Raw genomic sequence first — 57671 nt, 5'->3', positions numbered from 1 at the left:
TGGTACGAAAGTAAAATGGATTTTAGATAATGTTGAAGGTGCAAGAGAAAAAGCAGAAAACGGCGATCTATTATTCGGAACAATTGATTCGTGGCTTGTATGGAAACTATCTGGTGGTAAAGCACACGTAACAGATTACTCAAACGCATCACGTACGTTAATGTTTAACATTCACGACTTACAGTGGGATGATGAGCTTCTAGAAATGTTAACAGTACCAAAGAGCATGCTTCCAGAAGTACGTCCATCATCTGAAATTTACGGAGAAACAATTGATTACCACTTCTTCGGCCAAAATGTACCAATTGCAGGTGTAGCTGGTGACCAACAAGCAGCATTATTTGGACAAGCTTGTTTCGGTGAAGGTATGGCGAAAAATACTTACGGAACTGGTTGCTTCATGTTAATGAACACAGGTGAAAAAGCAGTAGCTTCTGAGCATGGTCTATTAACAACAATTGCATGGGGAATAGATGGTAAAGTAAACTACGCATTAGAAGGAAGTATTTTCGTAGCAGGTTCTGCAATTCAGTGGTTACGTGACGGAATGCGCATGTTTAAAGATGCAAGTGAGAGTGAAGTGTATGCGAGTCGCGTTGAATCAACTGATGGTGTATACGTTGTACCAGCATTCGTTGGACTAGGAACACCTTATTGGGATAGTGAAGTACGCGGCGCTATGTTTGGTGTAACACGCGGTACGACGAAAGAGCACTTCATTCGTGCAACGCTAGAATCTTTAGCTTACCAAACGAAAGATGTATTATGCGCAATGGAAGCAGATTCAGGTATTGAACTGAAAACATTACGCGTTGATGGCGGAGCAGTTAAAAATAACTTCTTAATGAAGTTCCAAAGTGATATTTTAGATGTTCCTGTAGAGCGTCCAGTGATCAACGAAACAACGGCTCTAGGTGCAGCATACTTAGCTGGTCTTGCGGTTGGATATTGGAAAAACCAAGATGAAATTAAAGAACAGTGGCATATGGACAAACGCTTTGAACCAACGATGGAAGCGAAAACAAGCGAAGAGCTATATGCTGGATGGAAAAAAGCAATTGAAGCAACAAAAGCTTTCAAATAATCATAAACAGTGTTATAATGGTGACAAGTTAATAATTCGGTAGGAGATTTGGAGAGACCACAACGCGCTATAGAGGCGAAATCTATAGCGGAGTTTGTGGTCTCTTTTTTCGTTATCAAAGGGAGGAATTACCATGAAATTTTCAAGTAAACAACGTAAAGACGTATTAAACGGAGTAAATAAACAAGAGTTAGATGTGATCGTAATTGGTGGAGGTATTACTGGTTCTGGTATTGCATTAGATGGAGCAACACGCGGGTTATCAACAATTGTGTTTGAAATGCAGGACTTTGCAGCAGGTACATCAAGTCGTTCAACGAAGCTTGTACACGGTGGTCTACGTTATTTAAAACAACTTGAAGTGAAAATGGTAGCAGAGGTGGGTAAAGAGCGTGCGATCGTATATGAGAACGGTCCCCATGTAACAACACCAGAGTGGATGTTACTTCCGTTCCATACAGGTGGTACGTTCGGATCATTTAGTACATCAATTGGTCTTCGTGTATACGACTTCTTAGCAGGTGTAAAACGAAGCGAGCGCAGAAAGATGTTTAACCGTGAAGAAACATTAAACAAAGAGCCTCTTGTAAAAAAAGAAGGATTAAAAGGCGGCGGTTACTACGTAGAATATCGTACAGATGATGCGCGTCTTACAATTGAAGTAATGAAAGAAGCAATTGAGCACGGCGCAAAAGCTGTTAACTATGCAAAAGTAGACAGTTTCTTATATAAAGATGGAAAAGTATGCGGTGTACGTGTAATCGATTTACTAGACGGAGAAGTATACGAAGTTTACGGTAAGAAAATTGTAAACGCAGCTGGCCCTTGGGTAGATACACTTCGTGAAAAAGATAACTCGAAAAAAGGAAAAGTACTTCAGTTATCAAAAGGTGTTCACTTAGTAATTGACCAAAAACGTTTCCCATTAGGTCAAGCGATTTACTTCGATACACCAGATAAACGTATGGTGTTCGCGATTCCTCGCGGCGGAAAAACTTATGTAGGTACAACAGATACGTTCTACGATAAAGACGCAGCTGTACCACAAATGACAACAGAAGATCGCACATACATCATTAATGCGATTAACTACATGTTCCCAAGCGTGAAAATTACAGAGAAAGACATTGAATCAAGCTGGGCTGGTGTACGTCCGTTAATTTATGAAGAGGGTAAGAGTGCATCTGAAATTTCTCGTAAAGATGAAATTTGGACTTCTGAATCTGGTTTAATTACAATCGCAGGTGGTAAATTAACAGGATACCGCAAAATGGCTGAAATGGTAGTAGACTACGTAACGAACTTACTACAAAAAGAAGGTCATAGCGCATATCCGAAGAGCGACACGAAACATATGCCAATCTCTGGTGGACATGTAGATGGTTCACACGGATTCCCAGCATTCGTTGCGAAAAAAGCTGGCGAAGGTACGAAATATGGTTTAACAACAGCACAAGCAGAAGAATTCGCGAAATTCTATGGTTCTAACGTTGACGTACTATTTGACTTAGCGAAAAAACATAAAGACGAAGCGAAAGAATACAACATGCCGCTTGACGTTCTAATCCCGCTTGTATACGCAATGGATTACGAAATGACAGCAAAACCAGTTGACTTCTTCGTACGCCGCAGAGGCGCTGTATTCTTCAACATCCACTGGGTATATGAGTGGAAAGAAGCAGTAATCAACTACATGGCTGCGAAACTAGGCTGGAGCAAAGAAGAACAAATGAAATATACAGCAGAACTAGAAAAAGCACTAACAGACGCTGTTATTCCTGTAGATCAACAAGAACAGGCAGCTGCGTTAGCATAAAATAGAGAACCACCTGAAGGGGAGCCTTTAGGTGGTTCTTTTTTTATGGAATATTCTTCTAACTATATTGCATAACGACATATGTTGTTATACGATGTATATAAGGTGGTGGTATTGTTGGACAAAGAAATCTTGAAGGGAAGTATAGATATTTTATTACTTTCTATCATTGCAAAACGTGATACATATGGATATGAAATAGCTCAAAGTTTAAAGGATGCAAGTGAAGATTTGTATAGTATGGGGCAGGGAACTTTGTATCCTGCTTTAAAGAGATTAGAGAAAAAGGAGTTTCTTGAATCTTATTGGAATGAATCTGAGAATGGGATGAAAAGGAAATTCTATACTATTACAGATAAAGGGAAAAAAGAATTGCAGAAGAAAGTGAATTCTTGGGAGAGTGTAACAGCATTAATTCAAGCTTGTCAGAAAGGAGTTATTTATGAGTGAATTTGATGAGTATATTAAGTCTATTTTAGCCTATTCAGAACTTAGTGATATTGAACAGGATGAGTTATTTCTAGAAATGTATGATCACTTGAACAGCTTGAAAGAAGAATATATGGAACAAGGTATGAATGAAAAAGAAGCGATTTATAAAGCGATTCAAAGTTTTGGAGAATCAAAAGTTATTGGCGTAGAGATTAATAAATCGGTATACGAAGTTCCTAGACCATTAAAGGTATTATCAAAAATTTTATGTATTCCTTATATAATCATTTGTTTTATTGTCTTTTTAGGAACGTTTATTTCAACTTCTACATTTGACTCTGTTCGCAGTTTGACAGGTGGGACTGTCTATCATCCCATTGAATTTTGGCAGCAATTTTTACATATATCTGATTTAGAAACGTTATTACAACTTTTTGGAATAACACTTTGGCAAGTTAAAGATTTTATTGCACATCCAGGTCCTTGGGGAAACTCAACTTATTGGTTAAGTGTTTTACAACATATAATATTAGTAGTTCCATTTGGATTTTTCGTTCCAGTGCTGATTAATAAAGTGACTAACTATAAGAAAGCTCGTAAGTGGTATGTTATGACCTTTCTTGTTTGGGAGATATTACATTTACTAACTTTGTCTGATGTTTTTGATGTGTGGCGGATTGCTATAAATATGCTCGGTGCGTCGGTAGGATATCTTTTATTTATAAGCATGATACAAATAGATAATAAATTTAGGATAATGCGCAAGAAGATATTTGAAAATTAGCTTGCTATTCTGTAGTTTAAATTATACAAATTTAGTTTGATGGTAATAGAGTATTGCTGAAAACATAGGTGCTATATAGTGAGAGGATTTTTTATATTCGTAATAGGTGTTGTTCCTTGTTTACTCATTGTTATGAAGCGGGTACATAATCCGTCTTTATTGGTGCTATAAATGATGAGAGCGGCACAGCTGAACTTGAAAAAGTCTAGCTGCGTTAGCGTAAAATAGAGAACTACCTGAAGGGGAGCCCTTTAGGTAGTTTTTCTCTTGACTAAAAATAAATAAAATGTGTTACAATAATGATAGAGTATGTAGTGTGAATTTTGCATAAAATAAAAAAGACAGAAGCCTGAGAAACTTCTGCCTTGTGTAACCTAACTTGCTATTGTGGTGGTAGTAGGTGCGGTTATAAGACAATTACATTAACGTTTTAGCCGAGAACCGCCCTTACCTTTTCCACGAAGCAGGGTGGTTCTCGCTTTTTTGTATACAGAAATTAGCCACGGACCAACGTATCTTCTACCGATGACAACGCCAGCTCCGGTTAGGATACCATACACTAATTTAATTATAAACATCGCGATTATATTATCACCTCCCCCCTTTTTTCAAAATGGAAGAGATGATTGCCACACCTACTAGTTATAGCTTATTAAGTTACGTATTCATTGTATTATGTTTTAAAATAGGGAACAAGATATATGGATGAAAATTCCTGTTTTTAAGCAGAACATTAGTGTCAGGGGACAAGAAGTAAATAAATATTTATAAAAAAACGGTATGGACATTACCATCCGTATTTTTTTATGTATTTATAAAACTTTTCCATACAGTGCGTCGTCTAATATATGGGAAGGAGGAAATGATGTGGATGAATTAACGATAGAAGCGTTTGAAATAGAAGATAAGGAGGACCTTATCGACGAAATAATGAACAAGTATGGACAAGAAGTCCTGCAGCTTGTGTATTCGTATGTGAATAATAAAGAGGTTGCGGAGGATGTAACGCAAGATATATTCGTGAAATGCTATAAATCTCTTCATACATATAAAGGGAATTCGAATGTGAAAACATGGTTATGGAGAATTGCAATCAATCAATGTAAGGACTATATAAAAAGTTGGTATAACAAAAAAGTTATCGTTACAGAGGATGACTTTACGTATATGGAGAGTCAAAAAGAAAGTGTCGAACAAACAGTTATTCAAAATGCTGAGGATAGTAGGTTGGCTTCTGCGGTAATGAATTTACCGATAAAATATCGAGAAGTCATTTATCTATTTTATTATGAGGAATTATCAATTAAAGAGATTGCTACAGTAATAGAAGTAAAGGAAAACACGATAAAAACGAGACTGAAAAAAGCGAAGGAGCTTTTGAAGGAAGGATTGGAGGAATAATCGAATGGAAGGTCGATTAAAAGGCTTGCGAAAATCAATGGAGAACACAACGTTTAAACATTTGAGTTTTTCTGATCGGCACCAAAAGCGGGTGCACGAAAAAATCAATCAATCGTCCGAAAAGGAAGAAGACATCCTTTTAGCAGTGTTGCAACTTCTTATGAATGAAAAAACAGGTTATGAATTGATGCAGTTACTGCGGGGGAGAGGAATTCAAAAATTCGAAGGTGATGAAGGATCTCTATACACTTTATTGCATCGTCTAGAACAGAATCGCTTTATCCAATCTAGCTGGGATCATGCGGGAGCTAAATATTATCAATTAAATGATAAAGGAAACAAGATGCTGCGAAAGGCAGAGAAGAATGCTACGAAGGCACGATTTATATTAAAAGGATTAGTACAGGAGTGAGGCGGAATTGAACAAAAAAGGGGAGCGTTTTGTAAGCGAAGTTACGAATCATATTAAATCAAAAGAAGCGAAGAGCTTTGTAGCAACGGAACTAGATTTTCACCTAAAACAGGCGAAGAACACATGGATAGAAAAAGGTTTGAGTGAGGAAGTCGCTGAAAATAAAGCGGTGGAACAAATGGGAAGTCCGATTAAACTAGGGCAAGAACTTAATAAACTTCATAAGCCAAAGGTGGATTGGTTTTTACTTATTTTATTAGTGGCTGCTATGGGGTTAGGTTTTTTACCGGTTTTTGTTTTTGAATATACGAATGAAGTAATGATAAATAAGGTGATATTTATTATTCTCGGTGTTGTAACAGCGATTGGGATGATGTTACTTGATTATCGGAAATTAGAGAGAATGGGATGGTTGTTTTATATAATCGGAGTAGTTGTCCTGTTAATACTATACTGTTTTTCAAACGCTTCAATGATTGGAGAACCGTTAATACAAATCGGTCCAATTGCAATTGACTGTCTAATGGCAGTGCCTTTCTTTTTTCTAGCTTGGGCTTCTTTTTTTAATAATAGTAGGTTAAAGATTATACATCTTGTGGTTTTATATTTATTTTCTTTGTACTTATTTTTGATTGTATCCACCCTTTCGTCAATTTTTATCTATATTACGATGGTATTCGTTATGCTTTGGTGGAGTAAGCTAGGAAAGAAAACGTCGTTGATTATTACGGTTGTACCTATTTGTTTATTTATTATTAAGGTATCCGTATCATGGTCTTCAGGATACCACTTAGATAGACTTTTAGGGTATTTAAATCCTGAGAGTGATGCAGGTGGCGCAGGATTTATGTATATACGATTAAAAGAGGTAATGTCATCAGCAGGTTGGTTTGGTACATATGGAGATATGAAATTCATTCCTGCTCCGGATACTGATTTTGTATTTGCAAGTTTGACTTACTATTATGGGTATTGGCTTGCATTAATTCTTGTCTTCGTTCTTTCTCTTTTTGTAGCAAGATTAATAGTCATCTCTTATAAAATAAATGATCGGTACGGTAAATTGCTACTCGTTGGTGGATTGACTCTTTTTGTATTCCAGTTCATTTATAATGTTGGAATGATACTAGGATTATTGCCGCTTGCTGCTATATCCTTACCTTTTATTAGTTACGGATTAACGCCGACTGTATTTCATGCGCTTATAATGGGGATTGTGCTGAGTGTATATAGGCGTAAGGGTATTTCATTCAGGATTAGAAAGACACCTTGATACTTATATAAGTTGCATATAAAAGAATTCATTATTATGATCAAGTAAAAACGTAAATAGATAGTAGAAGAGGGGTATGATAAATACTCCTCTTTTCGTGTTTAAATAAGTGTACTCTCTTTAACAGAAATACATAATTCAGAACGAGATATCGATTCAGTTAGTTGTTGTAAATAGGAGTATTCTTCCGCATCTTTTTTGGAAGTGTCAGGATCTAATGAAGGTGAGGATAGAAGTACGTCAATCGTAAGAATGTCTGCATCGTGAGAAGTGATGTGATAACCTGCAAATACAGGGCGTTTTATGAAATTTAAGTAAGTGCGTGTTTGCATGCGTATCACTATTTTATGTACAATAAAAGAAAAGCCTCTTATGAGATGGGGAGAGAAAATTTCATGTCCAGCCAACAATTAGTGAATTTACGCATTGATTTTGCTTTTAAACAATTATTTGGCACAAGTGGAAATGAAGATATTTTAATTGCTTTTTTAAATGCGATGTTACAGGATTCTTTAGAATCACCCATTGTTTCGTTACAATTTGCAGATCCACATTTACACAGGGAACATGAAGAAGATAAGTTATCTATCTTAGATATTTCAGCTACATTAGACACAGGAACAAAAGTCAATGTAGAAATACAACTCAATAATAATCATGATATGATTAAACGCAGTTTATATTATTGGGGAAGGCTATACACAGCTCAACTTCAAAAGGGAATGCCATACAGCTCTCTTCATAAAACAATTACAATCAATTTGTTAAATTTCGTTATGTTTCCTGAATACGAGGCATTCCATACAACAGGAGTTTTATGGAATCGACAACAACATAAAATATTGAGTAGTGATATCGAAGTTCACATCGTAGAGATTTCGAAACTTATGCAACAGTGGCGGAATGAACAAGTAAATCCTTGGGAAGATTTGTTTGTTCGTTGGTTATTATTACTTCCGGCAAACGAGGATGAACAACTAACCCAAACATTGGAGGACATTGCGATGAACCAAGATCCGATTTTACAAAAAGCGATGAATAAATGGGAGCGTATGAGTCAAGATTCTTCTTTCCGACAAGCATATGAGGCAAGAGAGAAAGCTTTGATGGATGAAGCCGCAAAGTTCGCTCATGCTCGTAATGAAGGAAAGAAAGAGGGAATTGAAGAAGGTAAGATTCAATTAATTCGTGGAATGCATAAAAATGGAATGCCAATCGAAGATATTGCAAAGTTTACAAATTTACGTTTAGAAGAAATACGAAGCATTTTACAAGTCTAAATGATAAAAAGAACACCTCCATTGAATTTGCATACTTAGTATGCGAATTCGGGAGGTGTTTTAATATGTGTCCCGTTTTCGGGGGTCACTTCCATCATTAAGGTGTTTTCATTATAAGCTCAAAACTCTCCGAATCAGCCCCAAGTATAAAAGGACTAACTTCGCCAACGCTATAAAGTTGCAGTTCATGCATTGCGCGCGTACAAGCAGTGTAGAACAATCTACGAACGCTCTCGTCGCTGTACACATCTTTAGAAGCATCGTAAATAATAACAGCATCAAATTCGATACCTTTTGCTAAGTAAGCAGGGATCACGACAATGCCTTGCTCATACTCGGCTGAGTTACTCTTCACGAGTTTAATATTATCGATATGATTAAGTGCTTCGTATGCAGCTGCGCTTTCAGCTGCAGATTTACATATAATTGCGATCGTATTGTGCTGCTCTTTTTGTAGTTCAGCAACTTTGGCAATAATACGTTCGTGCAGTTCGTTGATATTCGATACTTTCGTCACTGTAGGTTTCTCGCCGTCACGTTCAAAGGTGTGAATGTTCTTGCCTTCCGGTACGAGAGCACGTGTAAATTCAATAATCGGTTTTGTTGAGCGATAGCTACGAGTTAAGTTAATGCCGTTTGTTTCGTCTGGACCGTATAAATTTGTAAGTGTATCGAAATTAACCGTTTCACTCGCATGAGCAAATATCGCTTGGTTAAAGTCTCCGAGTACCGTCATTCTTGCGGCAGGGAAGAGACGTTTTAAAAACTCGAACTGAAACGGAGAATAATCTTGCGCTTCGTCTACGAGTACGTGTTTAATCGATCTGTTCGTTTGGAAGCCTTCAATTAATTCTTTTAAAAGTAAGAATGGAGTCGCATCCTCGTAATATAGTTTTCCTTCATCAAGCATGTTTACTGTTAAGGAGCAAATGTCATCCCACTCTTTCGGTTTTTTCTCAGTAACCCATGATGCATCTGTGAAGAGTTGTTTATATATGCCTGTGAAATTGATAAAGCGTAATGTTTGAACACCTTTACGAAGGGGCTTCAATTTTTTACGGACAATCATACGTCCAAGTACTCTCGTTTCTTTTTCAAAATCATTAAAGGAGTTGTCGTCAAACTCTCCTTTTTTCTGCAAATATTTATAAGCTTTTTGGTATTCATCTTTACTAAGTAATTCAATTTCTTCTTCTACCCAAGGCTTTTTCAGTTCTGCTTTTTCAAGTGCATCTATTTGCTTATTTAGCCAATCCGTTAACTTCTCAATTCGACTATGGAAGCGGAGGGAGGAGTCGGTATTGTAAAATTGTTCTGTAATTTCTTTCGCAGAAACAATCAGTTTTCCTCTAAATTTCATTCCTCTAAATAGCATGCCTGAAGATTCAAGAGATTGTCTGTACGCTCTAATCATCTCGAAAAATTGAGTGGATGCTTTAAATCGGATGCTCGCATTTCTCGTTTTATAGGTAGGGCTATTCGTTTCAGTTAACATATATTCTAATTGCTCATAAGGATCTTCAACTTCAAATGACTTACTTAGTCTATGATTCAAATATTCTTGGAATGTAACTTGCTGCATATTTTCTTCACCGAGTTCAGGTAGTACGTTAGAAACGTAGCTATTGAACATAGAGTTAGGAGAGAAGAGAATGATTTGATCTGCTTTTAGCCATTCGCGATATTTATATAGTAAGTAGGCGATTCGTTGCAATGCAGCTGATGTTTTACCACTACCAGCGGCTCCTTGCACGATAAGGAGTCGGCCTTCATCGTGACGGATAATTTCATTTTGCTCGCGCTGAATCGTAGCAACGATGCTTTGCATATGTTTGTTCGTGCCTTTTCCAAGCGCTTGTTGCAAGATTTCATCACCAATTGTAAGGCTCGTATCGAACATAGAATCAATCTCGCCATTTTGAATAATGTATTGTAATTTTTTCTCCACATTACCGTGGATTACGCCGCCTGGTGTACTGTATTCAGCAGGTCCTGGTGGATAATCATAGTACACACTCGAAATAGGTGCGCGCCAGTCATATATAAGGAAGTTTTCTCCGCTTGCATCAGTAAGTGTAGCGACGCCGATATAAATTTGATCCGCGGCAGATTCTCCTTCTTCTTTGAAATCAATTCGTCCGAAATAAGGTGCTTTATGCATACGTCTTAATGCGGCAAGTCGATTAAAGGTGTGCTTATGGGTAATTTGTGTGACAGCTAGTGACTGAGCTTGTTGTCTTAAGTTGATAACTGTTTCAAGATAATCATCGAAAGTATCAGTATTCACTTTCACGTCATCCCAAAAGTGTTTACGAATATTGATTACTTCTGCTCGGCGTCTGCCAGTTTCATTTTCCAGTTTATCAATTTGCTCCGTAATTGTTTCAATTACGGTATCCAATCTTTTTTGCTCTAGATCAAGTTTTTTGTTCATACGGTAAGCACTCCTTTAAAAGTGAAAAATAGAGGTTGACTGAAGATGTATTTTGGTGTACAATTAAGATACGGATAAATACGTTCCTTTTGTTTCGGGAAACGTGTTTCTGTTCTAATTTAACATAGTTTTTTCATTTAATCAATGATAATAAGATAAACCTTGGTTCTACGTGGCGTGGATCAAGGTTTTTTTGTGTTTGAAGAGGGAGTCACGCTTGTTGTCGTTTTTTGTCGGTAAGTCGATATATTTCGAAAATCGCTGATATAATTGGAGTTGCGCTGATATAGTTTGAAAATCGCCGATATAATTGGAGTTGCGGTCGATATATTTGAAAAATCGCCGATATAATTTCATTTACCGAATCTAGATATAACTACCGGGAGAAGAGGAGATAAAAAAAAGCTCGGGCCGAAGCCCAAGCTTTTTTTACTTCATTATTTCTTTTCGTCTTTCTTATCGTCAGCTTTTTTCTCTTCGAAAAGATCTTTTAAATCTTTATCGTCAACTTTTACGTCAGCTTTTTTGATTTCTTTCATCATAAGATCGTTCATAAATTGAGCATCTTGTGTTTTTTCTTGAACTAGTGATTTTTTAATATCAGCTTTTGCTTTATCGAAATTTGCATCTGCGTGATTATCAGTTACTTTGATGATATGGTAACCGAATTGTGTTTTTACAGGTTCGCTTACTTCACCTTTTTTCAACTTTTGAGCTGCTTCTTCAAATTCTTTTACCATTTTCCCTGGTCCGAAGAATCCTAAGTCGCCACCTTTTTCTTTTGAGCCTGTATCTTCAGAGTATTGTTTTGCTAATTCTTCGAAAGATTTACCTTGAGCAAGTTCATCTTTCACCTTTTTAGCAGTTTCTTCATCTTTTACAAGGATATGACTTGCTTTAATTTCTTTTTTATAATCCTCGAATTTTGCTTTTACATCTTTATCAGTAATCGATTGTTCAACCGCTTTTTCTTGAGCTAATTGAGCACGCACACCAGTTTTTATCGTTTCTTCTTTAATACCTTGTTGTTTTAATAGTGTATCGAATTGATCACCGTATTGTTTTTTCATTTCATCGAACTTTTTGTCTACATCTTTGTCTTCAACTTTGTAGTTTTTAATAAGTACTTTTTCCATAACCATGTTGTTTAGTACTTGTTTACCAGCTTGTGTCTTCATTTGATCGTAGAATTCTTCTTTTGTAATGTCACCAGCTTTAGATGTAACAATTTTGTCTGATGATGATGTTCCACATGCTGATAATGCGATTACACTTGTTGCGGCTAAGGCAAGCATAGCTTTCTTCATTCAATAAACACTCCTACTATTATGTATTTTTAATTTATCCTACACCAATGAATTTTGATTCATAAGAGCCCGATTAAGTCTCACTGATACTTTTGCTTTTTTATATTGGTAAAGCGCGCTTAACAGGGCTTACCGTGGCTGAGGATAAAGTTTTGATGAATGTTTTGTTCTATAGTATAAGCAATATGTACAAAATTTAATATATCATATTTCGAACCGTTTTCATATTGATAAAGAAAAATTAACCAGCACGTGTCAGATTTTGAAAGTGTGCCATATTGGGCGCATGCCGCATATACAGAATAGAGGAGGGGATGGGGATGAATTCTCAACTTATTTTATTACTTGTACTGTTTATTTTATTGGTTATTGTAGGTATAATTTGCTTATAGAGGAAAAAAGTGAGGAAGGGGCTTTCCTTCCTCACTTTCCATGAAATATAATTTCTATATAACTAGAAATTAATAAAATTGTTATACATACATTAATAACCCGAAAGACACCGGGCTGGCGGCTCGCAGCTATTTGTTTTCGTTCACACAGTGTATGTGTCATGAAATTCGTGTAAAATATAACAAGAAGTGCGAATGCGACAAAAACAACTGTTATAAGTGTCATGAGGCGAGACCTCCTTTTGGCTAAAATACATATACATATATTGTATCACACGATATTTTGTTCGTGTTACAAAATTCAGAAATAGAAGACTTTGTGTTAGAAAGTGAGGGAGAAAATGGACGTTGTTAGAAGATTAGAACAAGCTGAATACTATGTAGACTTATTATTTAAAATGATTGATGAAGAGAAGTGTCCATTTTATTCTTTGATCATAAAGAAAAAAGCTCGTAAAAAAGATATTGAACGTATACTAAATCTTTGTGAAAAACTGAACGAGCAATATGTAGTGGAGAAAGCAGAAGGGCTTCTTTTGTTCGATGCGCTGTTAGATCAATTTGAAAAAGCGCTTCCACATCAGCTCGAAGTACACGAAACTGCGGAAGCGCTAGCAAAACAAGGTTTATTTAAGCCGCTTATGAATGAATTCTTAAGCATGATTGCGAAAAAATAAAGAGATTATTTCTTAACTAACTTTTGATCGGATTCTGTAAAGTTCTCTTCAATATCTTCTAATGATTTCTCAAAAATATCGATAAAGTCTTGTCCGTAAATGTTACGCAGGATTGCAATCAGTTCGATATTTTCTGGGAACTTCCCATAAAAATTACGAAGTGCAAGAGCCCCATTAAACACTGAATTATTTTCAGGGTCATACTCTTCCATTAAGCGAAGTAGTAATTCTTCCCCTTTGTCTGTAATTTCAATGTACGTATTTCGTTTATCATCTTCCTTTTTCGAGAATACAAGATAGCCGCGTTCTTCCAGCTTTTTCGAGAAGTTAAACGCTGTTGATACGTGCATAACTCCAAACTTAGCAATCTCAGAAATAGAAGCCCCTTTTAAATGATAAGCGATTGTTAAAATATGATGTTCATTAATATTTAAATCGTAAGGTTTAATCCACTGCTGCCAATCTTTCTCTACACATTTCCATAACGCTTTCGATAATTGAGCAATGCGTTGGCTGAAAATCATCGCTTCTTTTACCGAGTAATCTTTTTCTCCACTTTTCATTTACTCACCCACTTTAACATTCTTTTTTCATTACTATCTATTATGCCAGTAAAATAAAAATTAATAAAGTCTTTTTGTGAGAATTGTGAAAATTTTTCGGAAAAATGACATTCTATACAAATCATGCATAACTATGGAAGCGTTTTATGAGTCGTGAATACATACGTTGTCCTTACATGTTAAGTGATAACATATATTGTAAATGCATAAAAACACGGCATATCTATACGATATGCCGTGTCAAGGTCAATTTATATAAAAAATATTTGTTATATGCAAAAAACTAAGCAGGAATTTGTTTACGCTTTTTCTGGAACAGCTTCTTGTAGTTTCTCAATTGACTTTTGGATGTCCAAAATTTCTTTCTCAATATGGCGCTTGTTTTGAGAAATATCTTGCTTCCAGTTAGAAAGCGTGTCTTGCATGTCATCTTTTAATTCTTGAAACACTTCTTTACCTTCTGAAGCAGTTTCAACAATTTGACGCTTTAATAATTTCGTATCAGCTGTAATATCAGCTAAAGTCTTTTTAATATCATTTCCTTTTTCTTTTAACTTGCCGCGCATGTCTTTACCAGAAGAAGGAGTTGAGAAAAGAACAGCTAGTCCAGCAACTGCTCCGCCGCAAATAACACCTGTAATAAAGGATTTAGCTTTTGACATAAAAGGAGACCTCCTTATTTTTTGTTCGTATTCATGATGGGAAAAATATGCATATCTTTCTTATATGTGCTATGCACAAACAATCATCCCTGAGCATTTTAAGTAAAGAAACAAGCCATGCGGAATTTGATGACTTCAGGGAAGTGGCTTGTTATGTATTACGCCTTCTTATAGTGTCATTATTTCACACTATTTGCAATTGTACTTGCGATGTTTTGTAAATTTTCCATAGTGTATTCATTTTGATGTGATTTCCAAACAGCACCGAAACCATCTTTTTCACCGTAGCGTGGAATTAAATGAAGGTGGAAGTGGAACACAGTTTGTCCAGCTTTTTCACCGTTATTGTTAAGTAGGTTAAAGCCAACTGGATTAAACTCTGCTTTAATCGCATTTGCGATTTTTGGAACGACAGAAAAAATGTGTGATGCGATTTCTGGCGTTAACGCAAAAATGTCTTGTTTGTGAACTTTTGGAATAACAAGAGTATGTCCTTTTGTTACTTGACTAATATCTAAAAATGCAAGCACATGTTCATCTTCGTATACTTTTGAGCAAGGGATTTGCCCGTCAATGATTTTACAAAAAATACAATTGTCTGCTGTATGATTCATTGATCTCATCCTTTCAAATATCCTTAGCCGTATTTTACCATAATTACATAAGAGAACAAACACGAAAAACAGGAAGCTGACTCAGCTTCCTGTTTTCTGAAGAGGGATTGAAAAAGCATTATCGTAATTTACGTTTCGCAGACACCTCATTTATTTAAGAAATGCACGGTAAATCGGCTAAAGTTTCTGCCGTAGACACCCCATTTTCAAGTGAAATGAATTGCAATCTTTTTTAAAATGAAATTGTTTATTTTTTAAAACAGTATATGCTCTTTCAGAGACACCCCGTTTCGAAAATGAAACAAATGATCTGGTTATGTGTAAATTTCATTGTCCAACTTGGACACCCCATTTCATGATGACTTCACTATGTTGTTGTACTCATCAATTGGTGGTTGCTTTTTCAATGTGTTCCTTCTTCAATAATTATGATGTCCGCTTTCGGAAAAATATATGCTAATAAATTTAAAAATTTTTTTTGAGTACATGGATACTATGTAGTACAGCATAATTTTTGGTAAGATGAATATAGAATGAATACTAATGAAGAAAGTGGTGTCGTATGAGCGAGTTATTGCGTGTAGAAAATGTTACAGGAGGATATACGAAACGACCTGTATTAAAAGACGTTTCGTTCTCTGTTAATAAAGGCGAACTTGTCGGCTTAATCGGTTTAAATGGAGCTGGTAAAAGTACGACGATTAAACATATTATCGGTTTAATGGAACCGAAAAAAGGAACTGTCACAATTAATGGGAAAACAATTCGTGATGATATGACAGCGTACCGTTCTAGCTTTTCATTCATTCCGGAAACGCCAGTATTATATGATGAATTAACGTTAGAAGAGCATTTGAAATTAACAGCTATGGCGTATGGCGTTGATGAAAAACAATATGAAGAACGTGTAGGACAACTACTACAAGAGTTTCGTATGAAAAATCGTTTAAAATGGTTTCCATCTCATTTCTCAAAAGGAATGAAACAAAAAGTAATGATTATGAGCGCATTTTTAGTGGAGCCATCTCTTTACATAGTAGATGAACCTTTCGTTGGATTAGATCCGTTAGCGATTCAATCCCTTCTTCAAATGATGGACCAAATGAAAAAGAGTGGTGCCGGTATTTTAATGAGCACACATATTTTAGCGACGGCAGAGCGTTATTGTGATTCGTTCATTATTTTGCATCAAGGTGAAGTAAGAGCGAAGGGAACGCTATCTGAACTGCAATCACAGTTTAATATGCCAGGTGCAACGTTAGATGATATTTACATCGCGCTAACAAAGGAAGAAGATTATGAATAGCACAGCGTTATGGAAAGAACGATTTCGTCACTTTCTAAAAGAAGTTCGTACATATAGTAAATACGTATTTAATGATCATTTGAAATTTATTTTCGTGTTCATCATCGGTGCGGGAGCGTACTATTACCAGCAATGGTTACAAACGTTAACACCTTCGTTTCCGGCGGCGCTCGTAATGGCAGTATTAATTGGACTCGTGTTAACGGCTGGATCCATTCAAACATTATTAAAAGAAGCAGATCTCGTTTACTTACTGCCAGTTGAAGAAAAGTTAAAACCTTACTTCACAAAGGCATTTCTTTTTACATTTATGATCCAGTTATACATAATCGCAATCGTAGCAGCTGCGCTTGCTCCGTTATACTTCCAGCAAATGAAGCAAACAGGAGCTGGCTACATATGGATCGTACTTGCATTTGTCATTGTAAAAGCGTGGAATTTATTTGTAGCGTGGGAAAAGTCATTTTTAACAGATCAAAATATACAAAGAGCGGATTGGTTCATTCGCTTTATCCTAAACGGTTTATTTGTATATTTCCTTGTAGAACGTACTTCAGTTCTTTTCATTGGTGGAATCGTCCTTCTCATGGTGTTATACCTTGCTATCATGCATCAAATGGCAAAGGGAAAGCCACTAAACTGGGAGTATTTAATTTCTGAAGAAGGTAAGAAGATGATGCTGCTGTACCGCATCGCGAACATGTTCGTTGATGTACCAGCATTAAAAGAAAGAGTAGCACGCAGAAAATGGCTCGATTTCATTCTTTCGATAATCGGTGAAAAGCGTACATATTTATACTTATATACGAGAACATTTTTACGATCTGGTAACTATTTTGGATTATATGTGCGTTTGCTCGCTCTTGGAGGAGTTATTCTTTACTTCATTCCATTTTTATACGGGCGATTTATCGTAAGTTTTATCTTCCTATATTTAATCGGCTATCAGCTCTTAACTTTATGGAAACATCACCGCATGAAAATTTGGCTTGATTTGTATCCAGTACGGGGAGAAGAGAAGAAGAAAGATTTTCTTACTTTATTAAACGCGGTTCTAATCATCGGGAGCGTAATCTTTACAGTTATATTTGCACTAGCAACGAAAGATTTCATGATGACAGGAATTTTACTTATCGTAAGCATATTATTTAGTATCGGTTTTGTTTACCAATACGGGGCGAAGCGCATTGAGCGTTTAAATTGAAAGGAATGAACCTATGATTACATACGAAGAGAAGGTTATAAAAGAATTGGAGCAGTGGAAAGCTACATTCATGAAAGATTCTTCTATGATGACACGGTTCTCCAAAAAAGTGCAGACGAAAGTGCAACAGCTCATTCCGGCGAAAGTACAAAAAGTGCTAACAGAGACGATCCGGATGATGGTGCAAACGATCAGCGCCGGGTCAAACTTTATAAAGCCGAAGCTAAAAGAGACGACATGGTCACTGCAAAGACGTGACGATGAAGTACGTAAAAAAATGGATGAGTACAAAAAAATAGCAGCGGCAGAAGGGGCAGGGACGGGGGCTGGCGGTATTCTCCTCGGTCTTGCTGACTTTCCGCTTTTACTCGGCATTAAAATTAAATTTTTATTCGATGCAGCAACGTTGTACGGATTTGATACGAGTAAACAAGAAGAGCGTCTTTTTATCCTTCACGTTTTCCAACTCGCCTTTTCAAGTGACAATCACAGAAAAGAAATATGGAAAGCAATTGAAACGTGGGATACAGAAAAAGAAAATCATATGGACTGGGAAAAGTTCCAAACAGAATACCGAGACTATATCGATTTAGCAAAAATGCTTCAGCTCATCCCGGTAATCGGTGCCCCAGTTGGCGCATATGCGAACTATCAATTGCTGCAAAGACTTGGAGAAGTGACGATGAATTGTTATCGTATGCGATTGCTGAATAGGGATTAAAACAAGGCGTCCTACATGTGTAATGTAGGACGCCTTTTCTTAGAAGCCAAGTCCGATATAGCTAACTCCAACTATAATCAATACGATAAAAAGTAAAATGATTAATGAAAATCCGCTCTTACCAGCTTGTCCTGCTTCACCGCCGCCATTACCACCACTACCGCCATTACCACCAAGTCCCATATGATATCCTCCTTATTGTTATATGTTGCTTTTACTGTATAACTTTCTGTAATTTCCAATAAACACCTTCTAGAACGCTAACTAAATTGAAAATCATTTCGTTTTATTTTATAATTTACTTACCGACCGGTAAGTAAAAACAAGTGAGGTACAGTATGACGAAGAATTTACAAACATCGCAAAACATTGTAGAGGCATCATTTAAACTTATGGCAGAACACGGCATTGAGAAGATGAGTCTTTCCATGATTGCGAAAGAGGTAGGTATTTCAAAACCGGCTATTTATTATCATTTTTCTTCTAAAGAAGCGTTAATCGATTTTTTATTTGAAGAAATTTTCTCTGGATATCATTTCGTGAGTTATTTCGATAAAGAGCAATATACGAAAGAAAACTTTGCAGAAAAGTTAATTGCTGATGGTTTACATATGCTCTCTGAATATGAAGGGCAAGAAGGGATATTACGCGTTATCAACGAATTTATCGTAACTGCATCGCGAAATGAAAAGTATCAGAAACGCTTATTTGAAATACAAGAAGATTTCTTAAATGGTTTCCACGATTTATTGAAGAAAGGCGTAGAACTTGACGTAGTGTCACAACATGAAACGGAAGAAAATGCTCATACGCTAGCACTCGTGATCGATAATATGAGCAACTATATGCTCATGGGATTCCAGTTAAAGTATAAAGAAATTTGGATTCGAAATGTGAAAAACGTCATGAAGGAGGAGTAAAAATGAAAATGCAAAAAAACTGGTGGCTCGGTTTTCTTGGATTTATTGGGGTTTATAAAATACCAGGTATGATTGAAGCTTTTCAAGCGGATGGAAATTGGATGAAGTTAATCGGTTTCATTTGGCTACTTTGGTTCGGATATTTTATTCCTGAGAAGAAAGAAGATTAAATTTCAATTTTCTGTAAAGTTACGTAAAATATAGATTGAGAGAATTCATATATTAGATTACTAGATTTGGAGTGGTTACATGGATCCATTGAAAAATGAAATTCACCCTGACATGGTCAAGGTGTGGAAAGTTCGTGCTGTAATTGAAGAAGGAATCGGTATACTCGTTATTTTAGCTTACCTTTTCCTCATGATAAAGTTTGATTGGTGGGCGTGGATTTTGTATGTGATGATTGGGCTAACAGTTGTGTTCGCACCATTTGCGTACTTCTTATTCCCGAAACTACGTCAACGTTATTACAGCTACCAACTAAATGAAGAAGAACTTGAAATTCAGCATGGTCTTTTTGTCATAAAGCGCGTATTAGTACCGATGATTCGTGTGCAGCACGTAACGATTGAACAAGGACCAATTATGAGAAAATATGGCTTAGCAGAATTACACATTTCAACGGCAGCAACTTCTCACAGCATCCCAGGCTTAACGATGTATGAAGCAGAAATGTTGAAAACGAAAATCGCAGAATTAGCGAAAGTGAGTGATGAGGATGTATAAGAGGCAGCATCCAATCACGATGTTATTAGAATTAAAAATAACAGATTTTATACCACTCATTATTTTCATGTTTAGCTTAAACGGAAAATTCCCGTTTTGGTATTTAATTCCTGCAGCATTTGGTTTACTCACCGTTTTTTCAGCATTTGAAAAATGGTATTACACAACATATTGGGTTGAAAATAACGTATTACATGTGAAAAAAGGTCTCTTCGTGAAAAAGGAAAGCTACTTAAATAAAGAACGTGTTCAAACGATTAATACAAGTTCTAACGTACTATATCAAATGCTCGGTTTGAAAAAAATTCAGATTGAAACAGCTGGTGGGGGCGATGAAGCAGAAGTTAGCTTAGCTGGTATTACGGCAGAAGAAGCGGCGGAGCTTATTGCTTTGCTAAATGAGCCAACTCCAGAAGTGAAAGCAGAAGGAACGTTAGACGAAGCAACAGAAAATGTAGTAGAAAAAGCAATTGTTACAGAGGAAAAACAAACGACAGAATATAAATTAACTTGGAAAGAGATTTTATTAGCATCTGTTACATCTGGTCAATTTGGACTATTATTCTCTTTAATCTTTTTCGTTTATCACCAAGTAGATAAGTACATTCCGAAATGGATAGAGAATGGCGTAAAGTCGTATGTAATGGAACATGATATATATGGCTGGATTTTCATGGTAGCCATTTTACTCGTTCTTTCTTGGATTATATCTACAATCGGTTACGCGTTAAAACATGGCGATTTCACAGTGAATCGAAGAAATGACGAAGTTCGCATTTCACAAGGATTACTTGAGAAAAAAGAGCTCGTACTAAAATTGCATCGTATTCAAGGTATTACGATAAAAGAAAGTATTTTACGCCAACCATTCGGTTATTGTGCTGTGCAAGTAGAAGTCATTCAAAGTAAAGGAATGGGTGACGAAAAAGAAAAGGTTACACTGCACCCAATCATTCGAAAAGATCGAGTACAACAGTTACTCGCCCATTTACAATTACCATACGAACTGAATGCAAACATTATTGCATTACCAAAAGCAGCATTGCGCCGCTATCTCATTGATAGTTTTATCTTCTTCGCAATGCTAGCAATCCCGCTTCTTGGAATAAGTATATACTCTGAAAAGCACTTCATCATGTGGGCATTAATTCCGCTCGCAATCCTTATCTTTACACTTGGATACGCAACATTTAAAACAAATGGCTACAGTGTTAACGGAGAACAAATTACACTTGTCTATCGTAGCGTCGGAAAATATACAGGACTTATTAGAAGAAGACACGTCCAATCAATGGAGAAGACACAATCATATTTTCAGCGCCGTGCGGATTTATGTACGTATAAGTTTTCGAGTGCATCATCTAGTTACAAAATAGAGCATACGAGAGTAGAAGATGCGGGGAGAATGCAGGATTGGTATAAGAAGAAGTTAAGTGAGAATTAACCAGAGAAAGCTTGCCTATTATGAAAGGCAGGCTTTTTTGTTATAGGGAAAAGATTGGTTTAATCCATATATTAGTACAACTACAGTATATGAAAAAAGGTAATTAGCTTCTATATTAAGGGAAATCTATGGGGTTTTTGATATAAATGGTATACTAAAATATAAATAGTATTAGGAGGTTATATATGATAAGTCAGTTGAAAAGAGAAGCACTTGATGCATTAAAAGGAAGATGGGGATTAGCGGTAGGGGCAACCTTATTAATTGGAATCCTTATTGGAGCTGTTGAAATGCTAACAACAGGTATTTTCTCGATATTTTGGGGTTGGGAAGAAGCAAGTGATTCACTTACAGTAAGTATTATAGTAATGCTTGTTATTGGTCCATTAACAATAGGTGCCTATTATCTTGTTTTAAATGCAATTCGTGGGACTGATGCTCGCATTGGTCATATATTTAGATGGTTTAGCGATGGAAGTAAGTTGATGAAGTCGTTTTTAACATATTTACTAATGTATGTATACTTGACTCTATGGACATTACTTCTTATTATTCCAGGTATTATTAAATCATTTTCTTATTCTATGACATATTTTATTTTGAATGATCATCCAGAATATACAGCGAATCAAGCGATTACTGAGAGTCGTCATATGATGAATGGACATAAAATGGATTACTTTTTACTATGCTTAAGTTTCTTAGGTTGGTTCATTTTAAGTATTCTTACTATAGGAATCGGTTTCTTATGGTTAGCACCTTATTTCTACGCGACATCAGCCGCATTTTATGAAGAGATTTCAAAAGAATATTATAAAAAAGAAGGCACTACTTTCTAATAAAACATATAAACTATCTACCCTAAAGAATGTAGGGAGCAGATAGCAGATGGTTTAGGTGTTTTGATATTTGTCCTATTTTCGGGATTCACTTCAGGATAAGGTATAGATTTTTATATAGAAATGCTACCCTCTATGTTTTATCATAGAGGGTTATTTTTTTATGTAAAAATGATAGGAAATAATGAATAATATATGTAAAGAAAAAAGCGAGGTGAATGAGAGTGAGCAAATTTTTAATACCGTATTCATTTTCTATATTAAGTTTCTTTATTTCAGCAACAGCACTTGATTTATATGATAGGATGGGAAACGATAGTGAGCTGGTTTCGCCGAACATAATTGGAAAGATAATTCAATCTACTGCGCAAATGGGAGTCCTTACATTGTATTTCGGAGTACCTATTATTTTAGGTGGCTGTCTACTTGGTGAGCTATTGTTTAGAGGTATCATTTTACGATTTAAACTAAGCTATATTATATCTTTATTATTATATCTATTTTTAGCTTTTAGTATTGTTTTCGTAACGGTAGGCATTCCAACTACATATGAAGATTCTAATACATTTTTCATGGGGATAACTATGATTTGTGCTGTTACATTCTTTGTGAGTCGGAATATATGGGAAAACAAGTTAATAATGGAGTGACAAAATGAAATACACCTGTCCATGTTACGGATATAAAGTTTCACTTTATTGGATCAGTTAGAAAACCGACTAGTGAAGATGTGAAGGATGCTAGTTGGCAGCGAATTTGTTAAGTAGAATGTTATTACTCAATTCAATGGGAGTAATAACATTTTTTATTTAGTACTGAAAGAATTACTGCTGTTTTAAAGTAATAAGAAGGAATAAATCGGTAAATTTTATTAATGGATATATTTTCAATAAATACAAAAGTATAGATGTATAGTCAGCTTTGTGTATTTAATGTTATCATATTGAATGATATGGAAATTTTTAATAGAATAAGTAACTAAAAATTCAAAGGTAATGAAGCTTTTGTTGTATAAAGAAAATACTTAGTAGTAATCAACAATATTAAAAATAAGATTCGTATTTATATAAATTTAGTAGAAATGGGGTTTTAAAAAGGAATGAGTATAAGCATAACGCGGCAAAAGATTTTGGCGGCCGCTTCTCAAATTGTACAATGTAAAGGGGTTGCTAAATTAACCTTGGAAGCAGTGGCAAAAGAGGCGGGTTTAAGCAAAGGTGGATTATTGTATCACTTTTCAAATAAAGAAGCTTTAATAGAAGGTATGATAGTCCGAGGGGTAGAGGATTATGAAGGGGCCATTTACAATAAAGTAGCGGAAGACTCAGAGAGGAAAGGGAGATGGGTTCGCTCTTTTGTAGAGGAAAGATTAAGTAATGAGAGAAGAACAGAAGAGTTGTCTAGCAGTATGATGGCAGTACTCATGTTAAAACCTGAATTACTTGAGCCATTACAACAATCATTTCAGCAACTGCAAAAGAATATAGAGAATGATGAGATAGATTCAGTTTGTGCAACAATTATTAGATTAGCAGCAGATGGATTATGGTATTCGGAATATTTAGGGGTTGGAAGACTAAGCCCCGAGTTAAGAGAAAAAGTAATTCAAGCTCTTATTAGTAATTCATATAAATAGAATATGCGAACTATATAATTTTAAAATAATTCACCATTGCTTCTTTAATGTAGTGGTGAATTATTTTTTTTTATTAGAAAAATAGAACAATTTTATAGAGTATTGAATTATAACCGTCCAGACGGTATAGTAATATTTGGTTTAAGAGGAAAATGAAACAAAAAAAGAATAAAAGATATTTTTAGCACACTATTCGAAAGGATAGGCCGCAAAGCTTAGAGTCTACGGTAATACATATTGGTTACTAAGATCGTCTGGTTGCACATTTTTGATGCAACCGGACGATCTTTTTTTGTTATATAAATATAAAAATTTAGGAGGGAACTATGCAAATGAAAAGTACTAAAAGACATATTTCAATGGTTTCATTAGTTTTTCTAGTATTATTTTCAGTGCTGAATGTGTGGGCTCCAGTTATTCAAGCTGCTGTGATGAAAAGTCCAGTGGACGAAATTAATATTTCCCGTACTGATGGCACGACATCTGAACCATATCAAGCCTCAGATGGTATGAAAGTAGAAGTGAAGTGGTCAGCTAAAGAAAAAATAAAAAGTGGAGATCAATTCACAATTGATATGCCAAAAGAGTTTCGAAAAGACCTTATGAATATGAGTTTTCCTTTAAAAGATGCTGAAGGAAAAACAGTTGGTACATGTGAGATGAAAAAGGGTCTATTAACGTGTACTATGGGTGATTACGTAGAAGGAAAGAACAACATTAAAGGTTCTTTATTCGTAGAATTCTACTTTGGTCTAGAAGCATATGATGGTGTTAAAGAAATTCCATTAGAATTTAACGTTGATGGTCAAATCGTAAATAAAGAAGTAAATGTAAGTAATACGACAGAGAGACCGAAGCCACAACCCAATACGGAAAATCTATTGAAATGGGGTTCTTATAATCAAGAAGATCCGTCTATTGCTGATTGGCTTGTATATGTAAATGCAACTGGAACAGAAATGCAAGATCTTAAATTAACAGATACATTAGGACCTGGGCATGAGTTAATTACAGACAGCGTATTATTAGAAGAGGCTGTATTTGAAGATGGTTATGCACCAACAAATATTAAGCCAGCAAATTTATCTAACATTAAAATAAATGCAACAAAGACTGGATTTACAATTGAATTTCCAGACAGTTCAAAAGGCTATATTTTAAGATATAAAACAAAGGTTACAAATCCTGCTGCAAAACCTCATAAAAATACTGTGAAATTAGAAGGTAAAAATATTAAAACTGAAGAAAAAGTAGGACAAGTATTTGTGAGTGGTGGGGGAGGATCCGGTTCAGGTGACGATAATCCACCTAGCATTGAAAAAAATATAGTTGATGAGAATGGCAAGCTTGTAGAGAATGAGCAGCTAACACAAATGAATCAAGTTATTCAATATCAAGTTGGTACACATATACCAAACGATCCTCCTAAATACACATCAATGGTAATTAGTGATGATTTAGAAGATGTTTTAGAAGTATTAGAGGCAAAAGTGTATGATCAAAATGGCCAAGATATTACTTCTAAAGGAACGTTAAATATAGATAAACAAAGAAGTGAAGTAACATTTACGTTTGGTGAGAATTTTGATTATAAGTCGTATGAAGACCAGATAATTAATCTTAGTATCAAGGCGAAAATTAAAAATAATGCAGACTTATCTTCTTACGTAGATAAGAAGATTCCTAATAAAGCAGAATTACATTTTGATGATAAAACATTAACATCAAAAGAAGTAACTATTACACCGCCTGAAGCTCCAAAAGATGGTACAGTATCGCTTCATAAAATAGATTCTGAGAATCCGAACAAAGGGTTAAAAGGTGCCGAATTTGAAGTTCGAAATAGTGCAAATGAAGTTGTTGCAAAACTGACAACGGACGAAAAAGGTTTTTCAGTACCTCAAACTTTAGCTCCGGGGACGTATAAAGTTTATGAAACAGTAGCACCAGAAGGATATCAAAAATTAACAAGCCCAGTAGAGGTTACACTTCAAGCTGGAGAAACAAAAACAATTGAAATTAAAAATACTGTGCAAAAGGGTCAAATTGAAATAAAGAAAATTGATTCGGAAAATGGTGAAAAACCATTAGCAAATGCAGAGTTTGATATAGTAAAAGACGGTGTAGTAGTCGAACATATTGTTACAGATAAAGATGGTAAGGCAACCTCTAAACCGTTAGCACTAGGAAAATATATTTTAAAAGAAACGAAAGCACCTGAAGGATACCAATTAAAAGAAACAGAGTTCGAAGTAAATGTAACAGGGGACGGCATATTCCCAATACAAGTGGAAAATGCAATGGTTGACAAAGGTAATATAGAAATCACAAAAGTGGACAAAGAAAACGGGGCAGTATTAGCAGGTGTCGAATTTGAAGTCCAAGATGAGAAAGATGGAGTAGTAAGAAAAGTAGTAACAGATAAAGATGGAAAAGCAAACGTTTCAGATCTATCAGTAGGAAAGTACAAATTAGTAGAGACGAAAAGCTTACCAGATTATAAAAAGCTAACAGAACCAGTGCCATTTGAAATTACAAAAGGTATGACAAAAGCTTTAGCAATAAAAGTAGAAAATGAGCAGTTAGACAAAGGCTCAGTAGAAATTACAAAAATAGATAAAGATAGCCAAAAAGTATTAGAAGGCGTAGTCTTCGAAGTGCAAGATGAGCAAGGCAAAGTAGTAACAGAAGTAAAAACAGATAAAGATGGTAAAGCAAAAATCTCTGATTTATCAGTAGGGAAGTACAAATTAGTAGAGACGAAAAGTTTACCTGGCTACAAAAAGCTAACAGAACCAGTATCATTCGAAATTACAAAAGGTATGACAACAGTCCTATCATTGAAAGTAGAAAATGAACAGTTAGATAAAGGTTCAGTAGAAATTACAAAAGTAGATAAAGACAACAAAAAAGCATTAAAAGGCGTAGTCTTTGAAGTGCAAGATGAAGCTGGAACAGTAGTAAAGGAAGTAAAAACAGATAAAGATGGTAAAGCAAAAATCTCAGATCTATCAGTAGGAAAGTACAAATTAGTAGAGAAAGAAAGTTTACCAGGCTATAAGAAACTAACAGATCCAGTATCATTTGAAATCAAAAAAGGCATGACCGAAGTTCTATCATTAAAAATAGAAAATGAAATGGTAGATACGGGAAATATAGAGATAACAAAGATAGATAAAGATAATAAAGCACCGTTAGCGGGAGTAACATTCATCGTCCAAGATGAAAAGGGTAATGAAGTTACAAAAGTAACGACAGATAAAGATGGAAAAGCAAATGTTTCAGATTTACTTGTAGGAAAGTATGAATTAGTAGAGGTAGAAAGTTTACCTGGTTATAAAAAATTAGAAAAACCAATATCATTTGAAATCAAAAAAGGCATGACCGAAGTCCTATCATTAAAAGTAGAAAATGAAATGGTGGATACAGGGAATGTCGAGATAACAAAAATAGATAAAGATAGTAAAGCACCATTAGAAAATGTTGTATTTGAAGTACGTGATTTAAAAGGAAAAGTAGTTGCGAAAGTAACAACGGATAAAGAAGGAAAAGCAAACGTTTCAGATTTATCTATCGGGAAGTATGAGTTGGTAGAAGTAGAAACACCGGCAGGATACAAACCACTAGAAAAGCCAATTTCATTTGAAATTGAAAAGGGTAGAGTAACAGCGCTAAAGCTAACAGTAGAAAATGAATTAGTGGATACAGGAAATGTAGAAATTACAAAAGTAGATAAAGAAAATAAAGATGCTTTAGCTGATGCAGTCTTTGAAATTCAAGATGAAGCAGGGCAAGTAGTCGCTAAAATAACGACAGATAAAAAAGGACAAGTACAAGTTACTAATTTATCAGTCGGCACATACAAGTTAGTAGAAGTAAAAGCACCAAAAGGATATAAACAATTAGTAGATCCGATTACTTTCCAAATTGAAAAAGGCATGACAAAATCTCTTGCTTTAACAGTAGAAAACGAAATGTTAGACAAGGGAAATGTAGAAATCACAAAAGTAGATAAAGAGAGTCAAAAAGTATTAGAAGGCGTAGTCTTCGAAGTACAAGACGAACAAGGAAAAGTAGTAACAGAAGTAACGACAGATAAAGAAGGAAAAGCAAAAATCTCAGACTTATCTGTAGGAAAGTACAAATTAGTAGAGAAAGAAAGCTTACCAGGTTACAAACAATTAACAGAGCCAGTATCATTCGAAATCAAAAAAGGTATGACAAAAGTTTTATCATTGAAAGTAGAGAACGAACTGTTAGATAAAGGTTCAGTAGAGATTACAAAAGTAGACAAAGAAAGTGGCGCAGTATTAGCGGGCGTAACATTCGAAGTGCAAGATGAAAAAGATAAAGTAGTAACAAAAGTAACGACAGATAAAGAAGGAAAAGCAAAGATTGCTGATTTATCAGTAGGAAAATATAAGCTAGTAGAAGTAGAGAGCTTACCGGGATATAAAAAACTAGCGAAACCAGTATCGTTTGAAATTACAAAAGGTATGACAGAAGTTTTATCAATAAAAGTGGAGAATGAACTAGTAGATAAAGGTTCAGTAGAAATTACGAAAGTAGACAAAGAAAGTGGCGCAGTATTAGCGGGCGTAACATTCGAAGTGCAAGATGAAAAAGATAAAGTAGTAACAAAAGTAACGACAGATAAAAATGGTAAAGCAAAAATCTCAGACTTATCTGTAGGAAAGTACAAATTAGTAGAGAAAGAAAGCTTACCAGGTTACAAAAAACTAACAGAGCCAGTATCATTCGAAATCAAAAAAGGTATGACAGAAGTCTTATCATTAAAAGTAGAGAATGAACAGTTAGACAAAGGCTCAGTAGAGATTACAAAAGTAGATAAAGATAGTCAAAAAGCATTAGAAGGCGTAGTCTTCGAAGTACAAGACGAACAAGGAAAAGTAGTAACGGAAGTAAAGACAGATAAAAATGGTAAAGCAAAAATCTCAGACTTATCTGTAGGAAAGTACAAATTAGTAGAGAAAGAAAGCTTACCAGGCTACAAACAATTAACAGAACCAGTATCATTCGAAATCAAAAAAGGTATGACAGAAGTTCTATCATTAAAAATAGAAAATGAAATGGTAGATACGGGAAATGTAGAAATTACAAAAATAGATAAAGATAATAAGGCACCGTTAGCAGGTGTAGTCTTTGAAGTTCAAGACGACAAAGGCAAGGTAGTAACGAAAGTAACGACAGATAAAGGTGGAAAAGCAACAGTTGCAGATTTATCAGTAGGAAAGTACAAGTTAGTAGAAGTAGAGAGTTTACCAGGCTACAAAAAATTAGAAAAGCCTGTACCATTTGAAATTACAAAAGGTATGACAAAATCTTTAGCGTTCACTGTAGAAAATGAAATGGTAGATACGGGGAATGTAGAAATCACAAAAATAGATAAAGACAGTAAAGCACCATTAGAAAATGTTGTATTTGAAGTACGTGACTCAAAAGGCAAAGTAGTTGCGAAAGTAACAACGGATAAAGAAGGAAAAGCAGACGTTTCAGATTTATCTATTGGAAAGTATGAGTTAGTAGAAGTAGAAACACCAGCAGGCTACAAACCACTAGAAAAGCCAGTTTCATTCGAAATTACAAAAGGTATGACGAAAGTCTTATCATTGCAAGTAGAGAATGAACAGTTAGACAAAGGTTCAGTGGAGATTACAAAAATGGCCGCTGAAAGCAAGGAAGTCTTATCAGGAGCTGTGTTTGAGGTTCATGATGAAAAGGGAAAAGTAGTAGTGAAAGTAACAACAGATAAAGATGGAAAGGCAAAAATCACAGATCTATCTGTAGGTAACTACACACTAGTAGAAGTAGAAGCACCAAAAGGATATGAAAAATTAACTAATCCAATTCCATTTGAAATTACAAATGGAATGATAAATGCAGTTCAATTAGAAGTATTAAACAAATTGAATCATTTAGCGCCACCAGGCCCAGAAACACCAGATCCAGAAAAACCTGGAACACCAGATCCAGAAAAGCCTGGAACACCGAATCCGGAGAAACCTGGAACACCAGATCCAGAAAAACCTGGAACACCAGATCCAGAAAAGCCTGGAACACCGAATCCGGAGAAACCTGGAACACCGAATCCAGAAAAGCCTGGAACACCAAATCCAGAAAAGCCTGGAACACCGAATCCAGAAAAAACTGGGACACCAGATCCAGAAAAGCCTGGGACACCGAATCCAGAGAAACCTGAAAAAGAATTACCGAAGACAGGGCAGAAAATGCCTGTGGAACCATATATGGGAGCACTTCTTGTAATGATGAGTTTTGGATTACTCATATTAGGTAGAAAACAGCAGAGATAATAAAGGTGAAAAGGTATCCTCAAAGTATTTGAGGATACCTTTTTTAGCATAAAAAAAAGCATCTAGCAAAAGTACTAGATGCAAATAAAAACACAAGGGAAGACAAAGTTCTTCCCTTTTCCCGTATGTAATTATATCAAAAAATTTATAAAAAACTAGCTATATTTAAAATATAATTTTTAAAAAAGTTATATACATAAATAATTGCAATACGCGCAGTTTTATCTTTCTGAAAAATCTATTTCCTTATTTTTGAATATTAAGACTAATGTTGATAAATCTTCAGATAATTAGAAAAAATAACCAAAAGGATATATAATATTGCTTAATAAATAATTTTAATGAATTACGTATATTTCATTTGGTGTATTAATTGAATATCATAATTTTTAATTTTATTAAGCAAGAATCTCGGTTACTTATTGCATTTCTAACATAGGGTGAGATAGAAAAATACAATAGTGTGGAGGTTTTTATAATGACGTTTGTTCTTAGTAAAATGAGTGGCTTTAGCATAGAAGAAAAGGTACATGAATTTGAATCTAAAGGATTCCTTGAAATCTCAAATGAAATCTTTTTACAAGAGGAAGAGAATCATCGTTTATTAACACAAGCACAGTTAGATTATTATAATTTGGAAGATGATGCATACGGTGAATGCCGTGCTAGATCTTATTCAAGGTATATAAAGTATGTTGATTCACCAGATTATATTTTAGATAATAGTAATGATTACTTCCAATCTAAAGAATATAACTATGACGATGGCGGGAAAGTTAGACAGTTCAATAGCATAAATGATAGCTTTTTATGTAATCCTTTAATTCAAAATATCGTGCGCTTCGATACTGAATTTGCATTTAAAACAAATATAATAGATACAAGTAAAGACTTAATTATAGGTTTACATCAAGTAAGATATAAAGCTACTAAAGAAAGACCATCTTTTAGTTCACCTATTTGGTTACATAAAGATGATGAACCAGTAGTGTTTTTACACCTTATGAATTTAAGTAATACAGCTATTGGTGGAGATAATTTAATAGCTAATTCTCCTCGGGAAATTAATCAGTTTATAAGTTTGAAGGAGCCTTTAGAAACTTTAGTATTTGGACAAAAGGTCTTCCATGCCGTAACGCCACTTGGAACAGAATGTAGTACGGAGGCTTTTCGTGATATTTTATTAGTAACATTTTCTTATAAGGAGACAAAATGAGAGAGAATAAAATAATTATGATTTCTGGAGCCAATAGCGGTATAGGTCATGCTTGTATAAAATACTTTTTAGAAAAATCATTTCATGTAATAGCGCTTGATATTAATAATAATAATTTAATAGATTATATGAAAACAGATATGCCTTTGAAAGTAGTGCAAATTGATTTAAGTAATAGTGAAGCGATTCATAATCTTTTTACTCAATTAGATTTAGAAAAGCTTTCTCCTGATATATTAATAAATGCAGCTGGTATTCGAGAGATAACACCTGTTTTACATTTATCCGATGATATGTTTAAAAAAGTAATTGATGTAAATTTAGTAGCCCCATTTATCCTTTCTAGGGAAGTAGCTAAGCGATGGTGTGAATCGAAAATAAAAGGTTGTATTGTGAATATAGCATCGGTTTCTGGATTAATGGCTGAACCAGAGCGAGCTGCTTATGTTGCATCAAAGCATGCTTTAATCGGATTGACTAAACAGATGGCTATGGAATTTGGGAAGCAAAATATAAGGGTGAATAGCATTTCTCCCGGTGTTATTAGAACTGAACTTACAGAAGAATACTTTAGTAATACAGCCTTGATGTCTATGATAAAAAGTAATCAATCTTTAGATACTTGGGGGGTGCCGCAGGATATTGTTTCATGTATTGAGTACTTGATTTCTGATCAGGCCCGCTTTATTACTGGTTCTAATTTTGTAATTGATGGTGGTTGGACTGCTGGGAAAAATTTATAATTGAGTGTTTTTGAGGAAAAGCACCTGTCCTTTTTTAGGCTGGTGTTTTTCTCACTATAAACCGAGTTTTTATTGGAGGGGGATTAATTTGCTTCAAAAAAGTTTTAAGCAAGAGAAAACGGTACCGGCTTTAAAGATGATAGCATCAATGGTTATCTTTGGATCAGTTGGATTTTTTTCAGTTCAAACAAACTTACCTTCGTTTGAATTAGTGTTTGTAAGGTGTATTTTTGCGACAATATTTTTAAGTGTATGCTGGTTGCTTACAGGGCAATATAAACAAGATAAATGGGAACGAAAAGAAGTTATTCAAGTTTTAATATGTGGCTTTTTCTTAGTATTTAATTGGGTTTTCTTATTTAAAGCCTTTGAAAATATGTCAGTTACAATTGCTATCTCGGTTTATCATCTTGCACCAGTAATTGTACTGTTAATTGGAAGTATCGTCTTTAAAGAAAAATTAACATTCATATCTATCATTTCAATAGTTGTGTGTTTTGCAGGAGCTTTATTAATTGCTGGTATCGATGGAAGTTTCTCTGTCGGTTCATTAATGTCTTCAGGTATGATATGGGGATTTCTTGCAGCTCTCTTTTATGCATTTACAACTTTATTTGGTAAAGGGATTAACAAAATGAGTGCGTATGCAATGACATTTTTACAAACATTCTTGGGGATATTTCTTTTAATACCATTTATAGATTTAGATGCTTTTAGTGGCCTCACTCAAAGTAATTGGACATATATTATAGCTACTGGTTTTATTCACACAGGGATAGTATATTATCTGTTTTTTGATAGTTTACGCTATTTATCTACAAAAACAATCTCAATATTAGTTTTTTTGGATCCGGCAGTGGCAATATTATTAGATACTGTACTTACTGGATTCCGTCCAACTTTAATGCAAATAACAGGAATTCTTTTTATTTTTATTGGTATGACTTTAACATTAAAAAAATCTAAAGATAAAAAACTAAGCCAAAAAGAAAAACGAATTGAAAGCGATACTAGTATATCTCAACAATAATGAAATATATTGTGTATAAAACGATAAACCTTGCATGAATCATGTAAGGTTTATTTTAGTTCAATATAATTCATATTTATAATATATAATTTTCAAAACTGAGGTATGTTTTTCTTTAATATGCTTTTGATTCAAATGTTATTATTTGACTATAAATTTACAAAAATGTATATGAAATCTTATTTTTTGATAATATATAAGTAATAAATTCATAGAATTGGAGTGATGAGGTGCAGCCGTTAGAAAGAGAGATTCATTTTAATATGCTGAAAGTGTGGCGAATTCACGCTTTAATTGGGGCGGCAGTTATACTAACAGTCGTAATTGCGTACTTCTTTTTTATGATTAACTTTAACTGGTGGGGCTGGTTGTTTGGACTATTAGTAACAGGAGCTATTACATTTATTCCACTTGATTATTTTGTGTTTCCAAATTTGCGTCAGCGCTATTATAGTTACAGATTAAATGAAGAAGAGATTGAGATTCAAAAGGGAATGTTCGTTGTAAAACGCGTACTTATTCCGATGATCCGTGTGCAGCACGTAACGATTGAGCAAGGGCCGATCATGAGAAAGTATAATTTAGCAGAATTACACATTTCAACAGCCGCAACTTCTCATAGTATTCCAGGTTTAACGAAAGAAGAAGCAGAACAGCTAAAAAGACAAATTGGAGAACTTGCGAAAGTGAGTGATAAGGATGTATAAGAGGCAACATCCGATTACGATATTGTTAGGTATTAGAGTTGCGAGTTTGTTGCCACTTATTATTCTTGTTTTATTTAAACCTGATGAACAAGTGGAACCTTGGTATTTATTTTATCTTTTCCTTCTGGTTGTTTTATTCATCATGGCTATTTTTTCAGCAATTAAATGGTATTTTAAAGTGTACTGGATTGAGAATAATATTTTACATATAAAGCACGGTGTTTTTGTAAAGAAGGAAAGTTATTTAAATAAAGAACGTGTGCAAAATGTTAGTACGTCTTCTAATGTCATTTATCAGATGCTTGGGCTTATGAAGTTAAATATAGAAGTAGCGGGTGGTGGTAGTGAACCAGAAGTGATGTTGGCTGGTATTAAAGAAGACGAGGCAAAACATTTAATCTCTTTATTACATAAGAAAGAAACTACTGTAAAAGAAGAAATAGAAGAGGAAGAAAGCAAGACGGTTTATCAGTTAACAGCGAAAGAGGTTTTAGCAGCAGCGATTACATCTGGTCGGTTCGGACTAGTGTTTTCTGGACTGGTACTTCTTTACACAAAGTTTGATTTTGTTCTTCCTGAAGGATTCACAAGTAAAGTAGAAGCGTATGTGATGGGAAACGGTGTTTATAAACTAATTGTAATAGCATTAATTTTAATGGCAATTTCATGGATTATTTCCACGGCTGGATATGTGTTGAAATATGCAAACTTTAAAATTGAGCGAAAAGGGGAAGAAATTCGTATCGTTCAAGGGTTATTTGAAAAGAAAGAGTTTGTCTTAAAATTGCACCGAATTCAAGCGATTACTGTAAAAGAATGTATGCTTCGCCAGCCATTTGGTTATTGCGCTGTTGAAGTGGAAGCAATTCACAGTATTGGAGCAGCAAGTAATGAAGTGATGCTGCATCCTTTTATGAAGAAAAAAGATGTACAGCACCTGCTCACATATTTAGAGTTACCTTATGAAATTGAAGCGGAGATCGCTCACTTACCAAAAACAGCGTTGCGTCGTTATTTCATTATGGGCTGGTTAATAAGTATCATACTCACAGTTCTAATTGCTAGCGTAAGTATATATTTAAAACAATATATTGCATTGTTTGTTATTTTACCGTTATTTATCGTGTTTTCGTTACTTGCGTATGCTAGATATAAAAGTGGCGGTTATGAATTAAGAGAAAATCAACTAACGGTTGTATATCGTAATTTTTCGAAATATACAGGAATAATGCGAAGAAGACATGTTCAAGCAGTAGGTTATAATCAATCGTATTTTCAAAGAAAGGATGAATTATGTACAACTCTTGTAGCGGTAGCTGGGCGGGGTTATGAAGTAAAGCATATGAGAAAAAAAGATTCACTTCGTATATATAATTGGTACAAAGAAAAAGGAAACACCGGTGTGTAATGGTGTTTCCTTTTTGTGTCATGATTTGTCGATAAGTCGATATATTCGAAGAATCGCTGATATAATTCGAGTTGCGCCGATATATTCAGAAAAACGCTGATATAATTCGAGTTGCGCCGATATATTCGAAAAATCGCCGATATAATTTCACATACCGCGGTTTCCGAACTCCAAACTCAAAAAAATTAAACTAACACATCAAAAGTAGTCACAAAAGAAGGGCGAGAGAAAATACTCTTTTGCTGTTCCGCATGTGGATGCGCTTGAGCCTGAGGTTTTCCTTCTACTTGCGTGGGACGTTTTTTATGAGCGTTTTCGAATGAACGTGATTCTGTCCAGTCTTTAAAGTTTTGCTCTGTTTCCCACATCGTTAAGATGACATATGTATCGTTACTTAATGGGCGTAGAACGCGGATCGCTTGGAATCCTGGTTCGTTTTCGATAAGGCCTGCGCGGTTTTTAAAGCGGTTTTCAAATACAGGGCGACCTTCGTCTGTTACAGAAATGTTGTTACAAACGATATAGCCAGGTTGTCCTTTAAATTCACCGACAGCATCTAGTACGTCATACTGAAGTGAACCTTCTACTGATTCTTCTGTATTTTCTTTATAAAACATATCTTTTTCATTATTTTTTGCAGTGAAATGTGCTTGTTCTAGAGGTGTTTCGTATGAAATAATAGCCTTCATTTTAATGCCCCCTTACTAGTTTGTTTCTATTATATCAACTCTCTTAAAAAACTTCGAAGATTATATACATAAAGATACTTCTTTTTCAAATAATAAATGTACCATCATTTGGAAAGAAGGACGATGTATGAAGAAAGTAAAGTGGACTTTATTAGGCGGCGTCGCAACGTTCGTAGTAGCGATTGTACTCTATAAACTTATCGTGTTAGCTGGTGGCTATATGATGGATGAAAAGCAGCTCGTTTTCCACTCTTCATCACGTATCGTTGACCAGAAAGGGAAAGAAATTACGAAATTATACGTAGAAAATAGAGACCTTGTACCGATCGAGCAAATTCCGAAGTATGTGCAGCAGGCGTTTGTTGCGGTGGAAGATTCTCGTTTTTATGAGCATCAAGGGATTGATTATCCGTCTATATTCCGTGCTCTTTATAAAGATACGTTAGCTAGAGAGAAGGTAGAGGGCGGTAGTACCATTACGCAGCAACTCGCTAAAAACGTCTTTTTAACTCGTGAAAAAACATTTACGCGCAAATTGAAGGAAGTCGCAATTTCTCTTCAATTAGAGCAAAAATATACGAAGCAACAAATTCTTGAAATGTATATGAATCATATTTATTTTGGTCATGGGGCTTACGGTATTCAAGCGGCAGCAAAGTTGTATTTTAATAAAAATGTTGAGGATTTAACAGTAGAGGAAGGGGCAATGCTTGCAGGCCTTCCGAAGTCACCAAACGGATATTCACCGTACTATTCTGCAGAGAAGAGTAAGGAACGCCGCGATCTAGTATTGTCACTTATGCATAAACAAGGCTATTTGACTGCAGAAGAAAGCGTTCGTTATCAAGGGAAGACGATTGCTCTATATAAAAATTTAGATGAGAATGAGCTTGCATATATGCCGTATATTGATATGGTCATAGATGAAGCCGCTCGTTTATACGGGTTGTCTCATCAAGAAGTACTTCGCGGAGGATATACGTTTGTCGTACCTATGGATGAAAAGATTCAAAAGGTAGCATATAACCAGTTTCAAGATGCAAGGAATTTTCCTGGGAAAGAAGAAGGGGCGCAAGGTGCTTTCTTATTAATGGATAATCGTACGGGAGGGATTAAAGCGGCGATTGGGGGAAGAAAGTACGTCCCGAGAGGATTTAATCGTGTTTTTGCCAAAAGGCAGCCCGGATCTGTTTTAAAACCACTTATCGTTTATGCACCAGCACTAGAAACGAAAAAATATAATCCGTATTCTTTATTAACGAATGAAAGAAATTCTTTTGAAGGGTATGAACCTCGAAATTATAATCATGAGTATTCAAAAGAAATGACGATGTATGATGCGATTTTAGAGTCGGCAAACGTACCGGCAGTTTCTTTATTAAATGAGTTAGGGGTAGAAGAAGGAAAGCAATATTTAGAAAAAGGAAATGTCCATATTGCAGATGCTGGTTTAAGTACAGCGCTTGGGGGACTAAAAAATGGCGTTTCAACATTTGATCTTGTAAAAATGTATCGTTCATTTTTAGCAAATGGAAATATTATTGAGCCGCACGTTATTGATAAAGTATTAAATAGACACGGTGCAGTCATTGGGGAATCTCCAAAAGTAGAGACGAAAATCTTCTCGAAGCAGACAGCATGGTATATGACGAAAATGTTAGAAGGAGTTGTGAAGGAAGGAACAGCGAGAGCTGGTGTATATAACGGTGCGTTAGCTGGAAAAACGGGTACAACTTCATTGCCAAATGACGATAAGGGAGCAAGAGATATGTGGTTCGTCGGCTATACACCTAACTTAGTAGGCGCTGTTTGGATTGGTTATGACCGTACGGATAAGGAGCATCAGTTGCAAGGAGAAAGTGCATCTGCGACAAAATTGTTTAAGAAAATTTTAACGAAGGCTAATGTAGAACATAAAGAGAAGTTTATGAAGCCTGAAGGTGTGGAAACAATCGGCGCTCCGATTCGACTGCGCAAAATTGAAGATGTAAAAATGAAACTATCATTTAGCCCTTTCGGTTTATTTAAAGCAAAATTAAGTTGGACGCCACTTCCAGATAACAGAATTATGTACCGAATCTATAGAGTGGAGAACGGAATTCATACACATGTTAGCACTGTAAATGGTGCTGGGGAATATGAGGAAAAGTTCGTTAACATATTTTCAAAACCGAGCTTTTACGTTGTACCATATAATACACAAACGAATCGTGAAGGAGAAAAGTCAAAAGTAGCTAAACCATAGTTTTTCTCTGTGTTATAATAAGAATGTTGTGAAAATAGTAAGCGTTTTTAAGAATGTTTGTGTCAATTTAATGAACAACGTACATAATATTATGCATTTTGTTTTTACAAGCTGTATAGTAAAAAAAGATAAATATCGAACGTATTCGAAGCATTGGTAAGGAAGGGAGCAAGGGTCTTGGTAAGAACTATAAATGAGACATTTTTAAAAGCATGTAGGGGGGAACGTACCGATTATGTACCAGCATGGTATATGCGTCAAGCAGGTCGTTCACAGCCGGAATATAGAAAGATTAAAGAAAAGTATTCTTTATTTGAAATTACACATAATCCAGAGTTATGTGCTTACGTTACAAAATTGCCGGTTGATCAATATAACGTAGACGCAGCAATTCTTTATAAAGATATTATGTCACCACTACCTGCAATTGGTGTGGATGTAGAAATTAAATCAGGTATTGGCCCAGTTATTGATAATCCAATCCGTTCTTTACAAGACGTAGAAAAACTAGGGGAAATCAATCCAGAAGATGACGTACCGTACATACTAGATACAATTCGTTTATTAACGACAGAAATGTTAGACGTACCGTTAATCGGTTTTTCAGGAGCTCCATTTACATTAGCGAGCTATATGATTGAAGGCGGTCCATCTCGTAACTACCATAATACGAAAGCGTTCATGTATGCAGAGCCAAAAGCTTGGTTCGCTTTAATGGATAAACTAGCAGATATGGTTATTACATATTTAAAAGCGCAAATAAACGCAGGAGCAAAAGCAGTTCAAATTTTCGATTCTTGGGTTGGAACAGTAAATGTAGCAGATTATCGCGTATTTATTAAACCAGCAATGGAGCGTATTTTTGCAGAAGTTCGTAAGATGGGTGTACCGATGATTATGCACGGCGTAGGAGCTGCACACTTAGTGAATGAGTGGCACGACTTACCGCTTGATGTAGTCGGCTTAGACTGGCGCTTACCGATTGAAGAAGCACGTGCACGTGGCGTTCATAAGGCGGTACAAGGTAATATGGACCCTTCATTCTTACTTGCACCATGGTCTGTTATTGAAGAACATGTAAAAGGTATTTTAGATCAAGGGATGAAACAGCCGGGTTATATCTTTAACTTAGGTCACGGTGTATTCCCAGAAGTAAATCCGGATACATTAAAACGTTTAACTACATTTATTCATGAATACTCTAAAGGGCAGTTAGCGAAGTAAAGGAGAATTGCTGTATGAAAAAGAAAATTGGTTTGCTTGTAATGGCATACGGAACGCCATATAAAGAAGAAGATATTGAACGTTACTATACACATATTCGTAGAGGAAGAAAGCCAAGTCCTGAAATGCTGGAAGATTTAACAGAGCGTTACCGTGCAATTGGTGGTATTTCTCCTTTAGCTACTATTACATTAGAGCAAGCTAAGAAGTTAGAACAGCGTTTAAATGAAGTACAAGATGAAGTAGAGTACCATATGTATCTTGGTTTAAAACATATTGAACCGTTTATTGAAGATGCGGTGAAAGATATGCATAACGACGGAATACAAGATGCAATCGCACTTGTTCTTGCACCTCACTATTCTACGTTTAGCGTGAAATCATACGTTGGACGAGCACAAGAAGAAGCTGAGAAACTTGGAAACTTAACAATTCACGGCATTGATAGCTGGTATAAAGAGCCGAAATTCATCCAGTACTGGGTTGATGCAGTGAAAGGTATATATAACGGTATGTCAGATGCAGAGCGTGAAAAAGCAGTATTAATCGTATCTGCACATAGCTTACCAGAGAAAATTATTGCAATGGGCGATCCATATCCAGATCAATTAAATGAAACAGCGGATTATATCGCGCGCGGAGCTGAAGTAGCAAACTATGCAGTAGGCTGGCAAAGTGCAGGAAACACACCAGATCCTTGGATTGGTCCAGATGTACAAGATTTAACGAGAGAACTAAATGAAAAGCACGGTTATACTTCATTCGTATATGCACCAGTTGGATTTGTTGCGGAACATTTAGAAGTTTTATATGACAACGACTTTGAGTGTAAAGTTGTAACGGATGAAATTGGTGCGAAATATTATCGTCCAGAAATGCCAAATGCATCGGACGCATTTATTGATTGTTTAACAGATGTTGTATTAAAGAAAAAAGAATCTGTACTGTAAGAAGAAAGGGGGAGCCTGCTTGAGGAAAAAAGTTGTGATCGTCGGCGGAGGTATTACTGGATTAACAGCAATGTATAACTTACAAAAAAATATTCATGAAAAAAACTTGCCGATTGATACATTACTTATAGAAGCATCGGGTAAACTTGGCGGAAAAATTCAAACCGTTCGAAAAGATGGGTTTACAATTGAGCGCGGACCGGATTCTTTCTTAGCACGAAAAGAAAGTGCAGCTAGATTAGTGAAAGAATTGGGTCTCGGCGATGAACTTGTAAATAATCAAGCTGGTCAATCATTTATCCTCGTAAACAATCGGTTACATAAAATGCCGACTGGATCAATGATGGGAATTCCAACGCAAATTACGCCGTTTCTATTTTCCAGGCTGTTCTCCCCAATTGGTAAACTAAGAGCTGGTTTTGATCTATTAATGCCGAGGTCAAAGCCAGTATCTGACCAATCACTCGGACAATTTTTCAGACATCGTCTTGGAAACGAAGTGGTTGAAAACTTAATAGAACCGTTACTATCGGGTATTTATGCAGGGGATATTGATCAAATGAGCTTAATGTCAACATTCCCGCAAATGTATCAGATTGAGCAGGAACATCGCAGTATTTCACTCGGTATGCGTACGCTCGCTCCGAAAGAAGAGAAAGCTGAACCGAAAAAGGGAATGTTCCAAACAGTGAAAACAGGTTTAGAATCTATCGTAAAATCTCTCGAAGTAAAGATGCATGAAGGTACGATAATAAAGGGAACTCGCATTGAAAAAGTTGCAAAACAGGGTGATGGTTATACAATTACTCTTAGTAACGGAAAAGAAATAGAAGCGGACGCCATCGTAGTGGCAACTTCGCATAAAGTATTGCCGTCCATGTTTGCTCAGTACAAGCAGTTTCGTTTCTTCCGTAATATTCCAGCCACATCCGTTGCGAATGTGGCACTTGCTTTCCAAAAGTCTGCAATCCAGCGTGATATTAATGGTACAGGATTTGTCGTATCACGAAATAGCGATTACACCATTACAGCATGTACGTGGACGCATAAAAAATGGCCGCATACAACGCCAGAAGGAAAAACACTCCTTCGTTGCTACGTCGGGCGTGCTGGTGATGAAGCGGTTGTAGAACAAACTGAAGAAGAACTCGTTCAGCTCGTACTAGAAGATTTACGAAAGACGATGGACATTACAGAGGATCCAGAGTTTACAATCGTAAGTCGCTGGAAAGAAGCGATGCCTCAATATACAGTAGGCCATAACGAGCGAATGAAACAGCTCACAACATTTATGGAGAAAGAGTTGCCAGGTATATACTTGGCAGGTAGCTCCTATGCTGGCGCTGGACTTCCAGACTGTATTAATCAAGGTGAGGAAGCTGCAAAGCGTGTATTATCTCATTTGGAGAAAGTAATAGATGCTGAATTAATCGCACAATAAATTATAATAAACGAAACGCCTTCAATCATATTGAAGGCGTTTCGTTTATTATATAAAATACTTATTCGCCAATAAACATATATAAGTTATTTGGCTTTATAACAGCATCTCCTGCATAAATAACCCACTCTGTTAAGTTATCAAAATCTAAATGATAACTATTTCCTTCACTCATATCTTCTATGAAATATGGTTCATTAATGAGTATTCCTTGAATGAAATCTTCCGTAATGTTTTGCATTTCAAACCACATATGTTCACTTTTTCCTTCTTCGTAGGAGACACCAAACTTAGCAAGGAAACGAAAATCTTCATTTGATTGTTCAATGTGAAAAATGTTGCTGAAATACCCAAAAGTATTTTTCGCATTGTAAGCCATACGATCGGTTTCACTATTTGTTTTATAGAACATGAGCCCTGTAGCTTCCTCGTGTTCTTTGAAAAAACTTTCAATATATTCTTCTGAAGTATTAAATTTGAATAAGAGAACAGATGGAGATTGATGGTATTCATCTCGGGCATCCATTCCGCCTAAGAATGTATTTTGTGCATCTATTGGTTGTAGTTTCACTTCCTCATCTTCGATTGAAGATAATTGGTCCATACTCGTTTTATGCCCTATATAAGATAATCCTTTTTCCCACGGAACAGCGACTGTATGTATAGAACCTTGCTGACTATGCGCGATAACGATAGGCTCATTCATAGGGACTTGTCCATTCTCAACGGCATTATTAGCAAATGTTTGAAAGAGATCGCTAATGCCGTAGTAGGAAGAAATGCGATTTGGAATAATTAACTCTATTTCAGTTACGCCTGCTCTTAAAAGACCATGTGTATGAAACCAATATTGCGTAGGCTCACCGTCTTTATCGTCTTCATAAACGGAATGAATAACGTATAAGTCAGGAATGTCAGGTAATAATTCATTTTCAACGTGATATTCAATATAGCTTCTAGATATCACTTTCATTGCTGCACTTGAATCGATTACAAATAACAAATCTGGGGCGAGATTCCATAAGAACTGTAACTGCTGGAAAAAGCAGTCAAGTACATCGCCTACAAATAGCGTACGAGTGAAAATTTCAGTGCCGAAAGCTGCATCTTCAAAATTACGATCTACGATTGTAGCATCTTGTCTATTGTACATTTTATATCCTTCTGGATCGTTCGGTTCATCAATATGCAGTTCATACGGTATGACTGTTTCACCCATATGTAATTCAACAATAAGGCTTGTCTCATCACTATAAACAATTTTTAAATCATCAACTTTAGTAGCGATCGTTTCTAGTCGCTGTTTTAACTGCTCAATTGTAATTCTAGTTGGTATAACGGCAATCATATCTGAAAAATGACGTTCTAATGTTCCATTCATAGCTGCGCGGTATGTTTCTGTTTGCACTTCCATCCAATCACTCCTATTCAAATGAATCCATTTTACATGCCAATTAAATGTCGATATTTTCTGTTTTCTCTCTCTAACATTATAGAGTGTATTTGTAGAAGGTGTAAAATTATTATTTTGTATTATAGTTTGAAAGCTTGTAAATTAAATAAATCTTTTGTAAAATTTGTCGAAATATAGTTCTATATAACGAATCATTTGTTATGATAGAAATGCTGAGAAAATATGAAATAGAGAGAGGAAAATGGCTGTGAAGAAATTGTTAAGTGTCTTTTTATCATTCTTGCTATTGCTTTCATTTACTGGAACTTTAGCGCAAGCAGAAGAAACTGCTTCTATGTCAGTAGAAAAAGCAATTCAAGTATTTAAGCAGCAAGGGAAAACGAAGGGGATAGTAGAAGGATATATTGTTGGATATACGCAAAGTTCTTCTAAATATACGAAGGATCCAGCTAAGTTTGATGATACAAACGTAGCAATTGCAGATTCGCCAAACGAAACGAATCCAGACAAAATCATGCCCGTTCAGTTACCGAAAGGTGATGTGAGAACGGCAGTGAATGTAAAAGATCACCCTGAAAATATCGGGAAGAAAGTTAGTTTGACTGGGACCCTTGAATTATATTTTAGTAACCCAGGTCTAAAATCAGTAACAGCTTATAAGTTTCAAGGTGAAGGACAAAACCGTGTTAGCGATGTAGTAGCTTCACCGAACGGTGGAGAAGTTGCTAAAGGAACAGCGGTAACATTAACGACGAATACAGAAGGCGCAACAATCTACTATACGTTAGATGGCTCTAATCCTACTAATAAAAGTGTTCGTTATAATGGACAAATTATAGTGAATGAAAATAGTGTAGTGAAAGCAATCGCAGAAAAAGAAGGACTTACTCCTTCAGCAATTTCGACATTTTCATTTATTATCGTAAATAATGAACAGGTTCGTATTCATGACATTCAAGGGAAATCACATATGTCTCCTTACAACGGGAAGAAAGTAAACAATGTGGAAGGCGTTGTCACAGCGCTTGATAAAAACGGCTTTTATATAGAAGATAATCAGCCAGATAATGATCCAGCTACTTCAGAAGGTATGTACGTATATAAAAAAGATGTGAATGTAGCAGTAGGAGATCTTATTCAAGTTGATGGAGTAGTAGAAGAATATGTTGGACCAGGATATGCAGAACGATTTGAAACAGACTTAACGACGACTGAAATTAAAGCGAGCCGCGTTGCTGTAATCGCAAAAGATCAATCTTTGCCAGCACCGATTGTACTTGGGGAAAATGGTGTGAAAATCCCGGACCAGATTATTGATAATGATGCATTTGGTTTATTTGATCCAAATGAAGATGCAATCGACTTCTATGAAAGTATAGAAGGTATGCGTGTTACGATGCCAACACCAAAAATTATTACACCTCAGAAAAACGGAAATTTATATGTAACAGTAAAAAATGGTGGAGATAAAATAGTAACACAATATGGCACACCTCTATTAGATGAAAATCAATTAAACCCAGAGCGCCTTTCTGTAAAAGTACCTCGCGATTATGTAGCAAAAGTAGGAGATACTTTTACTGGAGATATAACAGGGGTAGTAGGATATGATTACGGTTCTTTCCGTATTTCTCCAATAACAGAACTGCCAGCTGTAGTGGATGGTGGATTTAAGCAAGTAGGGGCAAATATTCAGCCACGTCTTGATAAGTTAACGGTTGCTACATATAACATTGAAAACTTCTCAGCGAATAAAAAAGAAACAACAGATGAAAAAGTAAAAGCGTTAGCGTATTCTATTAAATACAACTTAAAAATGCCAGATATTATCGGTGTAGAGGAAATGCAAGATAATAACGGATCAATTAATGACGGTACAACAGATGCGTCATTAAGCGCAAAACGTATCATTGATGCAGTTCTAGAAATTCGTGGACCGAAGTATGAGTATGTAGAAATCGCTCCAAACAATAATCAAGATGGAGGAGCACCAGGAGCGAATATTCGCGTCGGCTTCTTCTATAATCCATCACGCGTGAAATTAGCGACGGTACCGAAGTTACTTGATAAAAATGTTGTTCGTATTGGAGACGAAAATCCATTGTTTGAAAGTACACGTAAACCGCTAGCGGCAGAATTTACGTTCCAAGGACAAAACATTGTTGTCGTTGCAAATCACTTAAACTCAAAACTAGGAGATGCAACGCCATTTGGAAAAGTGCAGCCGCTCGTATTAAAGAGTGAAGACAAACGAATTCAGTTAGCGCAAGAAGTAAATCATTTCGTGCAAGGAATTCAGAAAAAGAATACGAATGCACCAGTTGTTGTGTTAGGTGATATGAACGATTTCGAATTCTCTAAACCACTCAAAACACTAGAGGGAACAATCTTAAAAGATATGTTAAACACAGTGCCGAAAGAGAACCGCTACACGTACATTCATGAAGGAAATGCACAAGTGTTAGATCATATTTTAGTAACAAACAACATCGCACCGCACACAATTGTAGACCCAGTACACTTAAACTCAAACATTATGAAAGAACACGGACGTGTAAGTGACCACGACCCAGTACTTGCTCAAATTGATTTGAAGAAGGCTTCTTAAAGTGGGGAACGCTTAGGTGACTAAGCGTTCTTTTTTTTGCATCGTTATAGAATAGTATAAAGAGATGATTCCTTTTTTTGTAATCTAACGATAAAATTGATTGAATATTTAGTTTTTAAAAAGGAGGAAAACAATGCAGTTACAAATAAATGGAAAGGTAATGAATCAGTTTGCAATTTTTTTTAGTACGATCATCATGCTTCAGTTTGTAGCTGATATAACAGGACTTACAAGCAATCTAGATATTACGTATAACTTAATACATACAGCAGCTTCTTATATAACATTTAGTTTGGCGGTTATTTTCACTTTAATAGGTGCAAGGAGAGAATTAAGTAAATATGCAATTGTTTCATTATGTTTAGTAGTGGCGATTAAAGCAATTTATTTTGTAGCGATTGTTATTTTATGGGGATTGGCTGGTACGCCATAAGTGAATAGTAAATAAACCCTAATTTCCAATATAGTAAGGAAATTGGGGTTTTATTATACTTGAAACGCTTTTCTACACCGCTCTCTTTTTTGCAGTCTTCTTTTATATTTTTTTCTATCCCGCTTTACTCCTTGTATATACATAAGTAAGCTAACGAAAAGGAAGAAAGCACATTGCGTCATTAAAATATATGGTGACATGCCTTGCAATGGTTGTTTCGGATCATATAAATGAAAAGGTGCTCCGCCTATTGAAGGAAGTATTGTATTTAGCAGGACGTAAGGAATGGAGGCGGCTGCAAATGGAAAGAGAATTGCCATATAGTCTTTTTGTGACCATACAGATGCAGCAAGTCCTAAAAGGGCCATTAAACCTGCAAATAAAAAATTAATTCCGATATATACAGCAATGTAAGTGAGAGGCGCATCAAAATATAGGTTTGCGAACATTCCATCAGCATTTATGATGCCTGAACCAACCGTAGGTGTTCCGTCTGGAATGGTTAATTTGCAAAATAATAACGATAAGATGAATGGAAGTGTATAAAGAAATCCTCCGCAAAAAAACGTAACGATATATTTCGCTACTGAATAAGGAAATATAGAAATCCCCTTACTCACAAACGGTTTAAAACCATCGGACTTATCCGAATTGTAACTTGTACTAAAGGGGAAACTCGCAATAACTGGCATTAATAATAAATAAACATCCATTTCATTGTCGCGAAATCCAATCCATTTTAAATCTGTTGATATAGGACCATTTGCTGCGTTTCCTAAATAACGAATTACATAATAATAGTGATAAATGCAAATAAGAACGAATCCACTAAGCATCATAATTAAAGAAATACGACTACAAAAAGCTTGCTTTATATTTAAACGAAGTGCACGCATCATGACTGAAAAAGCCTCCACTGTTTTGATAAACTTGTCTATTTTCTATATTACTATTAATTGTAAAGATTTTCTTGTTTTTTTATTTGATTATTTGAAAAAGAGGAATTTTGTTGTTGTGAAGTAAGGTTTAGCTGAAATTAATTTTTCTAAAATATGGTTGACAATTAAGTATTACATTTGTAATCTTAATTATAGATTACAAATGTAATACTTAGGAGTGAAACAGACGATGACAAATCAATTACCTAAAATATCTGAAGCGGAATTAGAAATTATGAAAGTACTTTGGTCGAGTTCTCCGCAAACAGCGAATGAAATTATAGAAGAACTGGAAGATGCAATGGACTGGAAACCGAAAACAATCCGCACATTAATTAATCGATTAGTGCAAAAGGAAGCCGTTTCTTACCATCAAGATAAAGGGCGTATGTACGCTTATTACCCGTTAGTATCACAAGATAATTATTTGCAAGTGGAAACGAAATCTTTACTAAAACGTTTTTGCGGTGCAGCGTTTAAGCCATTACTTGTTAATTTCTTAAAAGAGGAGAAATTATCTTCAGAAGATATTAATGAATTAAAACGCATTTTAGATGAGAAGACAGAGGAGAATAAGAGGAAGGATCGATAAAAATGATAAACACGCTTATAAATGTATACCTTCCTCATTTTTTTGATTGGCTTATAGAAACGTCACTTATGGCTAGCATATTAGTCGGATTTATTTTATGTATAAAAGTTCTATTTAGAAATAAATTAACCCCCCGGTGGCAATATATGCTGTGGATCGTATTAATGATAAGACTCCTTTTACCGTGGTCGCCAGATAGCTCTTATAGCATTTACTCATTACTTTCTTATAGTTCTAGCGTATCGGAAGTTATTCCAAAAAATATGCCGGCTACTGAGAATATAGTGAACATAGAAAGCGACCGAAAAGTGGAATTGGAATCAAATTCTAAAATGGTGACAAAAACTAGCGAACCGGAAGTAAAAGTCAGTTCGGAAAAACAGACTACATTTTCTTTATACAAACTTGCTTTGTATGTGTGGCTAGCTGGGGTAATCATATTAGCAGCCATCACGTTTCTTACAAATAGACGTTTATATTCTTACATAAAGAAACAACCGGATATTACGGACGAACAGGTCACTACAGTGTTTAATCGCTGTAAGCAGTCTATGAAAATGAAGAAGGCAGTTTCATTACGTCTTGCAGGAAAGATTGCAAGTCCAACGGTTTTTAGTTTCTTTCGCCCGAAAGTATTACTATCAAAAAAACATATGAAAGTATTAAATGAACAACAATTACAATATGTCTTTTACCATGAGTTAGCTCATATTAAGAGAAACGATGTAGCTGTAAATTGGATTATGTACAGTTTAATCCTATTAAATTGGTTCAATCCAATTCTTTGGTACGCCTATTTTTGTATGCGAGAAGATCAAGAATTAGCCTGTGATGCATATGCACTTACTTTTATAGATAAAGAGGAGCAAATTGCATACGGTCATACAATTATTACCCTTTTAGAACACTATTCCTATCAAGTACCAAGCCTAGCAAATTTAAGTAGAAATAAACGAACACTAAAAAGGAGAATCATTATGATTAAAAAATTCCAAAAGAAATCGTATCGTCTTTCTTTACTTGGAGTTATTGCGATAGCAGCTATAGCAGGCGGATTTTTATTAAATGCAAGGATAACTGAGGGAGATGAAAGACAGAAGGAAAAGGTTGTAGAAAACAAGCAATATAAACCTGCATTTGAAAAAGCGATAGAAACAGTATATGGTACACCAGAGAATGCAAGTAGAGAATGGGGTATGTCGATAAAATCATATAAAAGAGATACAGATTTTTTGTATTTGGCAGAAAAGAATTTTACAAAAGAAGAATTTGAACAATATGTCCAATTATTTAAAGAGGCTAGCGAAATTCAGAAAAAAGCAATGGTTAAGAAAAATGTGCCTGAGAATTATGATGGAGATACAAAGGAATATAAACCTGAACGCTTGAAGAAAGCTGATCAAGAAAGACTAGCTACTATTCAGAAGAAATTAAAACCTTTTGATGATAAATTGCAGAAGTCTTTAACATATACTATGGAAGAAGCAAAAGAACATGTACCGTATCAAATTAAGCAGCCGACTTATATACCTGAAGGTTATGAGTTAAAGAGAGAGTGGGCTGACTCATATTTTGGAAGAGATGTAGAATTAGTTATTAAATCAGAATATACAAAAGGAAAATATGGTTTTACGATTTATCAGTCAAGGATGTATATGGATGGTAATGGTAATGGCACTAAGGATCCGCTACACTATATGATGCCTGGAGTAGAGAATCTAGAAAGTTATAGTTTAGACGGGAAAGAAATGGTATATAATAAATCTTCTCATGGAGAGGGGAAGTTAAGAGGCCTTAAAATGTTTGTACCAGCACAAGGTAAGAATAGTGATTATCAAATTGTTATAGTGAATGATATTTTTACAAGAGATACAAAGATATACGAAGAGATAATCGATGATGAGCTAACTAAGAAAGAAATGGAGAAAATATTACTTTCTATGTCAAAATAATAGACAGTGTTCTTAAACCTTTGGTTTTAAGAACACTGTCTATTATATTAAATTTCTAGTGGGATCTAGTCAGCAATTATTTATGAATATATTCTAGCTTTCCATACAAGTATACTTTTTGATAAACTATGGACAGTATGATATAACTTGACTGGAATTTTTTATACTGGAAATAATAAAAAGAGAACTTGTATAGAATGTAAGCGTGTGGTAATATCAAAGATGTACTGATTGACTATATTATCCAATTGGTCATTTTTGGAGGTGACAATGTGGCGATAGATCGAAAACGTTCTATTATTGAAGCTGCAACAAAGTCTTTTTCAGCGTTCGGTTATAAAGCAACAACGATGGATCAAGTAGCGAAGTTAGCGAATGTAGGAAAAGGAACGATTTATACTTTTTTCAAAAATAAAGAAGAGCTATTTGGTGAAATTATTTCTAATTTAATTACAGAAATGAAGCAAGTTGCAGAAAATGCAATTCGTTCAGATGTTTCATTTTTTGAAAATGTACATAGAGCATTATATAGCATCTTGGAATTTAGAAAAGAACATCAGCTCATGATTAAATTAATTCAAGAAGAGCGCGATATGGGAACGAAAGAAGTACAAGAAGTGATGCAACAAGTTGATGTGGAAATCGTTTCTGTTATTCAATCGTATTTAAAAATTGCGATTGAAAAAGGTGAAATTAGCAAATGTGATCCAGAAATTACAGCATTTATTATGCTTCGTCTATATGTATCGCTTATTTTTGATTGGGAAAAAAATCACGAACCGCTAGAAAAAGAAAAAATTGCAGAGTTATTTGAACTTTATTTACTAAAAGGATTGTCAAACTAAGATAATCCTTTTAATTTTATAAAAAATGACCAAATGAACAATGCGGTCATATATTTAAGTTAAGGGGGGATATAGAAAAATTATAATCATAATAAGAAAAAGTTGCATAGTAATAAATTCGGGGATAAGGCATATGTATGAACAAGTATAGCCTTTTTGTTTGGGTAAAAATGACTATATGAACATTTTGGTCATTTTATAAAAGGGGGAGAAATTATGAAAGGGAATCAGTTACTTCGGAAAGAGTTCACGGAAATTATAAAAAGTAAAAAAATATTAATTCCAATTATTGCGGTCTTATTCGTACCGATTTTATATGCAGGGATGTTTTTGTGGGCCTTTTGGGATCCGTATAAACAGTTAGATGACTTACCAGTTGCAGTAGTCAATTTAGATAAAGGCGCAGTATTTGATGGGAAACCAATTGAGGTCGGAAAAGGGCTCGTTGATAATTTAAAAGATAATAAAAGTTTTAAATGGGAGTTCGTAAGTGAAAAAGAAGCGAAGAAAGGAATGGAAGGTAGAAAGTATTACATGTTAGTGCGCATTCCAGATGACTTCTCAAGTAACGCTACAACGTTACTAAAAGACGATCCGAAGCCATTAAACTTAGAATATATTCCAAACGAAAGTTTGAACTTCTTATCTTCACAAATTGGCGGAACAGCCATTGAAAAAATTAAAGGTGAAGTAGCAAGCACGTTAACGAAAACATATGCAGAGAAAATGTTTGATTCCATTCAAGACGTCTCAAAAGGATTAGCAGATGGGGCGGAAGGAGCAAATAAACTACACGACGGATCAAGTGAGCTGCATGATGGTTCAAGTAAAGTGACGGATGGCCTTCATACACTTCAAGGGAAATCTGGGGAGATGAAGGATGGAGTTCAGAAATTAGCAGATGGATCTAATAAATTAGTAGATGGATCAGGCAAAGTAACAAATGGTTTAAATACGTTAAATAGCAAAACAGGTGAAATGCAAATAGGTATTGGGAAATTAGTAGATGGGTCAGGAAAAGTAACGAACGGTTTAAATACGTTAAATAGTAAAACAAGTGAGATGCAAGCAGGTATCGGAAAATTAGTAGATGGATCAGGAAAAGTAACAGACGGTTTAAATACGTTAAATAGCAAAACGGGTGAAATGCAAAAAGGAATTGGTGAATTGCATGATGGATCTGAGAAACTGACTGGTGGCTTGAACAAACTAGTAAGTAAATCCGGCGAATTACAAACAGGAACAACTGATCTATCAAATGGTATGGAACAACTGGTTGGGGGACAAAACCAATTAGAGGTAGCTTCTCAAAAAATTGAAAAGGGTTTGCAAGATTTAAATAGTAAAGTGAAAAGTTCTGCTGCAGGTTTAGAGGAAATACAGTCGAAAGGCCCTTCTATATTGAATACAGTAAATGAGAAAATAGATGGAGCTGGGGCGAATGTAAATCAGTTAAATGAACTTACACAATCAACGGCAGGAGATGCCAAAAATGCAGAACAAGAGGTAGTGAATTTACAAAAGCAAATTGAAAGTTTACCGAAAGAATATCAAGAACAGTTACAACCATTCATAACAAGTGCTGTAAAAAGTACAGCGACAGTTCAGCAAAAAGCTGCAGGAGTAGCAGGTGGAACAAATAAATTAAATGAAGAAGTAAAACAATTAAAAGGTGAAATAAATCAAAAAACAAGTGATGCACAAAACAAACTACCGAATACAGCGAAATTGGACTCTTTAACAGAGGGTATTGAGAAATTAGCCAGTGCACAAAAAGGATTTGTTGAAAATTTCCAAGGGTTTGGTAAGAATTTAAATGTAGCAAAAGAAGGCGCAAATAAATTTAAAAATGAATCCGGTCAATTAATTGATGCGATAAATCAATTAGCAGATGGCTCGGGTAAAGTAACAGGCGGTTTAGGTGCATTATCTGCAGGAGCAAATCAAATGGCAGGTGGTGTACATCAATTAGCAGATGGCTCAAGTCAAGTAACAGGCGGCCTAGGTCAATTATCTGCAGGAGCAAACCAAATGGCAGGTGGCGTAAATCAATTAGCAGATGGCTCGAGTAAAGTAACAGGCGGTTTAGGTACATTATCTGTAGGAGCAAACCAAATGGCAGGTGGCGTAAATCAATTAGCAGATGGATCTGGTCAAGTAACAACGGGCTTAGGTACTCTAAATGGTGGCCTAAATCAAATGTCAAATGGCTCAACCCAGCTAATCGACGGCGTAAATAAACTAGCAGATGGCTCAGGAAAAGTAACAGATGGTCTCGTAAAAGTAAACGACGGTTCAGGTGAACTTGCAGAGAAACTTGGCGAAGGGGCAGAGAAAACTGGGGAAGTAAAAGGAACGGATAAAACGTATGATATGTTTGCAAGTCCTGTAAAAGTGAAGACAGAGAAAATGGCGGAAGTTCCAAACTACGGAACTGGATTTACGCCGTACTTCTTATCACTTGGTTTATTCGTTGGGGCATTACTATTATCAATTGTATATCCATTACGTGATACAGTCGGTGTTCCAAAATCAGGGTTTAGCTGGTTTATTAGTAAGTTCGGTGTTTTACTATCGGTCGGTATTATTCAAGCGATAGTAGCAGATGTTATATTACTGTTCGGATTAGGTGTAGAAGTACAAAGTATTCCGTACTTCATACTCTTTAGCATCGTTACAAGCTTAGCATTTATCGCATTAATTCAATGTTTAGTAACAGCATTCGGTGATGCAGGCCGTTTTATCGCCATCATCACATTAATTATGCAGCTTACAACAAGTGCCGGAACATTCCCACTAGAATTGATTCCGAAGTTTTTACAACCATTCAATGCTTGGTTACCGATGACATACTCTGTATCAGGATTGAAAGCAGTCGTATCGAGTGGAGACTTTGACTTCATGTGGCAAAACATAGGAATGCTCATGATCTTTATCGTTGTATTATCACTTGGAACAATCGCTTCCTTAACTTTGATGCACAAACGACAATTTAAAAATGTTGCTGAAAATCAATCGGTTGAAGCGTAGATAAAAGCACCTTTTTGGTGCTTTTTTATTTTAATAGAGGGCATCTTTTCCTTAGTTCATCTATAAATCTTTCTAAAAGCTATAGAAACGAAAGAAAAGGAATTACAACAATTTACAGAGAAACATAGGGTAGAAGAGTTGATATGATGAAAGGCAATCTTACTTATTATTTTATCGTAAATCCGCTAATAATCTTTCTTGTTTATGCCCTTTCACCTATATTGTTTGATAAAGAAGTATATACAAGTATGAAAGATGCATTTGGAATACTTACGTTCTATTATGTGTTAATGGGTGGATATTACTTTATTGATATTTTAAGTGAAAAGATAAAGAAAAAAAGTGATGGAGGATAAAAAATGACTGAAAGTGAAATGAAATTCCGTGATACGACCATTCGTAACTTTTTCGATAAAGAGGAGCGCTTAAAATCGATTCCAGGTCAAAAGAAGAAGAAACTAGTATTGTTAGAGCTTTTAATTAGCAAGTTAGATGCTGGAAATCAATATACAGAAAAAGAAATTAATACATTTATAAAACAATATCATGATGATTTTTGTACAATTAGACGTGAATTTATTGTACATAGATTTATGGATAGAGAGGATAATATGTACCGTATAAACGGGAGAGAAGTTTGGACGAAGTGGGAGGAGTTAAAATAATGAATCAGCGAGGGGATCCCCGCTGATTATAAGCCTGTGCTAGTCTTGCTGTTTCTTTGTAGTAAGTCTATGAACGCTTCAACATTCGAACTTGTAATGTACCCAAGCGTTATATATTCATCTTCATAGTAAAATATTATTTTTTTGTCAAAGATTCTTCTCTTCGTTTCTATGGATAGAATTTTTTCATAATCAAATTCGGCAATGAATGTGTTTTTATATTGGCTAAAAAAGAGAAGTCTTTGATTAGTAGCAAGTAACATGCCAGGATACGGGACTTTATGCGTAATCATATAGCCAGTAAGTGAACATTTTAAAGTAGATAAAATTTTTTCTTCTTTATGTAATAGTTGTTTTGCAGCTATTAAGATTGGATTCATTGCATACATTCCTTTTATTTTGATGTATGAATATTGTATCAAGAGTAAAAAGATTCTCAATATGCAATATTGCATATTGGACGTTTTATAGTTTTAATATTATTTTTTAAAAGAAAAAGTACGAGGTGATTCAATGATACGATTAGCAAAAGAGGCTGATGCAGAAGCAATAATGAACATTAGAAAAGAAATTATATTATCGGAAAATACTACAAAGTTTTTCATAGTATCCCCGAAGAAGTTACCGAATGATATGAATGCAGAAAGAGAAAAGATACGGAAAAGCAATGAGAAAGGAAATCTTTATATCGTGTATGAAGTAGATGGGAAGGTAGTTGGCTTTTTAATTTTCAACCGATATGAACTAGAACGGCTACAACACGCAGGCACAATGGGAATGGGGATTAAAGAGGCGTATTGTAATCAAGGCATCGGCACGAAATTAATTGAATTTCTTATTAGTTGGGCTAAAAGGCAGAAAGGTTTAGAGAAAATTTGCTTAGGTGTAGTTTCTGTTAATGATCGGGCAATTAAAGTGTACAAACGTATGGGTTTTGTAGAAGAAGGAAGACAACGAAAGCAAATTAAATATGAAGATGGATCATATGGAGATGATGTATTGATGGGCTTTTATATTGAATAAAGAATATATGGTATTAAGAAAAGGAATGTACATAACGTAAATTTCTAAAAGCAGTATATTGTCCATGCATTAACAGACTTTTACCTATGTATAATATTAATATAGTAAAATCATAACAACCGATATTGCAGTTTCCAATAATATACTATATAATCAATTTAAGAAAACGTTTTCATGCAAAGGGGGAGAATTTCGTGTCGACTATAGAGGACGTGGCGAAATTAGCAGGGTTATCAAGGACAACGGTTTCTAGGGTGATTAATAATCATCCATATGTTTCAGATGAGAAGAAAAAAAGGGTTCAATTAGCAATGAAGCATTTAGGCTTCGTTCCTAATTCTGCGGCGAGAAGGCTTCGTAAACAAAAAACGGAAACAATTGCGGTGCTAGTTCCAAGGATTACAAATCCTTTCTTCAGTAGATTTATTGAAGCAATCGAGATTGCTGCTTCTGAACATAAATATAAACTGATTATTTGTCAAACAAGATATTTACCGGAAAAAGAGATGGAGTATTTACAATTATTATCTACGAAACAAGTAGATGGGATTATTCTATGTTCACTAGAAAATCCGTGGGAAGATGTAGAGCCATACTTACAGCACGGTCCAATCGTGTTGTGTAATGAATATATTGAGGAAGCAAATATTCCAACAGTGAAGTTTGATCATGCGCAAGGAGCATACATAGCTGCGAAGCATGTGTTAGATCAAGGATATCGTAATCTTATTTTTTGCCGTGGTAACGAAACCAAAGTCGTTAGCCAGCAGCGAAAAATGGGCTTTTTACGTGCAATAACTGAGAAGAGCCGCCAAGTAGAAGCGATTGACTTTCTTGAAAACGCTTTCTCTTGGGAAGATGGAAAACGAATATTCCATGAAGTATTAAAGGACAAAAAAAATCCTACCGCGATTTTGGCAGGAGGCGATGAGGTAGCAGCTGGAATTATCTCAGAGGCGAAACGCCATAACTGGAGCATTCCAGATGATCTCGCTGTTATCGGTTTTGATAATCAAATATTATCGCAGATTACAGAACCAGGTATTACGACAATTGAACAGCCAATTGATGAAATGGCCCGAAAAGTTGTCGACCTAATGATGGATAAAATCCATACGAAAAATTATCGAAAAAAAGAATTGTATGAGTTTGAACTGGAGCTCTTGGTGAAAGGTTCAACGATGAAGGATAAGATGTTATTAGCCTAGTAGACTATGTCTGCTAGGTTTTTTTATGTTCAAAAACTACTATTCTTCGTGAACGCAATCGTCACATTTGTTATGGTATGCTTCGTGTTGCTCATCAATTTCTTTCCCGCAGTGCGCACAAGTTTTCGTCGGTAAATTTCTGAAAAACTCCATTGGTTGATCGATCATGTCAATCCCTCCATTTCCATTTCTTACTATCATTGTATTAGTACAAAAAATAAAAGTCAACAACTGTTTTATAACAAAATTGAAAATTAATGAAAAAGTTTAGGAAATGGATTATAGTTAACAATGTAGGATGTAAGTAAAAAACTTTCTCAAGTACGGAGAAAAACTGCATTCCTACTCGGTTTTAGAAAGGATGGATACATATGAAAATGACTGTTGTCGGCTTTTGGGGCGGCTTTCCAGAAGCGGGAGAAGCAACGTCGGGGTATTTGTTTGAACACGATGGTTTTCGTTTACTTGTAGACTGTGGTAGTGGTGTACTAGCACAGCTTCAAAAATATATAACACCATCTCATATAGATGCAGTTGTACTGTCACACTATCATCACGATCATGTTGCGGACATTGGGGTATTGCAATATGCGAGATTAATTACGAGTGCGACAACAAGGCAACTACCGGAATTACCAATATACGGTCATACGTTTGACGAGAATGGATTCCATTCTTTAACACATGAACCACATACGAAAGGAATCGCGTACAATCCAGAAGAAACACTTCAAGTTGGACCGTTCTCGATTTCGTTCTTAAAAACTGTTCATCCTGTTACATGCTTTGCGATGCGTATTACAGCTGGAGATGATGCTGTAGTATACAGCGCTGATTCAAGTTATATTCCTGAATTCATTCCATTCACGAAAGATGCTGATCTTTTCATTTGTGAGTGTAATATGTATGCACATCAAGAGGCTGCAAAAGCAGGGCATATGAATAGTACAGAAGTAGCAAGTATTGCAAAAGATGCAAATGTAAAAGAACTTTTATTAACGCACTTACCGCATACAGGCAACCCATCTGATTTAGTAACAGAAGCAAAACA

At 35.4% G+C, this 57671-nt stretch carries 53 protein-coding genes, 1 pseudogene and 1 riboswitch (2 of these 55 cut by a window edge); of the genes and pseudogenes, 40 read left to right on the top strand and 14 right to left on the bottom strand.

Annotated elements, in window-relative coordinates; all coding sequences use genetic code 11:
• The 4 genes from glpK to D1166_RS01790 all read left to right on the top strand — a co-directional run.
• Nucleotides 1-1084: the 3' portion of a glycerol kinase GlpK gene (gene glpK / locus D1166_RS01805; RefSeq protein ID WP_000760011.1), read on the top strand. It extends 407 nt beyond the left edge of the window; the window shows 1084 of its 1491 coding nt (coding positions 408-1491); its start codon lies beyond the left edge, outside the window; the stop codon is at nt 1082-1084.
• Nucleotides 1085-1217: 133 nt separating this feature from the next.
• On the top strand, nt 1218-2900 hold the full coding sequence (gene glpD, locus D1166_RS01800) for an aerobic glycerol-3-phosphate dehydrogenase (RefSeq protein WP_000672831.1): 1683 nt from the start codon (nt 1218-1220) through the stop codon (nt 2898-2900).
• A 117-nt stretch (nt 2901-3017) separates the two neighbouring features.
• Nucleotides 3018-3350, top strand: coding sequence for a PadR family transcriptional regulator (locus D1166_RS01795; RefSeq protein ID WP_000356630.1), 333 nt, complete (start codon nt 3018-3020; stop codon nt 3348-3350).
• Nucleotides 3343-4116: a VanZ family protein gene (locus tag D1166_RS01790; protein WP_001288383.1), complete on the top strand. Its 774-nt coding sequence runs from the start codon at nt 3343-3345 to the stop codon at nt 4114-4116. The genes D1166_RS01795 and D1166_RS01790 overlap by 8 nt, the downstream gene beginning before the upstream one ends.
• Nucleotides 4117-4538: 422 nt before the next feature.
• Here the strand turns inward: D1166_RS01790 and D1166_RS31130 are convergent, their stop codons facing one another.
• Nucleotides 4539-4694, bottom strand: a complete 156-nt coding sequence (locus D1166_RS31130) for a hypothetical protein (protein WP_000469930.1) — start codon at nt 4692-4694, stop codon at nt 4539-4541.
• Between the two features lie 289 nt (nt 4695-4983).
• On the opposite strand from D1166_RS31130, the gene D1166_RS01785 reads away from it, so the two are divergent.
• The 3 genes from D1166_RS01785 to D1166_RS01775 are packed head-to-tail and all read left to right on the top strand — an operon-like array spanning nt 4984 to nt 7202.
• On the top strand, nt 4984-5517 hold the full coding sequence (locus tag D1166_RS01785) for a sigma-70 family RNA polymerase sigma factor (protein ID WP_000344007.1): 534 nt from the start codon (nt 4984-4986) through the stop codon (nt 5515-5517).
• A gap of 4 nt (nt 5518-5521) precedes the next feature.
• The gene (locus D1166_RS01780) at nt 5522-5929 is read left to right on the top strand and encodes a PadR family transcriptional regulator (RefSeq protein ID WP_000399088.1); all 408 of its coding nucleotides are present in this window, start codon (nt 5522-5524) and stop codon (nt 5927-5929) included.
• Nucleotides 5930-5936: 7 nt separating this feature from the next.
• Nucleotides 5937-7202, top strand: coding sequence for an FtsW/RodA/SpoVE family cell cycle protein (locus D1166_RS01775; protein WP_001034645.1), 1266 nt, complete (start codon nt 5937-5939; stop codon nt 7200-7202).
• Between the two features lie 101 nt (nt 7203-7303).
• Here D1166_RS01775 and D1166_RS01770 read toward each other — a convergent pair.
• Nucleotides 7304-7507 (bottom strand): annotated as a pseudogene (locus tag D1166_RS01770) (hypothetical protein); the annotation flags it as partial.
• A gap of 90 nt (nt 7508-7597) precedes the next feature.
• On the opposite strand from D1166_RS01770, the gene D1166_RS01765 reads away from it, so the two are divergent.
• Complete coding sequence (locus D1166_RS01765) at nt 7598-8482, top strand: Rpn family recombination-promoting nuclease/putative transposase (protein WP_000098344.1); 885 nt, start codon at nt 7598-7600, stop codon at nt 8480-8482.
• Between the two features lie 97 nt (nt 8483-8579).
• Here D1166_RS01765 and helD read toward each other — a convergent pair whose 3' ends face one another.
• From helD to D1166_RS01740, 3 genes are all read right to left on the bottom strand, one after another.
• Complete coding sequence (helD, locus tag D1166_RS01760; protein ID WP_097861990.1) at nt 8580-10916, bottom strand: RNA polymerase recycling motor HelD; 2337 nt, start codon at nt 10914-10916, stop codon at nt 8580-8582.
• A gap of 437 nt (nt 10917-11353) precedes the next feature.
• Nucleotides 11354-12223: a peptidylprolyl isomerase PrsA gene (gene prsA, locus D1166_RS01750; protein WP_118043232.1), complete on the bottom strand. Its 870-nt coding sequence runs from the start codon at nt 12221-12223 to the stop codon at nt 11354-11356.
• 423 nt (nt 12224-12646) lie between these two features.
• Complete coding sequence (locus D1166_RS01740; RefSeq protein ID WP_000172690.1) at nt 12647-12841, bottom strand: hypothetical protein; 195 nt, start codon at nt 12839-12841, stop codon at nt 12647-12649.
• Between the two features lie 115 nt (nt 12842-12956).
• Here D1166_RS01740 and D1166_RS01735 point away from each other — a divergent pair, with 115 nt between their 5' ends.
• Nucleotides 12957-13292, top strand: a complete 336-nt coding sequence (locus D1166_RS01735) for a DUF1878 family protein (RefSeq protein ID WP_000383655.1) — start codon at nt 12957-12959, stop codon at nt 13290-13292.
• A gap of 5 nt (nt 13293-13297) precedes the next feature.
• Here the strand turns inward: D1166_RS01735 and D1166_RS01730 are convergent, their stop codons facing one another.
• From D1166_RS01730 to D1166_RS01720, 3 genes are all read right to left on the bottom strand, one after another.
• The gene (locus tag D1166_RS01730; RefSeq protein ID WP_000834924.1) at nt 13298-13855 is read right to left on the bottom strand and encodes an HTH-type transcriptional regulator Hpr; all 558 of its coding nucleotides are present in this window, start codon (nt 13853-13855) and stop codon (nt 13298-13300) included.
• Between the two features lie 299 nt (nt 13856-14154).
• Nucleotides 14155-14517, bottom strand: coding sequence for a YtxH domain-containing protein (locus tag D1166_RS01725; RefSeq protein ID WP_000030302.1), 363 nt, complete (start codon nt 14515-14517; stop codon nt 14155-14157).
• A gap of 179 nt (nt 14518-14696) precedes the next feature.
• Nucleotides 14697-15131: an HIT family protein gene (locus tag D1166_RS01720; protein ID WP_001016835.1), complete on the bottom strand. Its 435-nt coding sequence runs from the start codon at nt 15129-15131 to the stop codon at nt 14697-14699.
• A gap of 562 nt (nt 15132-15693) precedes the next feature.
• Here D1166_RS01720 and ecsA point away from each other — a divergent pair.
• Genes ecsA through ecsC form a run of 3 tightly spaced genes read left to right on the top strand, consistent with a single transcriptional unit; the run spans nt 15694 to nt 18362 of the window.
• A complete protein-coding gene (gene ecsA, locus D1166_RS01715; protein WP_001292603.1) occupies nt 15694-16437 on the top strand; it encodes an ABC transporter ATP-binding protein EcsA in 744 nt (247 codons plus the stop codon).
• On the top strand, nt 16430-17641 hold the full coding sequence (ecsB, locus tag D1166_RS01710) for an ABC transporter permease EcsB (RefSeq protein WP_097856628.1): 1212 nt from the start codon (nt 16430-16432) through the stop codon (nt 17639-17641). The genes ecsA and ecsB overlap by 8 nt, the downstream gene beginning before the upstream one ends.
• Before the next feature lie 13 nt (nt 17642-17654).
• Nucleotides 17655-18362 carry an ecs operon protein EcsC gene (gene ecsC / locus D1166_RS01705; RefSeq protein WP_097856627.1) on the top strand — a complete coding sequence of 236 codons (708 nt, stop codon included), beginning with the start codon at nt 17655-17657 and terminating at the stop codon, nt 18360-18362.
• Nucleotides 18363-18401: 39 nt separating this feature from the next.
• Here ecsC and D1166_RS01700 read toward each other — a convergent pair whose 3' ends face one another.
• Complete coding sequence (locus tag D1166_RS01700) at nt 18402-18545, bottom strand: YjcZ family sporulation protein (RefSeq protein ID WP_097856626.1); 144 nt, start codon at nt 18543-18545, stop codon at nt 18402-18404.
• A gap of 155 nt (nt 18546-18700) precedes the next feature.
• Between D1166_RS01700 and D1166_RS01695 the strand changes: the two genes are divergently transcribed.
• The 13 genes from D1166_RS01695 (at nt 18701) to D1166_RS01640 (ending at nt 35363) form a co-directional block, all read left to right on the top strand.
• Nucleotides 18701-19282 carry a TetR/AcrR family transcriptional regulator gene (locus D1166_RS01695; RefSeq protein ID WP_000164831.1) on the top strand — a complete coding sequence of 194 codons (582 nt, stop codon included), beginning with the start codon at nt 18701-18703 and terminating at the stop codon, nt 19280-19282.
• A 2-nt stretch (nt 19283-19284) separates the two neighbouring features.
• Complete coding sequence (locus tag D1166_RS31125; protein ID WP_000783813.1) at nt 19285-19452, top strand: hypothetical protein; 168 nt, start codon at nt 19285-19287, stop codon at nt 19450-19452.
• Between the two features lie 79 nt (nt 19453-19531).
• Nucleotides 19532-20008 (top strand): PH domain-containing protein, encoded by a 477-nt coding sequence (locus tag D1166_RS01690; RefSeq protein WP_097856625.1) that lies wholly within the window; start codon nt 19532-19534, stop codon nt 20006-20008.
• Nucleotides 20001-21452: a PH domain-containing protein gene (locus tag D1166_RS01685; protein ID WP_097856624.1), complete on the top strand. Its 1452-nt coding sequence runs from the start codon at nt 20001-20003 to the stop codon at nt 21450-21452. The genes D1166_RS01690 and D1166_RS01685 overlap by 8 nt, the downstream gene beginning before the upstream one ends.
• A gap of 185 nt (nt 21453-21637) precedes the next feature.
• Entirely contained in the window at nt 21638-22291 is a 654-nt protein-coding gene (locus D1166_RS01680) for a DUF975 family protein (RefSeq protein ID WP_000625399.1), read from the top strand.
• A 224-nt stretch (nt 22292-22515) separates the two neighbouring features.
• Nucleotides 22516-22941 (top strand): hypothetical protein, encoded by a 426-nt coding sequence (locus D1166_RS01675; protein WP_002098741.1) that lies wholly within the window; start codon nt 22516-22518, stop codon nt 22939-22941.
• A gap of 449 nt (nt 22942-23390) precedes the next feature.
• The gene (locus D1166_RS01670; RefSeq protein WP_097856623.1) at nt 23391-23927 is read left to right on the top strand and encodes a TetR/AcrR family transcriptional regulator; all 537 of its coding nucleotides are present in this window, start codon (nt 23391-23393) and stop codon (nt 23925-23927) included.
• Nucleotides 23928-24100: 173 nt separating this feature from the next.
• Nucleotides 24101-24193: riboswitch (cyclic di-GMP riboswitch) on the top strand.
• Nucleotides 24194-24253: 60 nt separating this feature from the next.
• Nucleotides 24254-30259: a SpaA isopeptide-forming pilin-related protein gene (locus tag D1166_RS01665; RefSeq protein ID WP_098318481.1), complete on the top strand. Its 6006-nt coding sequence runs from the start codon at nt 24254-24256 to the stop codon at nt 30257-30259.
• 478 nt (nt 30260-30737) lie between these two features.
• A complete protein-coding gene (locus tag D1166_RS01660) occupies nt 30738-31475 on the top strand; it encodes a 2OG-Fe dioxygenase family protein (RefSeq protein WP_000144819.1) in 738 nt (245 codons plus the stop codon).
• The gene (locus tag D1166_RS01655; protein WP_001208942.1) at nt 31472-32218 is read left to right on the top strand and encodes an SDR family NAD(P)-dependent oxidoreductase; all 747 of its coding nucleotides are present in this window, start codon (nt 31472-31474) and stop codon (nt 32216-32218) included. The genes D1166_RS01660 and D1166_RS01655 overlap by 4 nt, the downstream gene beginning before the upstream one ends.
• Before the next feature lie 88 nt (nt 32219-32306).
• Nucleotides 32307-33248 (top strand): DMT family transporter, encoded by a 942-nt coding sequence (locus D1166_RS01650; protein ID WP_097855552.1) that lies wholly within the window; start codon nt 32307-32309, stop codon nt 33246-33248.
• 230 nt (nt 33249-33478) lie between these two features.
• A complete protein-coding gene (locus tag D1166_RS01645; RefSeq protein WP_001182698.1) occupies nt 33479-33955 on the top strand; it encodes a PH domain-containing protein in 477 nt (158 codons plus the stop codon).
• The gene (locus D1166_RS01640) at nt 33948-35363 is read left to right on the top strand and encodes a PH domain-containing protein (protein WP_000278150.1); all 1416 of its coding nucleotides are present in this window, start codon (nt 33948-33950) and stop codon (nt 35361-35363) included. Before D1166_RS01645 ends, D1166_RS01640 begins: the two co-directional genes overlap by 8 nt.
• Before the next feature lie 185 nt (nt 35364-35548).
• Here D1166_RS01640 and hmoB read toward each other — a convergent pair whose 3' ends face one another.
• The gene (gene hmoB / locus D1166_RS01635) at nt 35549-36052 is read right to left on the bottom strand and encodes a heme-degrading monooxygenase HmoB (RefSeq protein ID WP_097855553.1); all 504 of its coding nucleotides are present in this window, start codon (nt 36050-36052) and stop codon (nt 35549-35551) included.
• A 127-nt stretch (nt 36053-36179) separates the two neighbouring features.
• Here hmoB and D1166_RS01630 point away from each other — a divergent pair, with 127 nt between their 5' ends.
• The 4 genes from D1166_RS01630 to hemY all read left to right on the top strand — a co-directional run bounded on the left by D1166_RS01630 (nt 36180) and on the right by hemY (nt 41912).
• Entirely contained in the window at nt 36180-38297 is a 2118-nt protein-coding gene (locus tag D1166_RS01630) for a transglycosylase domain-containing protein (RefSeq protein WP_000756294.1), read from the top strand.
• Nucleotides 38298-38474: 177 nt separating this feature from the next.
• The gene (gene hemE / locus D1166_RS01625; RefSeq protein WP_000252605.1) at nt 38475-39521 is read left to right on the top strand and encodes a uroporphyrinogen decarboxylase; all 1047 of its coding nucleotides are present in this window, start codon (nt 38475-38477) and stop codon (nt 39519-39521) included.
• Nucleotides 39522-39535: 14 nt separating this feature from the next.
• Nucleotides 39536-40471 carry a ferrochelatase gene (hemH, locus tag D1166_RS01620; protein WP_000726800.1) on the top strand — a complete coding sequence of 312 codons (936 nt, stop codon included), beginning with the start codon at nt 39536-39538 and terminating at the stop codon, nt 40469-40471.
• Between the two features lie 19 nt (nt 40472-40490).
• On the top strand, nt 40491-41912 hold the full coding sequence (hemY, locus tag D1166_RS01615; RefSeq protein ID WP_097855554.1) for a protoporphyrinogen oxidase: 1422 nt from the start codon (nt 40491-40493) through the stop codon (nt 41910-41912).
• A gap of 61 nt (nt 41913-41973) precedes the next feature.
• On the opposite strand, the gene D1166_RS01610 is transcribed toward hemY, so the two are convergent.
• A complete protein-coding gene (locus tag D1166_RS01610) occupies nt 41974-43326 on the bottom strand; it encodes a DUF4026 domain-containing protein (RefSeq protein WP_000453718.1) in 1353 nt (450 codons plus the stop codon).
• Between the two features lie 241 nt (nt 43327-43567).
• Here D1166_RS01610 and D1166_RS01605 point away from each other — a divergent pair, with 241 nt between their 5' ends.
• A complete protein-coding gene (locus D1166_RS01605) occupies nt 43568-45934 on the top strand; it encodes a DUF6359 domain-containing protein (protein WP_097855555.1) in 2367 nt (788 codons plus the stop codon).
• Nucleotides 45935-46067: 133 nt separating this feature from the next.
• Nucleotides 46068-46367: a hypothetical protein gene (locus tag D1166_RS01600; protein ID WP_086410590.1), complete on the top strand. Its 300-nt coding sequence runs from the start codon at nt 46068-46070 to the stop codon at nt 46365-46367.
• 53 nt (nt 46368-46420) lie between these two features.
• Here D1166_RS01600 and D1166_RS01595 read toward each other — a convergent pair whose 3' ends face one another.
• A complete protein-coding gene (locus tag D1166_RS01595) occupies nt 46421-47266 on the bottom strand; it encodes a hypothetical protein (protein ID WP_000984174.1) in 846 nt (281 codons plus the stop codon).
• A 229-nt stretch (nt 47267-47495) separates the two neighbouring features.
• Between D1166_RS01595 and D1166_RS01590 the strand changes: the two genes are divergently transcribed.
• The 6 genes from D1166_RS01590 to D1166_RS01565 all read left to right on the top strand — a co-directional run bounded on the left by D1166_RS01590 (nt 47496) and on the right by D1166_RS01565 (nt 54389).
• Complete coding sequence (locus tag D1166_RS01590) at nt 47496-47897, top strand: BlaI/MecI/CopY family transcriptional regulator (RefSeq protein WP_000184509.1); 402 nt, start codon at nt 47496-47498, stop codon at nt 47895-47897.
• 2 nt (nt 47898-47899) lie between these two features.
• On the top strand, nt 47900-49849 hold the full coding sequence (locus D1166_RS01585) for a M56 family metallopeptidase (RefSeq protein ID WP_000611130.1): 1950 nt from the start codon (nt 47900-47902) through the stop codon (nt 49847-49849).
• A gap of 272 nt (nt 49850-50121) precedes the next feature.
• Complete coding sequence (locus tag D1166_RS01580) at nt 50122-50694, top strand: TetR/AcrR family transcriptional regulator (protein WP_000963378.1); 573 nt, start codon at nt 50122-50124, stop codon at nt 50692-50694.
• A gap of 216 nt (nt 50695-50910) precedes the next feature.
• Nucleotides 50911-53724, top strand: coding sequence for a YhgE/Pip domain-containing protein (locus D1166_RS01575; protein WP_097861702.1), 2814 nt, complete (start codon nt 50911-50913; stop codon nt 53722-53724).
• A gap of 143 nt (nt 53725-53867) precedes the next feature.
• Nucleotides 53868-54080 (top strand): hypothetical protein, encoded by a 213-nt coding sequence (locus D1166_RS01570; RefSeq protein WP_001986098.1) that lies wholly within the window; start codon nt 53868-53870, stop codon nt 54078-54080.
• Between the two features lie 3 nt (nt 54081-54083).
• A complete protein-coding gene (locus D1166_RS01565) occupies nt 54084-54389 on the top strand; it encodes a DUF2087 domain-containing protein (RefSeq protein WP_000140301.1) in 306 nt (101 codons plus the stop codon).
• A gap of 26 nt (nt 54390-54415) precedes the next feature.
• Here D1166_RS01565 and D1166_RS01560 read toward each other — a convergent pair whose 3' ends face one another.
• Complete coding sequence (locus D1166_RS01560) at nt 54416-54769, bottom strand: PH domain-containing protein (protein ID WP_097855558.1); 354 nt, start codon at nt 54767-54769, stop codon at nt 54416-54418.
• A gap of 133 nt (nt 54770-54902) precedes the next feature.
• Here D1166_RS01560 and D1166_RS01555 point away from each other — a divergent pair, with 133 nt between their 5' ends.
• Both D1166_RS01555 and D1166_RS01550 read left to right on the top strand, forming a co-directional pair.
• The gene (locus D1166_RS01555; RefSeq protein WP_097855559.1) at nt 54903-55412 is read left to right on the top strand and encodes a GNAT family N-acetyltransferase; all 510 of its coding nucleotides are present in this window, start codon (nt 54903-54905) and stop codon (nt 55410-55412) included.
• A 194-nt stretch (nt 55413-55606) separates the two neighbouring features.
• Nucleotides 55607-56620, top strand: a complete 1014-nt coding sequence (locus D1166_RS01550) for a LacI family DNA-binding transcriptional regulator (protein WP_000103715.1) — start codon at nt 55607-55609, stop codon at nt 56618-56620.
• 39 nt (nt 56621-56659) lie between these two features.
• Here the strand turns inward: D1166_RS01550 and yhfH are convergent, their stop codons facing one another.
• On the bottom strand, nt 56660-56788 hold the full coding sequence (gene yhfH / locus D1166_RS01545; RefSeq protein WP_000567010.1) for a protein YhfH: 129 nt from the start codon (nt 56786-56788) through the stop codon (nt 56660-56662).
• Between the two features lie 203 nt (nt 56789-56991).
• Between yhfH and D1166_RS01540 the strand changes: the two genes are divergently transcribed.
• A protein-coding gene (locus tag D1166_RS01540) for an MBL fold metallo-hydrolase (RefSeq protein WP_000784690.1) crosses the window boundary here: on the top strand, nt 56992-57671 show its 5' portion. Its footprint extends 55 nt past the window's final position; the window shows 680 of its 735 coding nt (coding positions 1-680); its start codon is at nt 56992-56994; its stop codon lies off the right edge, out of view.

Origin of the sequence: Bacillus sp. ISO11 (genome assembly GCF_003458115.1) — a bacterium.
Lineage (GTDB): Bacteria > Bacillota > Bacilli > Bacillales > Bacillaceae_G > Bacillus_A > Bacillus_A cereus.
This window is presented reverse-complemented; position numbering and strand designations above follow the sequence as displayed.

Excerpts from the sequence above, each read along its gene's own strand:
- D1166_RS01565 (WP_000140301.1), top strand. The coding sequence starts at position 54,084 with ATGACTGAAAGTGAAATGAAATTCCGTGATACGACCATTCGTAACTTT.
- D1166_RS01780 (WP_000399088.1), top strand. The coding sequence starts at position 5,522 with ATGGAAGGTCGATTAAAAGGCTTGCGAAAATCAATGGAGAACACAACG.
- D1166_RS01610 (WP_000453718.1), bottom strand. The coding sequence starts at position 43,326 with ATGGAAGTGCAAACAGAAACATACCGCGCAGCTATGAATGGAACATTA.
- D1166_RS01765 (WP_000098344.1), top strand. The coding sequence starts at position 7,598 with ATGTCCAGCCAACAATTAGTGAATTTACGCATTGATTTTGCTTTTAAA.
- hemH (WP_000726800.1), top strand. The coding sequence starts at position 39,536 with ATGAAAAAGAAAATTGGTTTGCTTGTAATGGCATACGGAACGCCATAT.
- D1166_RS01585 (WP_000611130.1), top strand. The coding sequence starts at position 47,900 with ATGATAAACACGCTTATAAATGTATACCTTCCTCATTTTTTTGATTGG.
- D1166_RS01695 (WP_000164831.1), top strand. The coding sequence starts at position 18,701 with ATGACGAAGAATTTACAAACATCGCAAAACATTGTAGAGGCATCATTT.
- D1166_RS01570 (WP_001986098.1), top strand. The coding sequence starts at position 53,868 with ATGATGAAAGGCAATCTTACTTATTATTTTATCGTAAATCCGCTAATA.
- D1166_RS31125 (WP_000783813.1), top strand. The coding sequence starts at position 19,285 with ATGAAAATGCAAAAAAACTGGTGGCTCGGTTTTCTTGGATTTATTGGG.
- D1166_RS01555 (WP_097855559.1), top strand. The coding sequence starts at position 54,903 with ATGATACGATTAGCAAAAGAGGCTGATGCAGAAGCAATAATGAACATT.
- D1166_RS01575 (WP_097861702.1), top strand. The coding sequence starts at position 50,911 with ATGAAAGGGAATCAGTTACTTCGGAAAGAGTTCACGGAAATTATAAAA.
- D1166_RS01735 (WP_000383655.1), top strand. The coding sequence starts at position 12,957 with ATGGACGTTGTTAGAAGATTAGAACAAGCTGAATACTATGTAGACTTA.
- D1166_RS01640 (WP_000278150.1), top strand. The coding sequence starts at position 33,948 with ATGTATAAGAGGCAACATCCGATTACGATATTGTTAGGTATTAGAGTT.
- D1166_RS01660 (WP_000144819.1), top strand. The coding sequence starts at position 30,738 with ATGACGTTTGTTCTTAGTAAAATGAGTGGCTTTAGCATAGAAGAAAAG.
- D1166_RS01605 (WP_097855555.1), top strand. The coding sequence starts at position 43,568 with ATGGCTGTGAAGAAATTGTTAAGTGTCTTTTTATCATTCTTGCTATTG.
- D1166_RS01680 (WP_000625399.1), top strand. The coding sequence starts at position 21,638 with ATGATAAGTCAGTTGAAAAGAGAAGCACTTGATGCATTAAAAGGAAGA.
- D1166_RS01700 (WP_097856626.1), bottom strand. The coding sequence starts at position 18,545 with ATGGGACTTGGTGGTAATGGCGGTAGTGGTGGTAATGGCGGCGGTGAA.
- D1166_RS01560 (WP_097855558.1), bottom strand. The coding sequence starts at position 54,769 with ATGAATCCAATCTTAATAGCTGCAAAACAACTATTACATAAAGAAGAA.
- D1166_RS01595 (WP_000984174.1), bottom strand. The coding sequence starts at position 47,266 with ATGATGCGTGCACTTCGTTTAAATATAAAGCAAGCTTTTTGTAGTCGT.
- D1166_RS01665 (WP_098318481.1), top strand. The coding sequence starts at position 24,254 with ATGCAAATGAAAAGTACTAAAAGACATATTTCAATGGTTTCATTAGTT.
- helD (WP_097861990.1), bottom strand. The coding sequence starts at position 10,916 with ATGAACAAAAAACTTGATCTAGAGCAAAAAAGATTGGATACCGTAATT.
- yhfH (WP_000567010.1), bottom strand. The coding sequence starts at position 56,788 with ATGATCGATCAACCAATGGAGTTTTTCAGAAATTTACCGACGAAAACT.
- D1166_RS31130 (WP_000469930.1), bottom strand. The coding sequence starts at position 4,694 with ATGTTTATAATTAAATTAGTGTATGGTATCCTAACCGGAGCTGGCGTT.
- D1166_RS01740 (WP_000172690.1), bottom strand. The coding sequence starts at position 12,841 with ATGACACTTATAACAGTTGTTTTTGTCGCATTCGCACTTCTTGTTATA.
- D1166_RS01655 (WP_001208942.1), top strand. The coding sequence starts at position 31,472 with ATGAGAGAGAATAAAATAATTATGATTTCTGGAGCCAATAGCGGTATA.
- D1166_RS01790 (WP_001288383.1), top strand. The coding sequence starts at position 3,343 with ATGAGTGAATTTGATGAGTATATTAAGTCTATTTTAGCCTATTCAGAA.
- D1166_RS01600 (WP_086410590.1), top strand. The coding sequence starts at position 46,068 with ATGCAGTTACAAATAAATGGAAAGGTAATGAATCAGTTTGCAATTTTT.
- D1166_RS01730 (WP_000834924.1), bottom strand. The coding sequence starts at position 13,855 with ATGAAAAGTGGAGAAAAAGATTACTCGGTAAAAGAAGCGATGATTTTC.
- prsA (WP_118043232.1), bottom strand. The coding sequence starts at position 12,223 with ATGAAGAAAGCTATGCTTGCCTTAGCCGCAACAAGTGTAATCGCATTA.
- D1166_RS01685 (WP_097856624.1), top strand. The coding sequence starts at position 20,001 with ATGTATAAGAGGCAGCATCCAATCACGATGTTATTAGAATTAAAAATA.
- D1166_RS01670 (WP_097856623.1), top strand. The coding sequence starts at position 23,391 with ATGAGTATAAGCATAACGCGGCAAAAGATTTTGGCGGCCGCTTCTCAA.
- ecsA (WP_001292603.1), top strand. The coding sequence starts at position 15,694 with ATGAGCGAGTTATTGCGTGTAGAAAATGTTACAGGAGGATATACGAAA.
- glpD (WP_000672831.1), top strand. The coding sequence starts at position 1,218 with ATGAAATTTTCAAGTAAACAACGTAAAGACGTATTAAACGGAGTAAAT.
- D1166_RS01720 (WP_001016835.1), bottom strand. The coding sequence starts at position 15,131 with ATGAATCATACAGCAGACAATTGTATTTTTTGTAAAATCATTGACGGG.
- ecsB (WP_097856628.1), top strand. The coding sequence starts at position 16,430 with ATGAATAGCACAGCGTTATGGAAAGAACGATTTCGTCACTTTCTAAAA.
- hmoB (WP_097855553.1), bottom strand. The coding sequence starts at position 36,052 with ATGAAGGCTATTATTTCATACGAAACACCTCTAGAACAAGCACATTTC.
- D1166_RS01725 (WP_000030302.1), bottom strand. The coding sequence starts at position 14,517 with ATGTCAAAAGCTAAATCCTTTATTACAGGTGTTATTTGCGGCGGAGCA.
- D1166_RS01590 (WP_000184509.1), top strand. The coding sequence starts at position 47,496 with ATGACAAATCAATTACCTAAAATATCTGAAGCGGAATTAGAAATTATG.
- D1166_RS01690 (WP_097856625.1), top strand. The coding sequence starts at position 19,532 with ATGGATCCATTGAAAAATGAAATTCACCCTGACATGGTCAAGGTGTGG.
- ecsC (WP_097856627.1), top strand. The coding sequence starts at position 17,655 with ATGATTACATACGAAGAGAAGGTTATAAAAGAATTGGAGCAGTGGAAA.
- D1166_RS01630 (WP_000756294.1), top strand. The coding sequence starts at position 36,180 with ATGAAGAAAGTAAAGTGGACTTTATTAGGCGGCGTCGCAACGTTCGTA.